This window comes from Gilliamella sp. B3482 (genome assembly GCF_026536805.1).
Lineage (GTDB): Bacteria > Pseudomonadota > Gammaproteobacteria > Enterobacterales > Orbaceae > Gilliamella > Gilliamella apicola_E.
The window spans coordinates 115,344-173,014 of sequence record NZ_JAFNNL010000004.1 but is presented as its reverse complement, the minus strand read 5'-3'; the positions used below and the strand labels follow the sequence as shown (position 1 = coordinate 173,014).

At 34.4% G+C, this 57,671-nt stretch carries 51 protein-coding genes (2 of these 51 cut by a window edge); 17 read left to right on the top strand and 34 right to left on the bottom strand.

Features of this window, described 5'->3' with window-relative positions:
• The 3 genes from glnS to J3U18_RS08605 form a co-directional block, all read right to left on the bottom strand.
• On the bottom strand, positions 1–266 hold the 5' end (the start) of the coding sequence (gene glnS / locus J3U18_RS08615) for a glutamine--tRNA ligase (protein ID WP_267353653.1). The gene continues 1,411 nt to the left of window position 1, outside the view; the window shows 266 of its 1,677 coding nt (coding positions 1–266); its start codon is at positions 264–266; its stop codon lies beyond the left edge, outside the window.
• A gap of 206 nt (positions 267–472) precedes the next feature.
• The gene (locus tag J3U18_RS08610; protein WP_267353652.1) at positions 473–1,816 is read right to left on the bottom strand and encodes an ATP-binding protein; all 1,344 of its coding nucleotides are present in this window, start codon (positions 1,814–1,816) and stop codon (positions 473–475) included.
• Complete coding sequence (locus J3U18_RS08605; RefSeq protein ID WP_065562876.1) at positions 1,813–2,541, bottom strand: winged helix-turn-helix domain-containing protein; 729 nt, start codon at positions 2,539–2,541, stop codon at positions 1,813–1,815. Before J3U18_RS08605 ends, J3U18_RS08610 begins: the two co-directional genes overlap by 4 nt.
• A gap of 158 nt (positions 2,542–2,699) precedes the next feature.
• On the opposite strand from J3U18_RS08605, the gene J3U18_RS08600 reads away from it, so the two are divergent.
• From J3U18_RS08600 to J3U18_RS08585, 4 genes are read left to right on the top strand one after another with little or no spacing between them, the layout of a single operon-like run.
• Positions 2,700–3,428, top strand: a complete 729-nt coding sequence (locus J3U18_RS08600; RefSeq protein WP_267353649.1) for an MtnX-like HAD-IB family phosphatase — start codon at positions 2,700–2,702, stop codon at positions 3,426–3,428.
• Positions 3,429–3,438: 10 nt separating this feature from the next.
• The gene (locus J3U18_RS08595; protein WP_267353647.1) at positions 3,439–4,266 is read left to right on the top strand and encodes an alpha/beta hydrolase; all 828 of its coding nucleotides are present in this window, start codon (positions 3,439–3,441) and stop codon (positions 4,264–4,266) included.
• A 5-nt stretch (positions 4,267–4,271) separates the two neighbouring features.
• Complete coding sequence (locus J3U18_RS08590) at positions 4,272–4,628, top strand: EamA family transporter (protein ID WP_065562879.1); 357 nt, start codon at positions 4,272–4,274, stop codon at positions 4,626–4,628.
• A 1-nt stretch (position 4,629) separates the two neighbouring features.
• Positions 4,630–5,031, top strand: coding sequence for a DMT family transporter (locus tag J3U18_RS08585; protein ID WP_220225264.1), 402 nt, complete (start codon positions 4,630–4,632; stop codon positions 5,029–5,031).
• Positions 5,032–5,080: 49 nt separating this feature from the next.
• Here the strand turns inward: J3U18_RS08585 and J3U18_RS08580 are convergent, their stop codons facing one another.
• From J3U18_RS08580 to J3U18_RS08570, 3 genes are all read right to left on the bottom strand, one after another.
• On the bottom strand, positions 5,081–5,953 hold the full coding sequence (locus J3U18_RS08580) for an arginase family protein (protein WP_267353645.1): 873 nt from the start codon (positions 5,951–5,953) through the stop codon (positions 5,081–5,083).
• Entirely contained in the window at positions 5,950–6,999 is a 1,050-nt protein-coding gene (locus J3U18_RS08575; protein ID WP_267353644.1) for a GNAT family N-acetyltransferase, read from the bottom strand. The genes J3U18_RS08580 and J3U18_RS08575 overlap by 4 nt, the downstream gene beginning before the upstream one ends.
• A gap of 65 nt (positions 7,000–7,064) precedes the next feature.
• Entirely contained in the window at positions 7,065–8,474 is a 1,410-nt protein-coding gene (locus tag J3U18_RS08570; protein ID WP_110422514.1) for an aspartate aminotransferase family protein, read from the bottom strand.
• 170 nt (positions 8,475–8,644) lie between these two features.
• On the opposite strand from J3U18_RS08570, the gene J3U18_RS08565 reads away from it, so the two are divergent.
• From J3U18_RS08565 to gyrB, 7 genes are all read left to right on the top strand, one after another.
• Positions 8,645–9,394, top strand: coding sequence for a MipA/OmpV family protein (locus J3U18_RS08565; protein WP_267353642.1), 750 nt, complete (start codon positions 8,645–8,647; stop codon positions 9,392–9,394).
• A gap of 106 nt (positions 9,395–9,500) precedes the next feature.
• On the top strand, positions 9,501–10,409 hold the full coding sequence (locus J3U18_RS08560) for a recombination-associated protein RdgC (RefSeq protein WP_267353640.1): 909 nt from the start codon (positions 9,501–9,503) through the stop codon (positions 10,407–10,409).
• Between the two features lie 180 nt (positions 10,410–10,589).
• Positions 10,590–11,690, top strand: a complete 1,101-nt coding sequence (gene ompA / locus J3U18_RS08555; protein ID WP_065562884.1) for a porin OmpA — start codon at positions 10,590–10,592, stop codon at positions 11,688–11,690.
• A 157-nt stretch (positions 11,691–11,847) separates the two neighbouring features.
• Entirely contained in the window at positions 11,848–13,200 is a 1,353-nt protein-coding gene (gene dnaA, locus J3U18_RS08550) for a chromosomal replication initiator protein DnaA (RefSeq protein WP_065562885.1), read from the top strand.
• Between the two features lie 15 nt (positions 13,201–13,215).
• On the top strand, positions 13,216–14,319 hold the full coding sequence (gene dnaN, locus J3U18_RS08545; protein WP_065734935.1) for a DNA polymerase III subunit beta: 1,104 nt from the start codon (positions 13,216–13,218) through the stop codon (positions 14,317–14,319).
• A gap of 46 nt (positions 14,320–14,365) precedes the next feature.
• Positions 14,366–15,436, top strand: coding sequence for a DNA replication/repair protein RecF (recF, locus tag J3U18_RS08540; RefSeq protein ID WP_267332059.1), 1,071 nt, complete (start codon positions 14,366–14,368; stop codon positions 15,434–15,436).
• A gap of 42 nt (positions 15,437–15,478) precedes the next feature.
• On the top strand, positions 15,479–17,890 hold the full coding sequence (gene gyrB / locus J3U18_RS08535) for a DNA topoisomerase (ATP-hydrolyzing) subunit B (protein WP_267353638.1): 2,412 nt from the start codon (positions 15,479–15,481) through the stop codon (positions 17,888–17,890).
• A gap of 105 nt (positions 17,891–17,995) precedes the next feature.
• Here the strand turns inward: gyrB and J3U18_RS08530 are convergent, their stop codons facing one another.
• The 13 genes from J3U18_RS08530 to gss form a co-directional block, all read right to left on the bottom strand.
• Complete coding sequence (locus tag J3U18_RS08530; protein WP_267353636.1) at positions 17,996–19,573, bottom strand: VWA domain-containing protein; 1,578 nt, start codon at positions 19,571–19,573, stop codon at positions 17,996–17,998.
• A 53-nt stretch (positions 19,574–19,626) separates the two neighbouring features.
• Positions 19,627–21,069: a VWA domain-containing protein gene (locus J3U18_RS08525; protein WP_267353635.1), complete on the bottom strand. Its 1,443-nt coding sequence runs from the start codon at positions 21,067–21,069 to the stop codon at positions 19,627–19,629.
• A 58-nt stretch (positions 21,070–21,127) separates the two neighbouring features.
• Positions 21,128–21,613: a hypothetical protein gene (locus J3U18_RS08520; protein ID WP_267353634.1), complete on the bottom strand. Its 486-nt coding sequence runs from the start codon at positions 21,611–21,613 to the stop codon at positions 21,128–21,130.
• A gap of 1 nt (position 21,614) precedes the next feature.
• Positions 21,615–22,304 (bottom strand): hypothetical protein, encoded by a 690-nt coding sequence (locus J3U18_RS08515; RefSeq protein ID WP_065562892.1) that lies wholly within the window; start codon positions 22,302–22,304, stop codon positions 21,615–21,617.
• On the bottom strand, positions 22,304–23,911 hold the full coding sequence (locus J3U18_RS08510; protein WP_267353632.1) for an SUMF1/EgtB/PvdO family nonheme iron enzyme: 1,608 nt from the start codon (positions 23,909–23,911) through the stop codon (positions 22,304–22,306). Before J3U18_RS08510 ends, J3U18_RS08515 begins: the two co-directional genes overlap by 1 nt.
• Complete coding sequence (locus J3U18_RS08505) at positions 23,868–25,091, bottom strand: ABC transporter permease (protein WP_267353631.1); 1,224 nt, start codon at positions 25,089–25,091, stop codon at positions 23,868–23,870. Before J3U18_RS08505 ends, J3U18_RS08510 begins: the two co-directional genes overlap by 44 nt.
• 10 nt (positions 25,092–25,101) lie before the next feature.
• Positions 25,102–25,815, bottom strand: coding sequence for an ABC transporter ATP-binding protein (locus J3U18_RS08500; protein WP_065734940.1), 714 nt, complete (start codon positions 25,813–25,815; stop codon positions 25,102–25,104).
• Between the two features lie 3 nt (positions 25,816–25,818).
• Complete coding sequence (locus tag J3U18_RS08495) at positions 25,819–27,783, bottom strand: vWA domain-containing protein (RefSeq protein WP_267353630.1); 1,965 nt, start codon at positions 27,781–27,783, stop codon at positions 25,819–25,821.
• Positions 27,784–27,795: 12 nt separating this feature from the next.
• Positions 27,796–28,851: a hypothetical protein gene (locus tag J3U18_RS08490; protein ID WP_267353629.1), complete on the bottom strand. Its 1,056-nt coding sequence runs from the start codon at positions 28,849–28,851 to the stop codon at positions 27,796–27,798.
• A 126-nt stretch (positions 28,852–28,977) separates the two neighbouring features.
• On the bottom strand, positions 28,978–31,650 hold the full coding sequence (locus tag J3U18_RS08485) for a putative virulence factor (protein WP_267353627.1): 2,673 nt from the start codon (positions 31,648–31,650) through the stop codon (positions 28,978–28,980).
• Positions 31,647–34,673, bottom strand: coding sequence for a virulence factor SrfB (locus J3U18_RS08480; protein ID WP_065562899.1), 3,027 nt, complete (start codon positions 34,671–34,673; stop codon positions 31,647–31,649). The genes J3U18_RS08485 and J3U18_RS08480 overlap by 4 nt, the downstream gene beginning before the upstream one ends.
• Before the next feature lie 8 nt (positions 34,674–34,681).
• A complete protein-coding gene (locus tag J3U18_RS08475; RefSeq protein WP_267353625.1) occupies positions 34,682–36,331 on the bottom strand; it encodes an SrfA family protein in 1,650 nt (549 codons plus the stop codon).
• A gap of 212 nt (positions 36,332–36,543) precedes the next feature.
• Positions 36,544–38,436, bottom strand: a complete 1,893-nt coding sequence (gene gss / locus J3U18_RS08470; RefSeq protein WP_267353623.1) for a bifunctional glutathionylspermidine amidase/synthase — start codon at positions 38,434–38,436, stop codon at positions 36,544–36,546.
• A gap of 181 nt (positions 38,437–38,617) precedes the next feature.
• On the opposite strand from gss, the gene ybeD reads away from it, so the two are divergent.
• Both ybeD and J3U18_RS08460 read left to right on the top strand, forming a co-directional pair.
• Complete coding sequence (gene ybeD / locus J3U18_RS08465) at positions 38,618–38,884, top strand: DUF493 family protein YbeD (protein WP_034883735.1); 267 nt, start codon at positions 38,618–38,620, stop codon at positions 38,882–38,884.
• A 67-nt stretch (positions 38,885–38,951) separates the two neighbouring features.
• Positions 38,952–40,229 carry a bifunctional O-acetylhomoserine aminocarboxypropyltransferase/cysteine synthase gene (locus tag J3U18_RS08460; protein ID WP_267353621.1) on the top strand — a complete coding sequence of 426 codons (1,278 nt, stop codon included), beginning with the start codon at positions 38,952–38,954 and terminating at the stop codon, positions 40,227–40,229.
• 46 nt (positions 40,230–40,275) lie between these two features.
• On the opposite strand, the gene adk is transcribed toward J3U18_RS08460, so the two are convergent.
• The 11 genes from adk to putP form a co-directional block, all read right to left on the bottom strand.
• Complete coding sequence (adk, locus tag J3U18_RS08455) at positions 40,276–40,920, bottom strand: adenylate kinase (RefSeq protein WP_267330565.1); 645 nt, start codon at positions 40,918–40,920, stop codon at positions 40,276–40,278.
• Positions 40,921–40,953: 33 nt separating this feature from the next.
• Positions 40,954–41,205: a zinc-ribbon domain-containing protein gene (locus tag J3U18_RS08450; protein WP_267353620.1), complete on the bottom strand. Its 252-nt coding sequence runs from the start codon at positions 41,203–41,205 to the stop codon at positions 40,954–40,956.
• Between the two features lie 3 nt (positions 41,206–41,208).
• Positions 41,209–42,675 carry a ribosome biogenesis GTPase Der gene (der, locus tag J3U18_RS08445; RefSeq protein WP_065562904.1) on the bottom strand — a complete coding sequence of 489 codons (1,467 nt, stop codon included), beginning with the start codon at positions 42,673–42,675 and terminating at the stop codon, positions 41,209–41,211.
• A gap of 18 nt (positions 42,676–42,693) precedes the next feature.
• Positions 42,694–43,866 carry an outer membrane protein assembly factor BamB gene (gene bamB, locus J3U18_RS08440; RefSeq protein ID WP_065562905.1) on the bottom strand — a complete coding sequence of 391 codons (1,173 nt, stop codon included), beginning with the start codon at positions 43,864–43,866 and terminating at the stop codon, positions 42,694–42,696.
• 26 nt (positions 43,867–43,892) lie between these two features.
• Positions 43,893–44,660, bottom strand: a complete 768-nt coding sequence (locus tag J3U18_RS08435) for a YfgM family protein (protein WP_065562906.1) — start codon at positions 44,658–44,660, stop codon at positions 43,893–43,895.
• 23 nt (positions 44,661–44,683) lie between these two features.
• Positions 44,684–45,961: a histidine--tRNA ligase gene (gene hisS / locus J3U18_RS08430; RefSeq protein WP_267353618.1), complete on the bottom strand. Its 1,278-nt coding sequence runs from the start codon at positions 45,959–45,961 to the stop codon at positions 44,684–44,686.
• A 24-nt stretch (positions 45,962–45,985) separates the two neighbouring features.
• The gene (ispG, locus tag J3U18_RS08425) at positions 45,986–47,095 is read right to left on the bottom strand and encodes a flavodoxin-dependent (E)-4-hydroxy-3-methylbut-2-enyl-diphosphate synthase (protein ID WP_065562908.1); all 1,110 of its coding nucleotides are present in this window, start codon (positions 47,093–47,095) and stop codon (positions 45,986–45,988) included.
• An 86-nt stretch (positions 47,096–47,181) separates the two neighbouring features.
• Positions 47,182–47,625 (bottom strand): helix-turn-helix domain-containing protein, encoded by a 444-nt coding sequence (locus J3U18_RS08420; protein WP_220225287.1) that lies wholly within the window; start codon positions 47,623–47,625, stop codon positions 47,182–47,184.
• 83 nt (positions 47,626–47,708) lie between these two features.
• The gene (gene pdxY / locus J3U18_RS08415; RefSeq protein ID WP_267353616.1) at positions 47,709–48,575 is read right to left on the bottom strand and encodes a pyridoxal kinase PdxY; all 867 of its coding nucleotides are present in this window, start codon (positions 48,573–48,575) and stop codon (positions 47,709–47,711) included.
• A 4-nt stretch (positions 48,576–48,579) separates the two neighbouring features.
• Positions 48,580–49,851, bottom strand: a complete 1,272-nt coding sequence (gene tyrS / locus J3U18_RS08410) for a tyrosine--tRNA ligase (RefSeq protein WP_267353615.1) — start codon at positions 49,849–49,851, stop codon at positions 48,580–48,582.
• A gap of 41 nt (positions 49,852–49,892) precedes the next feature.
• Entirely contained in the window at positions 49,893–51,380 is a 1,488-nt protein-coding gene (putP, locus tag J3U18_RS08405) for a sodium/proline symporter PutP (RefSeq protein WP_416380397.1), read from the bottom strand.
• 256 nt (positions 51,381–51,636) lie between these two features.
• On the opposite strand from putP, the gene nth reads away from it, so the two are divergent.
• Genes nth through J3U18_RS08390 form a run of 3 tightly spaced genes read left to right on the top strand, consistent with a single transcriptional unit; the run spans position 51,637 to position 53,214 of the window.
• The gene (nth, locus tag J3U18_RS08400; protein ID WP_267353612.1) at positions 51,637–52,275 is read left to right on the top strand and encodes an endonuclease III; all 639 of its coding nucleotides are present in this window, start codon (positions 51,637–51,639) and stop codon (positions 52,273–52,275) included.
• Positions 52,276–52,281: 6 nt separating this feature from the next.
• On the top strand, positions 52,282–52,812 hold the full coding sequence (gene smrB, locus J3U18_RS08395; protein WP_267353611.1) for an endonuclease SmrB: 531 nt from the start codon (positions 52,282–52,284) through the stop codon (positions 52,810–52,812).
• A 33-nt stretch (positions 52,813–52,845) separates the two neighbouring features.
• Positions 52,846–53,214 carry a hypothetical protein gene (locus J3U18_RS08390; RefSeq protein WP_267353609.1) on the top strand — a complete coding sequence of 123 codons (369 nt, stop codon included), beginning with the start codon at positions 52,846–52,848 and terminating at the stop codon, positions 53,212–53,214.
• Between the two features lie 311 nt (positions 53,215–53,525).
• Here J3U18_RS08390 and cgtA read toward each other — a convergent pair whose 3' ends face one another.
• The 4 genes from cgtA to rplU form a co-directional block, all read right to left on the bottom strand.
• Positions 53,526–54,686: an Obg family GTPase CgtA gene (gene cgtA / locus J3U18_RS08385; RefSeq protein ID WP_267353607.1), complete on the bottom strand. Its 1,161-nt coding sequence runs from the start codon at positions 54,684–54,686 to the stop codon at positions 53,526–53,528.
• On the bottom strand, positions 54,670–55,650 hold the full coding sequence (locus J3U18_RS08380; RefSeq protein ID WP_065562917.1) for a DMT family transporter: 981 nt from the start codon (positions 55,648–55,650) through the stop codon (positions 54,670–54,672). The genes cgtA and J3U18_RS08380 overlap by 17 nt, the downstream gene beginning before the upstream one ends.
• 86 nt (positions 55,651–55,736) lie before the next feature.
• Positions 55,737–55,997 carry a 50S ribosomal protein L27 gene (rpmA, locus tag J3U18_RS08375; RefSeq protein ID WP_034883716.1) on the bottom strand — a complete coding sequence of 87 codons (261 nt, stop codon included), beginning with the start codon at positions 55,995–55,997 and terminating at the stop codon, positions 55,737–55,739.
• A gap of 15 nt (positions 55,998–56,012) precedes the next feature.
• The gene (gene rplU, locus J3U18_RS08370) at positions 56,013–56,321 is read right to left on the bottom strand and encodes a 50S ribosomal protein L21 (protein WP_065562918.1); all 309 of its coding nucleotides are present in this window, start codon (positions 56,319–56,321) and stop codon (positions 56,013–56,015) included.
• Between the two features lie 232 nt (positions 56,322–56,553).
• Here rplU and narX point away from each other — a divergent pair, with 232 nt between their 5' ends.
• Positions 56,554–57,671, top strand: the 5' portion of a protein-coding gene (gene narX / locus J3U18_RS08365) for a nitrate/nitrite two-component system sensor histidine kinase NarX (RefSeq protein WP_267353605.1). 691 nt of this gene lie beyond the right edge of the window; the window shows 1,118 of its 1,809 coding nt (coding positions 1–1,118); the start codon lies at positions 56,554–56,556; the stop codon falls past the right edge of the window.

Below are 57,671 nucleotides of genomic sequence, written 5' to 3'. Positions count from 1 at the left end.
TCCTTAATTGATTCAACATATTCAATATCTTCTTTGGCTGGATTGGTATCATCAAACCGTAAATTACATTTACCGTGATAATCTTGGGCAATACCGAAGTTTAAACAGATAGATTTTGCATGGCCAATATGTAAATAGCCATTAGGTTCTGGCGGAAAACGAGTATGCGTTGTTTTATATTTTCCCGCAGCAAGATCCGCATCAATAATTTGACGAATAAAGTTATTTGGACGAGTTTCGTTCTCTGTCGGTAAATCACCGCTCATAAAAAACCTCTGATTATATATGTTTACTCATAACCAATTTAGAAATGAGATTTATCACTTTTATCACTTCGACCGACGAATATAGCAAATTTTTTGTTTTTTCGAAACGTTAAAACAAGAGATTTCAGTTACCTGAAAAAAATAATTACCCTCAAACGGATAACACTCCTAAATAATTTTAACAATTATTTTAATTTTAACTTCAGTTATTCCTCTCCTGATTTTATCGAAACGACAAATCTTGCACCACCTAGTGGGCTAGTAACCACGAATGCTTTACCGTCATGAAATTCTGCCATTAATTTTACATAAGCTAAGCCTAACCCATAGCCACCAGTTGATCGTGTACGACTGGTGTCAAGGCGAGCAAAAGGCATAAAAATTTTTTCTCGAGAATCGAAAGGAATGCCTGCACCATCATCATCAATTTCCAAAATAACTCGGTTATCTTGTTTGGTTATATTTAATACTGCTTTATGGGCTGCATATTTAAACGCATTAAGTAGCAGATTTTTGACAATAGTTTCTGCCAAATTGATATCAATTTTAGCTTTAGCATCTTGGCTATGGCAAATGAGCTCAAAGCCCTTAGGTTTAAATAGTGCTAATGACTGACAAACTTTTTCACCCCATTGTTTTAACGATACAGTAGTAAAGTTTAATTCAATATTACTTTGCTGCATTTTAAAATAATTCAAACTAGCATTAATGAGAGTTTCAAGTTCATCTATATCATCACTCATTCCTTTTTGTAAATCAGATCTTTCTACTTCGTCTGTAGATTCTTCAAGCATACTTAACTCAAATCGCATTCGTGCAAGAGGGGTTCGTAGTTCATGTGCCATCGCATGTGAAATTGTTTGGTTAGTGCTGACAAGATGCTCAATGTGAGTCCCCATATTATTTAAAACATTGGCTAATGGTTTGAATAACCAACCTTTCACATTTTCCGTTCGAGCCTTCAAATTGCCCTGTCCAAGTTGTTCTGCGGTTTGACGTATGTTGACCAGATCTTTCCATACAGCACTAAACGCGAAATAGATTAATATAAAAAAGATTATGGCACTAAATAATGCCCAAATAATAAGGAAAACGCTCAACGACATGGTATTTGATTCTAATATATCTCGCATTAGAATCGGCCCCAATTGTAATAAATGACCATCATTGAGATTGATATAGACAACTTCGTCATCACCATCATAAGCAAAATCAAGTTTTTCAAGTTCTTTTTTTACAAAATGAGATAATTCTGTATTTGCAGGTAATACTTTGATTGGATAACCAAAATATGGTTGTAACTCGTCAACTACTGCTTGCAGTGGACGCTGTTTGTTTTCATCAATATGTTTGCGAATTAAGTTGACTGTTCCTCGTTGTGATTCACGAAAAACGATATGATCATCTGGCATATCAGTTAATGATGAAGGTAGTGAATCAAACACTAATAATGCACCATAGGCGATAATACATTGCAATGAAAGTAAAATAACTAGATAAAAGACGATGCGGCGGTTAAAAAATAGCGGTTTAGCTAATAACTGTCTCAATGGTTTTCCCCTTCGCGCATGAATAAATACCCCTTTCCTCGAACCGTTTTAATTCTAGAAGGATTATCAGGATCATCAAGGAGTTTACGTCTTAACCGAGAAATTCGGGCATCAATTGAACGATCGCTACCGTCAAAATCAATCCCTCTAACTTGGGAAAATATATCATCTCGAGATAGAATCTTACCTGCGTTATTAGCCAACAACCAGAGTAAGTCAAATTCGGCTGTCGTTAAATCTATTTCATGCCCGTCTAATAACACTTTACGATTTTCACCATCAATCACTAAATTTTCAAAGGCTAAAGTATTATTGTTAAATAAAGCAATTTGCTCTTTTAGGCCTTCTTTGTCTGTTTCATTTTGCTTTCGGCGTAGCAATGCTCGAATTCGAGCTAGTAATAATCGTGGTTCAACCGGTTTAGCTAAATAATCATCAGCGCCTAACTCCAATCCCACGATTTCATCAATATTATCTTCGCTAGCCGTCATTATAAGAATATAGTTACTGAACCATGAACGTATATCTCGACAGATATCAAATCCAGTTTTTTCAGGTAACATTACATCTAAAATAACCAAATCAGGGTTGATTTTTTGTATTTTTTCTTCTGCTCCTTCACCACTATTATGCCAATCTACCCTATATCCTTGACGGATTAGGTAGACTTGTATTAAATTGGCTAATCTTTCATCATCTTCGATAATTAATATGCGTTCACTCATTTCTGATTCTCTTTACCGTAAAGTGGACTTCGAGATGCTTCATTATACAGGCAAATAGAGCCTCGTTACAAAATATATACAAAGAGCCAACAAAGTTAGCTACCACTTTGTGAGAAAATTGTCGCCAATATCTATAACTAGCAATTTTTACTTGGAATATGAATACTTTTTCATCAATTACTAATCATCTTTTTCAACCATCTTACACTCGCTATCACAACCCTATTATTTTGTGTGATTTTGATGGCACAATTAGTGTTAAAGATGTAACTGATACTTTACTTAGTCAGTTCGGCCAAGATGGCTGTGATGAGCTCGAAGAGTTGTGGGTTAGTGGTAAAATTGGTTCTCAAGAGTGTATGAGTAAACAGATTGCCTTAATGGACGCAAGCTTAGAAGAGCTTAATCAAGCATTGGAAAAAATTGAAATTGATTCTAGCTTTAAATCATTCATTAAGTATACCGAAAAAAAACATATACCAGTTCATGTAGTTAGTGATGGTTTAGATTATGCTATCCAATTTGTATTAAAGCGTCATGGTATTAAACATTTACCTATTTATGCCAATAAACTAATGCATGATAATCACAGAAGTTGGCGCCTTGAGTTTCCTTACGCTAATAAGGATTGTATAAAACAAAGTGGTAATTGCAAATGCAATCATGTAAAACAACAGCAACATTTTCCTCAAATATTGTATGTTGGTGATGGTACTTCTGATTTTTGCGTTTCACATCATGTCGATCTGGTTTTTGCTAAAGATAAGCTGATCAATTACTGTGAAAAAAATAACATTAAGCACACTGCTATTGTTAATTTTGCTGATGTAACAGAGGCTTTAAAACAAGCAGAGCAATCACTAATTCCAGTCATGATGGTGAAATAAAGGAACAATAATGAGTACAATTGAAGATTTATCTTATTTTTTACCAGGAAATAAAAATGGCGTGCTATTAATTCATGGTTTAACTGGCACACCAAATGAAATGCGTATTTTAGCCAATGGTTTACATAAAGCAGGATTTACTGTTTATGCAATACAATTGGCAGGTCACTGTGGTACTGAAGCAGATCTATGTAAAACAACTTGGCAAGATTGGTATAAAAGCGTTCAAGATGGCGCTGATTATTTATCTAAACATGTAGACAACCTTTTTGTCGCAGGTTTATCAATGGGCGCACTTTTGGCGTTGAAACTTGCTGCAGATCGTCCAAATCAAGTTAAAGGTGTTGGTGTTCTAGCACCTACATTTTATTATGATGGTTGGAGTATGCCATTTTGGGCTAAAAAGTTTTTCTTTTTATTGGTCTATTTTAAAAAACTGGGTATTTTTCAAAAAGTCTCTTTTATTGAAAAACCGCCTTATGGTCTTAAAGATGAGCGTATCCGAGCGGTGGTATCAGAAAGCATGTTAAGTGGCGACGCTGCATCCGCTGGACTTGCTGGAAATCCATTTCCTGCATTAGCAGAAATGCAATTATTGGCAAAACATGTTCGCCAAGAATTACCAAAAGTTACGTCATCTTGTTTAATTATGCATTCAGGTAATGACGATATTGCCAATATTGAAACTAATGCAAAATTAGTTGAGAAGAATGTTTCTGGTCCAAAACGATTAGTTGTATTAAATGATAGTTATCATTTAATTACTATTGATAGCCAACGCCGTGAAGTAATTAAAGAGTGCGCTTCATTTTTTAATAATCTGGCAGAAGGAACTTAAGCATAATGTCATCCTTAGTTATTTTTCTTTGGGTTAGTAATATTTGTTTTGATACCTTAGGACAAGTTGCTTTTAAATATGCTGCAATATCACCTACTAATAGAGATGGATGGTACTATTGGTTAGATCTCGCCAAAAATCATTGGATTTGGATAGGAATATCATCTTACATTGCCGAATTTTTACTGTGGTTAGCTTTTTTAACTTTAGTTCCACTTTCCCAAGGTGTATTGCTCGCCTCATTTAATATCATCACTATCATGTTAGTAGGTCGGATTCTATTTAAAGAATTACTGACGGTATATCGTGTTATTGGTATGTCTTTAATTACTGCTGGTGTGATCTTTGTGGGGTTATCTTAATATGGCTAAGTTCTATTTAATTGGTTTTACCGTATTATTAATGTTTGATACGATTGCACAATGTAGCTTTAAATTGGCTGCCGAACATGCCCAGCCACTTTCGATGAGCGTTGAATGGATAGTTAGGGTATTTTCCGGTCATTGGATCTATGTATCAATAGCTGGCTACATTTTTACCTTCTTTACTTGGATGACTTTATTAAAAAAAGCGCCTGTAGGGCCTGCTTTTGCTGCTTCACATTTTGAAGTTGTTACCGTAATGATTGCTTCAGTTTGGCTATTTAATGAACCTATCACTTTATTTAAGTTAATTGGAACTATATTGATTGTTTCAGGGATTTTGTTTTTAGCACTAGCAGAAAGTAAACTTGCGAAGAAAGATACTCATCATCGTTCTAAATAACTTCAAGATAAGGATTAAAAACCTGGCAAACTATATCAGTTCTTGAATGCTAGGTTTTTAAAGCTTTTAATAATGTTAAATTAAGTTGATGTTGTTCTTGTTGCCAATCATTTAACTTTTCTAATGATATCTCAGGCTGTTTGTCCAGTGAACTTAGTAATCTCTTAAACCAATTTTTAGGCTGCCATATTGATAATTCGCCCGTGATATCACTACCGATAATCCGAGGCTTAATAGATGTAATAGTATCTAATAAATGATAGGTTTGTAGTTTTCCTTGGTCCCAATTGGTATGAATAACTTCTTCACTTAAGGCATCTTTATCTATCGATAGATATATTGGTTTAGAGTTACGGTATTGTTCAGATAGAAACTGAGTAATAAGATCATCCGGCGTATCAAAATAGCGAAAAGCATGACTTAATCCAATTTTCTTAGCCCAGGAGACATTAACATCCATGCTCCAATAAGTCAGTTTTTTATGAAACAGTGGTGACCATCTATTTTCCCAAAAATGCCATAAGCCAATATCATGTGATGTAATTCCTAATACATGTACATGGCTAACAAAAGGTAAACTAGCCACATAGCTAACCCATGATCCACAGTGAATGCCAAACAGATAACACATGTTATCTGGATGGTTGTCAAAAATAACTACCTCAATGGGATTTTCTTCTGAATATTGCTTAGCTAGCTGCTCAATAAGTAATAACGAAATATGGTGGTAATCACCGCTACCCATTAATACCGTACCATAGCTTTCTGGTAATGATTGTTGTAATACCTTTTTAAATTTTTGGAATTTTTTTGTACTACAACCAAAGCGAATGACATCTTGCCACTGAGTAAAATCAATTGTTTTAGCATTATCAATTTCACCTACACTTTGATCAAAGTTAAGGATAACTAGCGATGTCATGCTACTTTCTCCTTATCTATTTCGAAATGGCCAATTAATCTACGCAAAACTGCCCTTAATAAAGGATTTCGTATATAAACTAAGTGTTTAGTTAAGGTAAAACTAGCACCTAAAGAAGCTTTAACTTCTGGATCAGTCCAACCTGCAACATAACTACTAAGTTTTTGTTGTAATGCATATTCAAGATTAACAAACCAACTAACAAAATAGAGGTTTAATTCTCTTGCTTGAGGATAAACCATTCCTATGTATTTATCGATTAAAACGTTGTTCACCACAAAACAGATGTTATAACCAATTAATTGTCCATTATGATGATAAGTAAAAATACGTCCATTTGAGGATTTACTTTGCAGTAATTGGGTGAAAAATGGCTTAGTTAATAAATCAAAATGCACTTCACTCTGCTCATATACATTCAGATAAAGTTGATAATATAAATCAAGAGTGGATTCATTAAGAAAACAATCATCACCAGTTTGTAAGATGTTAATCTCCAATTTTTCACGGGATTTTAGTTTTCTTCTTAAATTTTTACGACGACTGTATGATAATTTTGCAAAAAAATCATCGATCGACTCAAAATCAATTGGAACCCAAGCTAAAGCTTGTCCATCAACTTCAATAAAACCCCGTTCTTTTAAGGAACCAATGATCTGTTTAGAATATTGATTATCCTGCTTACTAAGCAGAGGTGAATCGGATGGCAAATCTTTAACAATAACAAATGGATATTTCTTTGTATAAGCTGCCTTAACATTGTCAGCTAATTGATGCGCATCGATTTTATTAGTCAATAAACTATATTCTGAAACGGTTGTACCCACAAAGCATGTTTTTGGTTGTAACCAATGCCTCCATTTTTTATAAAAAGGCAATTTATGAACTTTATGTTTAAAATCATCATCAGCAGTTATGAGCAAATCAAACTTAGCGGAAAAAGCAGGTATACCGTCTTCACTCATCCAGCTAGTAAACTCTCGCGGAGGATGAGAAAGAAAATTGTTGATTAATTCATTAGGTTCTAATTGATTGATATATCGCATAACTTTCTATAAATGATCTGAAATTCCCGCTAATTGATATTAGCGGGATTATTTTGATTTAAGACTTAAAGTTCTTTTTTAGCTCGAGTAATTAATTGATCGAGTAGTTCAATACCTTGATCAATCTCTTGACGAGTAATATGTAATGAAGGAGCAAAAGTGATAACATTTTTGTAATAACCACCAATATCAAGCACTAAGCCCATTTTGTTACCTTTCCAATCAAGATCACCTGACATACCAATATCTACCATTTTATCAACTAATGCTTTGTTAGCTGTAAATCCATCTTCGGTACAAATTTCAGCACGAAGTGCAAGACCTAGGCCATCAACTTCGCCTATTTCTTTATGTTTCTTCTCAAGTGTTTTTAATCCTTCAAGGAAATATGCACCGCTATCCATGACCATTTTTTCGTAATCTGTTTCAGAAGTCATTTTTAATACTTCTAGGCCAACTGCGGTACCTAAAGGATTTGAAGCAAAGGTAGAGTGGGTTGAGCCAACTGGGAATACTTCTGGATTGATTAACTCTTCACGAGCCCATAAACCACCTAATGGATTTAAACCATTAGTTAATGCTTTCGCAAATACCACCACATCAGGTTTAACATCAAAATGCTCAATTGACCATAATTTACCCGTACGATAAAAGCCCATTTGAATTTCATCAACAACTAATAAAATACCATATTGATCTAAAACTTTTTTCAGACCTTTAAAGTAATTACGAGGAGGAACAATATAACCACCCGTTGCTTGTAATGGTTCGGCATAAAATGCAGCATATTCTGCTTGTCCGACTTTTGGATCCCATACACCGTGATATTCAGTTTCAAATAAACGTGCAAACTCAGCAACTAAGTGTTCACCATATTCTTCTGCTGTCATTCCTTTTGGACGACGGAACGGATATGGGAATGGTACAAACATTGCACGATCACCAAAATGACCATAACGACGACGGTAACGGTAGCTAGAAGTAATTGAAGATGCACCCAAAGTACGACCATGGTAACCACCTTGAAATGCAAACATCAGAGATTTACCACCAGTAGCATTACGAACGACTTTTAATGAATCTTCAATACATTGTGAACCACCAACATTAAAATGAACTCGTCCTTGGTAACCAAATCGCTGTTCCATACCTTGAGCAATTGTTTTTGCTAATTCGATTTTGGTTGGATGTAAATACTGGCTAGCACATTGTGGTAAAGTATCGATTTGCTTTTTAAGTACGTTATTTAAACGCTCATTAGCATAACCAAAGTTACAAGCAGAGTACCACATTTGTAAATCAAGGAAGGCTTTACCTTCTTTATCATACATGTAACTACCTTCACAGCCATCAAAAATCTTTGGTGGTTCAACATAATGCACGGTATCACCAAATGAACAGTATTTTGCTTCATCCGCTAATAACGTTGCATCGTCGGGACGACTATTAATCATTTCTAAAGTTGGTTTACTCATAATTTATCTCACTAATCCATATTCAAATATGACAAAATGTGGCATTATTATCAGAGAAAATGGATTGTAACAATGTACATTTAATGTATAGATTTTGTGACAACAAGACTTGAGTGACAAAATAACTACAATAATTGTCTTAAATCATATCAGTATGAGTGGTTATCAAAATGAAAAAATTAAGCTGCATAATCTCACTATTATCAATGTTTCCTTTAGTGTATACTCATATTGCGTCAGCAGATCCTACTTCATTAGGCGTCGGTTTGGGTTGGTCTAACTCACCATATAAAAATTATAGTTCAAGTTACTATCCGGTTCCTCATATTGATTATGATAATGGCTATTTTTTTATTGATGATCTATCAGCTGGTATTTACGCTTTTAACAACGATAATCAAAGTTTATCATTTGGCGTTCGTTATCTTGCTAATGAATTTAAACCTCATGATTCTGACAATCAGAAGTTAAGACAACTTAATAGTCGTCATTCCACTGTGTTAGCTGAAATTGATTATGATATCACCACTAATTGGGGTATTTTTTCAAGTAGTATTGGCGCTGATATGCTCAATAATAGTAATGGAATCTTAGTTAATGCCGACTATACTGTTCCTTATATACAAGGTAATTTAATTATCGCTCCTACTATTGGTATTAACTGGGCTGATGGTAAACATAATGACTATTATTATGGTGTATCCCATAAAGAATCTTCACGTTCAGGATTACGCTATTTCAATGCAGATAGTTCTTTTACACCTTACTTTGAAATCGGTGCGCAATATTCTTTAACAGATAATATCGCTACTTTTGGCGGAATTCATATTGATAAACTAACTGGTGATGCAGCTGACAGCCCTATGGTTGATGGTAGTACGATAACATCCATTTATATGGGCTTATCTTATAAATTTTAATACTTTTATTAAATCTTATTAATAATACTTTATTTTCTGTGAAAATCTTATTTTAATTATTTTAATTAAATAATTTTCATGAATTAATTTTTGGAAAAATTACACTATGCTTTGGTTTAGAAACGCAATTATCTATCAACTTAATAATGATAATTTACTGGATAAACAGACTATTGAAAATGCACTCAAATCTGCTTTATTTTGTCCTTGTGGTAATTTAGATACCACCAAAATGGGTTGGGTATCCCCTTACGATGATAACAATTTGGATGATTTTATTATTGATATGCAAGGGCATTTATTATTAAGAATAAAGAAAGAAACTAAAATTCTACCTGCACCTGTCATCAAACAAGCCTTAAATGAGAAGATTGACAAGCAAGAGAAGGCATTAAGCCGTAAAATTAGTAAAAATGAAAAAGCGACATTAAAAGATGAAGTGATGATCGATTTAATGCCTAGAGCATTTAGCAAATATAACTATTATTGGTTATGGGTCGATATTGGAAACAAAAGGATTATTATCGATTGTAGCAGTTTTAAACTTGCTGAAGATATTCTAGCGATTTTACGGAAAGAACTTGGAGCATTAGCATTAACGCCTCTTTCCATCGAAAAACCGCTTGAAAAGATTATGACAACTTGGGTTAGAGAAAAACTTAGTTTTCCTCCTTTTATATTGGGTGATGAAGCAGAATTAAAAGATCCACTTGAGGGTAATGGGATTATCAGTTGTAAAAATCAAGATATTACAAGTGATGAAATGTTAGTTCATTTAGATTCTGGTAAATGGGTCACCAAACTTAAAATCATTGATGAACGTGGAATCAATTTCATTATTAATCCTGACTTAACATTGAAAAGAATTAAATTTGATTCTGTTATTTTAGATGAAAATGAAGATATTGGATCTGATGAATTTGATAAACGTTTAGAAGCTGATTTCTATATTATGGCTAAAACATTATCAAACTCAATTAACGATTTATATATTATTATAAATAAGATTGTTTAATTTTTTTACAATATATTATCAATTATTCTAGATCCGAATAATAATTGTGCTATAATACGTAATAAATTATGTGTAACATAATTGGTCATTAAGTATAAAACACCGTAAAAATTAAGTAAAATTAAACAATAAAAGCAAATTAAACAACGTCTATTACAACAAATAAGTTGAGGCAAAAAAATGAAAAAAACAACTCTAGCTCTAGCAATGGCTGTTGCAAGTTTAACCGCTACTGCCGCTAATGCTGCATATGAAGACAATACTTTTTATGTAGGTGCTAAATTAGGTTGGTCAGAACTTTATAATTTAGACGCAAATAAAGTTCGTGGTTATGATAAAGATGAAGCTGGTATTAAAACTTCTAATAGAAGTAATGTTGCTGGCGGTGCTTTCCTTGGTTTCCAAGCTAACCCTTACTTAGCTTTTGAATTAGGTTATGATTGGTTAGGTTCTGCAAAATATAAAAGAACTTATCTTGGTGATCATTCTAACGCTGGTAACAGTAAAGTTTCAGCACAAGGCGTTTCTTTAACTGGTAAATTAAGTTACCCACTATCATTCATTTCTGACGATTTAGATATTTATGGTCGTGCAGGTGGAATGGTTACTATTGCTAAATGGAAAAATAGTGGTGATATCAAAGAAGCTTACGGCCGTGGTAAAACAAAAACTGATTTATCACCAGTTTATGCTTTAGGTCTTGATTATCGTCTTAACGAAGATTTCTCTACTCGTTTAGAATACCAATATGTTCAACATATTCATACTAAAACTCACGCATCTCCAGATGCAGGAACTGTAAGCTTAGGTATTACTTACCGTTTAGGTTCTCCATCTGTTGCAGCTCCAGTTGAAATCAAAACTGAAGTAAATCGTTATGTTTTAAATGAAGATGTGCTATTTGCTTATGCAAAATCTGATTTAAAAGCAGAAGGTCGTCAAGCACTTGATAATTTATTAACAACTCTTGTTAAAATTAACCCAACTCAAAGTGCTATCGTAGTAATTGGTCACACTGACCGTATCGGTTCAGATAGCTATAACCAAAAACTATCAGAACGTCGTGCACACACTGTATTGAACTATTTAGTTCAAAAAGGTGTTCCAGCTGAAATCATCACTTCACGCGGTATGGGTAAAGCACAACCAGTTACTGGTAATAAATGTAATGCACTTCGTGGCGCTGACTTAAAAGCATGTTTAGCACCAGATCGTCGTGTTGAAATTGAAGTTAAAGCACGTAACGTGCAAGAGGTCCAAGTAATTGATCAAACAAAATAGTTTTTGTTATTAATTACACCTTTGAACCCAGCTTCGGCTGGGTTTTTTCATTTATATGTTAATAATTAAATTATATCTTGCTTGAACCCTACAAATTATCCACAAAAAAGATTATAATTATTCCAGTATTGTTAGTATCCCAATTAAAGGAGTAGCCATGTCTACCTCGATTTGGCAAGATTGTCTTTCTCAATTACAAGAAGCGCTTCCTACAACAGAATTCAACTTATGGATTCGACCGTTACAAGTGGAAATGGTTGAGAATAAACTTTATATTTATGCTCCAAACAGATTTGTATTAGATTGGGTTAAGAATAAATATTTAACGACTATTTCGCAATTATTAAATAATTTACTGGGTAATGATTCACTAAAATTATATTTGGAAGTTGGTTCAACTTTATCTGTAGAAAAAAAATCTAAAATTAATAAATCTGATGTTGTACCTTCTTGGAAAACAACAAAAGAGAATAATAATAATCACACTTACTATTCAGGTATTAATCATAAGCATACTTTCAACAGCTTTGTTGAAGGTAAATCTAATCAACTTGCTGTTGCAGCAGCTAAACAAGTAGCTGAAAATCCTGGAAAAGCTTACAACCCTCTTTTTTTATATGGCTCAACAGGTTTAGGTAAAACTCACTTGTTACATGCTGTTGGTAATGAAATTATGGCAGGTAAAGCTAACGCTAAAGTTGTTTATATGCATTCAGAACGCTTTGTTCAAGACATGGTTAAAGCTTTACAAAATAATGCTATTGAAGAGTTTAAAAACTATTATCGATCTGTTGACGCTCTCCTTATTGATGATATTCAATTTTTTGCAAATAAAGAGCGTTCACAAGAAGAGTTTTTCCATACATTTAATTCATTGTTAGAAGGCAACCAACAAATCATCCTAACATCAGATCGTTATCCTAAAGAAATTGATGGTGTAGAAGATCGTTTGAAGTCAAGGTTTGGTTGGGGATTAACCATCGCTATTGAACCACCGGAACTTGAGACTCGAGTTGCTATTTTGATGAAAAAAGCAGACGAAAACAAAATAAAATTACCTGAAGAGGTCGCTTTTTTCATTGCTAAACGATTACGATCAAACGTACGAGAATTAGAAGGTGCACTTAATCGAGTTATTGCCAATGCTAATTTTACAGGCAAATCTATCACCATTGATTTTGTCAAAGATGCTTTAAAAGATTTACTTGCCTTACAAGAAAAATTGATTACTATTGAAAATATTCAAAAAACGGTTGCTGAATATTATAAAATTAAAGTTTCTGACTTATTATCTAAACGCCGCTCTCGTTCTGTTGCAAGACCAAGACAAGTAGCAATGGCGTTAGCGAAAGAGCTAACCAACAAAAGCCTTCCAGAAATAGGTGATGGTTTTGGTGGAAGAGATCATACAACAGTATTACATGCATGTCGGAAGATCGCAGAGTTAAAAGAAGAAAGCAATGACATTAAAGAGGATTATTCCAATTTAATTCGAACATTATCAACTTAAAAAAGAATTAACACTATGAAATTTATTATAGATCGTGAAAAACTTATCAAACCATTGCAACTTGTTAGTGCACCATTAGGTAGCCGACCTACCCTCCCCATTTTAGGTAATTTATTATTGCAGGTGAGTGAAAACACGCTATCCATGACGGGAACAGATTTAGAAATTGAGATGATATCTCATATTCCCCTAACAGAGCCTAGTGAAGCGGGTGCTACAACTGTTCCAGCTAGAAAGTTTCTTGATATCTGTCGAAATCTTCCTAGTGATGCTCAAATATCGATAAGCGTTGACGATAATCGATTGATTATTCAGTCAGGTCGAAGTAAATTTTCTTTATCTACACTACCTGCATCAGATTTTCCTAATCTAGAAAATTGGCAAAGTGATGTTGAACTTTCTATACCTCAAAAGACTATCAAACGACTTATAGACGCAGTCCAATTCTCAATGGCTAACCAAGACGTAAGATATTATTTAAATGGTATGCTATTTGAAATTGAAGATGGTCTATTAAAAACCGTTGCAACTGATGGTCATCGATTAGCTGTGTGTGCTCAACCTGTTGGTCATGAGATCTCTGAATCCTGTTCAGTCATTTTACCAAGAAAAGGCGTAATTGAACTGGCAAAACTAGTTGGTGATAATGATGAGCTAGTTAATATGCAAATTGGTAACAATAATTTACGTATTAGTCTTGGCGATTTTACTTTTACTTCAAAACTTATTGATGGAAAATTTCCTGATTATAAACGTGTAATGCCTCGTAATCCTGATAAACCACTTGAAGTATCATGTGAAGAACTAAGAAATGCTTTATCTCGTGTTGCGATTCTTTCAAATGAAAAATTTCGCGGCATAAGATTATATGTACATAGCAATCAGATCAAAATTACTGCAAACAATCCTGAACAAGAAGAAGCAGAAGAAGTTATTGATGTAAAATACGAATCTCAAGAGCTTGAAATTGGTTTTAATGTAACTTATTTATTGGACATATTAAACACATTAAAATGCGATAGCGTCCAATTATTATTAACCGATGCAACATCAAGTGTGCAAATTGAAGATATCAACAACCAGTCTGCAACTTATGTTGTTATGCCAATGCGCTTATAATTAACGATCATTTAAACTTCCGGCCTCGGCCGGAAACTTTACCGACATGACACTTTCTCAAATCAAAATTTATCACTTTCGAAATATTGATTATGCTGAATTATCATTATCCAAACATTTTAATTATATAGTTGGTGATAATGGTAGCGGAAAAACCAGCCTACTCGAGGCGATTTATATGCTCGGACATGGTCGAGCTTTTAGACATATTCAATCCAATCGAATAATACAACATGAAAAACAAGAGTTAGTATTATTTAGTCAAATTGAATCTGCACAAAAAACTCGAACAATAGGTTTATCAAAAACACGCCATAACGATAATACGATAAAAATTGATGGTGACGAAGGGTTTCGGTTGACGGATTTAGCTAAATTATTACCAATTCAACTTATTACGCCTGAAGGATTTGATCTACTTACCGGAGGACCAAAATATCGCCGTGCTTTTATAGACTGGGGGTGTTTTCATCACTATCCTGAATTTGTATCACTTTGGAATAACTTAAAACGCCTTTTTAAACAGCGTAATGCTTTATTAAAACAGTCATCAAACTATAATCAATTATTACCTTGGGATAAAGAGTTAGCACCGATTGCAGAAAAAATCAGCCAGATTAGGGCTAGTTATAGCCAAAATATATTTCCTCAAATTATGCAAACCTGTCATGATTTTCTACCAGAATATCAACTTAATTGCCAATATTATCAGGGCTGGGAGCATGGAATCAGTTATTCAGATATATTATATAGACAATTTGAAAGAGACAAGTTCATTAATTATACTTCGCTAGGTCCTCATAAAGCAGATTTAAAATTACGAATAGATAATATTCCTGTTGAAGATTTATTATCTCGCGGACAATTAAAATTACTCATGTGTGCATTACGTTTGTCTCAAGGTGAATATTTCTCAGAAACAACAGGCCAATCCTGTATTTACTTAATTGATGACTTTGCTTCAGAGCTTGATAAAAATAAACGTAACTTATTAGCAAAACGATTAAAATCAGCACAATCTCAAGTTTTCATTACAGCGGTTAATCAAGAGCAAATTAGCCATATGATCGATGAAAATGATAAGATTTTTCACATAAATTCTGGTATAATTTCTTAAATATACAAAATGATATAAATAATCAAATAAGTCGAGAAATCCATGTCTAACTCTTATGATTCTTCCAGCATTAAAGTACTTAAAGGACTTGATGCTGTCCGAAAACGCCCAGGTATGTATATTGGTGATACTGATGATGGAACAGGGCTTCACCATATGGTTTTTGAAGTGGTAGATAATGCCATTGATGAAGCATTAGCTGGTTATTGTCACCATATTGAAGTTACAATCCATCCTGATAATTCCGTTTCTGTACGAGATGATGGTCGAGGTATACCTACTGGCATCCATGAAGAAGAAGGTATTTCCGCAGCAGAAGTTATTATGACTGTTTTGCATGCCGGTGGTAAATTTGATGATAATTCATACAAAGTGTCTGGTGGTTTACATGGTGTTGGTGTTTCAGTCGTCAATGCTTTATCAGATAAGTTAGAATTAGTGATTTATCGTGAAGGTAAAATACATAAACAAATTTATCATTTAGGCGTTCCTGAAGAACCGCTAAAAATCATTGGTGAAACAACTGAATCAGGTACATATGTTCGTTTTTGGCCAAGTCCAGAAACTTTTTCTAACATTGAATTTGTGTATGACCATCTGGCAAAAAGATTACGCGAACTATCATTCTTAAATTCAGGTGTTTCAATCAAACTCACCGATGAACGTACAGGTAAAAGTGAACATTACCATTATGAAGGTGGTATTCAAGCTTTCGTAGAATATCTAAATAAAAATAAAAACCCAATTCATCCAAAGATTTTTTATTTTAGTACTGAGAAAGATAATATTGGTGTCGAAGTTGCACTACAATGGAATGACGGTTACCAAGAAAATATCTATTGTTTTACAAATAACATTCCTCAACGTGATGGTGGTACTCACTTGGCTGGCTTCCGTGGCGCTATGACACGTACATTAAATAACTACATGGAAACCGAAGGCTATAGCAAAAAAGCAAAAATTAGTGCTACAGGTGATGATGCTCGAGAAGGGTTAATTGCTGTTGTATCAGTAAAAGTGCCTGATCCTAAATTCTCATCACAAACTAAAGATAAATTGGTGTCATCTGAAGTTAAATCAGCAGTTGAGTCTGTAATGGGCGAAAAACTAGCTGAATATTTACTTGAAAATCCTTCAGATGCAAAAATTGTAGTAGGTAAAATTATCGATGCAGCGAGAGCTCGTGAGGCAGCAAGAAAAGCTCGCGAAATGACACGTCGTAAAGGCGCTTTAGATTTAGGTGGTTTGCCTGGAAAACTTGCTGATTGCCAAGAAAAAGATCCCGCTTTATCTGAACTATACCTAGTGGAAGGGGACTCTGCAGGTGGCTCTGCAAAACAAGGACGAAATCGTAGAAACCAAGCAATTTTACCGTTAAAAGGTAAAATTCTAAATGTTGAAAAAGCTCGTTTTGACAAAATGCTTTCTTCACAAGAAGTAGCAACGTTAATTACTGCTTTAGGTTGTGGCATTGGCCGTGATGAATATAATCCAGATAAAATGCGTTACCATAGCATTATTATTATGACCGATGCCGATGTTGATGGATCACATATTAGAACATTATTGCTAACATTCTTCTACCGTCAAATGCCTGAGATCATTGAACGAGGTTATGTCTATATTGCTCAACCACCACTATATAAGGTCAAAAAAGGGAAACAAGAGCAATATATTAAAGATGACGATGCAATGACTCAATTCCAAATCGCTTTGGCATTAGAAGATGCATCATTACATGTTAATGACCATGCTCCAGGTTTAGCTGGCGAAGCTTTAGAAAAATTAATTGCCGAATATCAGAAAGTCGAAAAATTAATTACTAAAATGGAACGTCGCTACCCTAAAGCCTTATTATCAGAATTAGTTTATCAAGAAGTATTAGATGAAAATATCTTGAAAGATCAACACAAAGCTGAAAATTGGGCAAAATCTATTGTTGAAAAACTATCTAATAAAGAGCAACACGGTAGTACCTACCTTTATAGTGCGGATTACAACGAAAAAGCAGAATTGTATATACCTGTTATTAAAGTAAGAACTCATGGTGTGGATACTAATTATGCATTAGATCAAGTGTTTATTCATAGTAATGAATATCGAAATATCTGCCATTTAGGATCACAATTGAAAGATTTACTTGAGGAAAGCGCATTTATACAACGTGGTGAGAGAAAACAACCAGTTAGCTCATTTGAAGATGCAGTTGATTGGTTAATTCGTGAATCTCGTCGTGGATTAACTATCCAACGTTATAAAGGTTTAGGTGAAATGAACCCAGAACAATTATGGGAAACAACCATGGATCCAACAAGCCGAAGAATGTTACAAGTAACCATTAAAGATGCCATTGAAGCAGATCAATTGTTTACTACATTAATGGGTGATGAGGTTGAACCTCGTAGATTATTCATTGAAGAAAATGCCTTGAAAGCAGCTAATTTGGATTTCTAATTAATTATCTAATAAAAAACCAGACATTGTGTCTGGTTTTTTTTGCAAATTTATTAAAAATTAAAAAGTAATTTTATGTGATAAATTACCATCTATTAACTTTAATTACTGACAAACAGACCTATTGATTTTTAAGTCTGAAACAGCTTTATTCATCTGCCTAATCATATCTTTAGGACTTTGTGCAATATACACTTTGCCACCTGTCGCATTTGCGATACAGTCTATTTTATGTTCACCTGCAATATCTACTATATTTATCTTCAAACGAGGTTTTTGGGTAGCTATATGATTAGCAAGAGTACAAATATTTGCACGCGTACAATTATCCTCACCATCACTAATTATAAGAATATAATCATCACGTTTTACACCGTCAAGCATTTGGCTGGCTTTTTCTAAGCCGCTATAAAGTGGTGTTCCTCCACCACCAGCAGCACTTGGTGTTAATCTATTAATTTTACTTTTCAAAGCACCTCTACTTGAATAATTATAAAAAGGCGTAGTATCGGCTACTGGGCAACCATTAAGTGCCACCAATGAAATATTAATATTTTGCTGTATTTTATCAATACTTGTTAATGCAACTTTTTTACTGGTTGATAAACGAGTGGGTAAACGCGTCATTCGTTTGTCATAATCTATTTTATCTTGCTGAGACATACCTCTCGGATAACCATAGCTTAAATAATTGAAATATTGCCCGACTTCCATTGGTGATTCAGCTAAAGTTACAGTCATCGATAATGAATTATCGAATATTAATGCCATTTTAGATGGATTACTATTTTTGGCTAATTCTTCTTTAGTAATACAATTTGGTGGATTTTTTACTTTTGGCTTTGGTTCAGGTTTAGGTTCAGGCTTAGGCTCTGGATTAGTAATCGGATCTGGAACCGGTTTTGGTTTAACAACAGGTTGAGGTTCAGGAGCTTTAGGCTCTTGTTTTACTTCAGGCTTAGACTCAGGATTAGTAATCGGATCTGGAACCGGTTTTGGTTTAACAACAGGTTGGGGTTCAGGAACGTTAGGTTCTTGCTTTACTTCAGGCTCTGGTTGAGGCTTAATAACTGGTTCTTTTGGTTGTTCAACAGTTGGCTCTACTTTTTTTTCTTCCTTGACAGTTATAGGCTCGACGTTTTTAGATTCTTTAAAAGGATTAAAAAAGTACCATACTAATCCTAAAGCTGCTAATAAAAGTAAGGCTAAAATCAAAGTATACCACCATTTCCAGAAAGGTTTTGGTACTATTACTGGAGCAATTGGTAGTTCGATAGGTTCAAATGTATCGACAATAACCGGCTCATTATTGATTACATAAATATTATTCTTTAGGTTTTTAATTCTCAGTAACCATGAAGAAACTAGAGTTTTTTGTTCATTAGTTAAAGAAATTAATTTTACTGCTGTTTCAATATCATTGATTCTAGTAGCTAGAGTTTGTTTAATTTCAGATTTATGAGATTCGTCAATTATGTCATTAAGTAAGGTGGGTTGCCCTTCAAGATTTGTATACCAACCTATATATTGATTGCCTTCAATTAATTTTGGTGTAGCAAAAATTGAATATGTTCTAGCGGTTAGATGTGGTTTAAGTATTGAAAGTAAAGAACCATACTGTTCCAGTAACTGCATCTTGTTTAAATTACTTTGTTCAAAAGCTATGCGAGTTATTCTTTGCATTTCTTAACTTAATCCTCATCATTAGCCGGTAATTTGAAAAATTACTCGGTATTTTATTCGCAAATAGGCTTACTAATATTCATATTTGAAACTGCATTATTCATTTGATTAATAAGCTCTGTTGGACTTTTAGCTATATAAACATTTCCCCCCGTTCTTTTTGCAACACAATCTATTTTATGTTGCCCAGCTATATCAACAATATTTATTTTTAAACGTGGTTTTTCTGCTGCAATTTTAGTAGCAAGGGTACAAATATTAGCACGAGTACAATTATCCTCACCATCGCTGATAATTAAAATATAATCATCACGATTAACGCCATCAAGGAGTTTACTCGCCTGTTTAACACCACTGTATAATGGTGTTGCACTGTTATAGTCTAAAGGACGCAATCGTTTAATTTTATTTTTTAGTTTTTCTCTATTTTGATAAGAATAAAATGGTGTTGTTTGTGCTGCCGGACAGCTTGTTAATGTCACAAGTGAAATATCGATATTTTGTTGTATTTTATCAATACTTGTTACTGCAACTTCTTTGCTTTTTGATAAACGATTAGGTAAACGGGTCATCCGCTTTTCATAAGCTTCAGCTTCTTTCCGAGTCATTGAATAAAAATTAGCTTTTAAAAACTTATTAATACTTGCTTGTGACTCCATTAAAGTAATTGTCATGGAAGCTGAATTATCGAAAATCAAAACCATTTTAGGTGCGTCTTTATTATTGAGCACTTCTTCTTTAGGTACACAATCTTTTGCTTTTTCTACTGGTGCAGGTGCAGGTGCAGGTGCAGGTTCAGGAATAGGTTCAGGAACCGGTTCTGGTTTAACTTTAACATCTTCTGGTACCGATTTTATTTCAGGCTCTTTTGGTGGTTCAACTATTGGAGTTGGTTCCGTTTTATGTTCTTCTACATTTTGAGCAATTATTTGCTCAGGTATTTTTTCTTTTCCATATGGACAGAAGAAGTACCAAAGTAAACCAAGCAATCCAATTAAAAATAAGGCAAGCAACAAGAAATACCACCACCGCCAAAATGATTTTGGTGGAACTACCGGTGGTGTTATAGGAGATTTAGGTAAAATAGGTTCTTCAAAAGTATTAACTATAACCGGATCATCGTTGATAACATAAATTGTATTACCCAAACTTTTAATTCTCGGCAACCAGGTTGATATTAAAGTTTGTTCTTCGATTGTTAATGACATCGTTTTAATCACTAATTCAATGTCATTAATCCGAGTATATAGCGTTTTTTCAATCTGCTTTTTATGTTCCTCGTTTTCAATATTACTAAGTAAGACAGGTTGACCTTCAAGATTACTATACCAACCAACATATTGATTATTATCAATTAACTTAGGAATACCTAAAATTGAAAACGTCCGCTCTGTTAAATTTCTTTTTAACAATGCTAACAAAGAATTATATTGTTCTAACAAAGACGCTTTATTAGGATCACCATTATCAAATATAATTCTTGTTATTCTCTGCATTGTTTCTTTATTTCCCTATGTTCAACAAATTTTTTAGTTAATCAATATCAAATCATTGTTAAATATTTAACGCTTTTTGTAATCGTTGAAGCTTTTTATTTAACTTATCTAACTCAACTTGTTTTTCAATGTCAGATGCATTTGAATTATTAACTTTATTCATCTGCTGTTCAATGTCTTTAACTTGAGCTTGAAGATCATTACGATTTTTAGCTTTTGCTTTGACCTCATTGGTTAACTGAGTTAACTCAGTTTTTAATTTTTGTAATTGAGCTTGTTTTTGTTTAACACTCAGTGATGTAGAGTTTTTCTGTCTCTCAATAGTTGCGTAAATTTCTCTAAACTGCGCATTAGCTCTTTTCTCGTTTTCTAATATTTGTTCTTTCTTATCAATACGAGCTTGATAATTACCAGAATAATTACAGCTAATTTTGTCCAAAATACCAATGTTTGTATTGGTTGGATCGCACTGTTCTGGCGTTGTTGAACAACCACTCAAAAAAAAGAGCGAGCTTAGTAATAAAATAAGTGAAATCTTTTTCATATTAGCTTACCTTCACTGCTGAGCGTTGCTGAGTAACAAGGTTGACTTGCTTTTCAAGCACAGCAATTTGTTTATGTAATTGGTTAATTTGTTTATCAAGTTTTGAAACGTTTACGCCTGATCGTCGTTCTTGAGCAGAAATTGATATCCAATCTCTTTCAACTTTTTTCATACGAGATAATTTATCTGTTAAATAAGCAATGTTAGCATCAATTTGAGTTAAATCACGTTTAGCTTCGGTTTTATTCACTGTTTGTGACTTAATTTGATTATTTAATGTTTTAAGTGTTGCTAAATTTTTATCTAATACAGTTTTAGCTGTTTCTGTTACAGCTTGAACTTCATAAGTATTTTGCTGAACATCTTGAATATAAACATCAAGTCGCATTTCGGCATCAGCGTATTCTGCACGTTTAGTATCAAGATAGTAATTTGCACCCATCATTACACCACAACCCACTGCAGCTGACGCAATACAAGTACCTGCTTTACCACCTAATAAAAAACATCCAACACCAGCTACACCTGCACCTACAGCGCAAGACTGCCATGCTGATTTACTAAAGAACTTAGCACTATTACTTTTAGTTAAGGTAGGATCTACACCTTTAGTTCTTGCCCCACCCGAATTCTGACAACCAGTTAAAACCATTGAGATACATAAGGTTATCGTTACTATTAGTTTATTCATTATTTTTTCCCTTTTATTTCATTACATGTTTGAAGCCAAGTGGAACGCTCGATCTTCCCTGATTCAATATATTGATTAATATGTTTGAAATAGAGTTTTAAATAATCACTCATATTAGCCTTACCACTATTTTCTAAAATAAATTGTGTGGGTTTAGATTGATTATTAATCGTGTCTATTTCATAATTTGTAGCAGTATTTACAATCGTATCAGAATAATATTTTAGTATAAAATCACGCGCCTTTTTAGATTCATCTAGGACATTTTTTAAATTATTTAATTTCACTTTCGAGCACATATTCTCATCATCTAAAGAATCTATTTCGTTTGGATCACAGATTTCTTCAGTCATTGTTTCATACAGATTATTATTATATTCAAATTTATCATTCAAATCTGATACATTAGCACAGAGGAAAGCACCTAATTGTAGTGCTGATTGAATCGAGCGGTCTCTTTGTTCATCTCGCGCTTGATTAGCGCTGCGTAATAAGGCATTTAGTTGATTCAATTCCTTTTTAGTTTTTTCATCATCAACTTGTTTAGTGATTTTTTCAAGTTCATTGACAACATTCTCATTCTTCGAAATGCCAGCACCATTACCTAATTCGTTCCATTCTTGATCGAGCTGTTTTACCAGATCATTCGACTGAATAACTTCACTTGTATAAACTAAACGAAAACCAACATCTTTGCTTTTATATGCACTTTGAGCATCATAATAAGGTTTTTCCGTTCTAATAGCTGTTGTCATTGAGGATTCAGGGGTTAAATAACTGCCTCCTCGAACAATCATACCACCTTGTTGTCCATGGTAACGATCAAGCTTATTCATACGGAATGAATCAAACATCATTTCACTTGCATTACCCAAAATATCATAGATATCAAGAGGGTTAGGTTCTAATCGCCCAATAAGCTGCAATTTACCATTTGCTGATTTAGCACCTGAGAACCAAGCATAATTTTCTAAGTTATTAGTCATAGGAAATCTTGATTCTCTAAATTCCGATTCCGTAACTTTAGATCCACCTCGTGCTGCATATTCCCATTCAGTATTACTCGGTAATCGAACATAACCTTTAGGTACATCAATTGATTTAACTGTAGATTGATTAAGTAACCATTGATTATATTTATCAGTAAAAGCAACAGCATCAAACCAACTAACTTCAGTAATTGGGAAAATAAGATTAGGTTTAGCGGTTGGACAAGTATCATTCATAACAGCTTGATATTGAAGTGCAGTAATTTCATATTTACCAATAAGAAAATACCTTTCCTTTCCAGCATCGGAAAAACTACCAGATATATAATTAGGAGTCGCATACTCAGCAAAACCTAATTCTTTATTATTACTACCTAAAACAATTTTGACATCATCTAGTAGTTTACGTGTTGGTGTAAAAACTTTTTTCATCACCAAACTGCCTTCACATGGCATAGGTAAAATAACGTCATCATTTGAAGGTTTGGGATTATAAAATTTACTATCCCATGGTTCAGCATAACTTATACTCGAAATTAAACCTAATCCAATTGCCAAGAAAACTGGTCTAAAATTACGCTTCGCGTAGGCTTTCTGCTGGTTGAATACTAATAGCACCTCGTCCTCCTATCGCAACAACAACAAATGATATAAATAACGTTAATACAAATGCGATAATAAAATGATAAAATTGTAATTGACTTACAATTGGTTGTGAAACTAAATTTTTACCTAAGACCAGATTAAATGTACAATTCCCTAATAAAAAAAGTACACATGAAACAATAAAAGCTAAACAACTTAATGCCATCGCTTGAGTAAGCAAATAAAACATCACTTCCTTAGACTTAAATCCGATAAGTCTCATAAAAGCAATATCTTTACGCTTTCGCTCAATATTAGATAAAAATGAACCACTAAAGGATAATATACAACCAAAAATTGCGGTAATAGCAATCACGCTGAAAATAAAACTAAGTACCTTATCAATTGCTTGCATATTTTCAATTGCATTTGCTTGTGTTCGAGTTTCTATATTTTTTTCACGTAATTTCAATGATAAAGGCGCAACATTATCAAGAGAATTGGCATAAATTCTCGCTCTGGCAAATGAATCAGGATAAGTAGAATTAGCCAAACCGGTTCCGTTTGAAAAAATTTCACTTTGAAAACCGTCGTAAAAATGTTCCATTTCAATTAAAAGATCTAAACTTACAAAACCGGCCGCACGGCCATAATAAGCTTCAGGTATAATGCCAATAACCTCCAATTCCGTTATACCTTTTTCAAGTTTTCCATCCAGCTGCCTTGTGATTACCATTTTTACTCGGCTTCCTATTTTTGCTTGCATTTTTTCAGCAGCTAGAGCGCTCAATAAAACTTGATTTTCTTGACTAATCAATGGCATATTTTGGGTTATCGGATCACCTTTTGCTGTTGGAAGAACTTCAACATTATTAACAAAATGTCCAGAATCTTTAAACATATCTGCTTGGGTATTCAATGAACGTGTAAGAGGAATAACAAATGCAGTTTCAGGTTGGTTTTTAATCCAATCAAACATTGACTGATCAAATTGTAAATTACCAACAATTTTTACTTCTAAATTTTGTGGATCATTAAGTAATTGATGGCGTAGCTGTGCAACAACACCATATTTTAAACTAAACAAAAGTAACAAGGGTGTAATAACTGATATTATTGAGGCAATAATACAAAATGATACTTTCTTGTCATACCATAGATCGGCCAATGATAATCGAGAAATAAACCGCCACTTTGATGTTACTTTATCCATATTTTACACCTTACTTTATAACGGACGGTAAAAATTCTGACGATTGCATAGATGTTAATTTTGCCGATAAAGTGAACAACCCTTTATTTTCAATTCGTTGCCAATCATGTGTAACAATCATTGCAGCAATATTATCTTGTTGAGCTTGTTCTATTATTAAATCAAATAACAAATTTGCATTATAAGGATCAAGAGCAGAGGTTGGCTCGTCAGCTAATAATAACGCGGGTTTATGAATAATAGATCGAATAAAAGATGCCCGTTGCCTTTCACCTATAGATAGTTGTTTCGGATATTTATTCAATAAATGAGCAATATTAAGTTTATCAACCAAATAGTCAAATCGATTAGAATCAACAGGTTTTCGCAATACTTTAGCTGATAACAAAATATTATTTTTAATATTTAAAAATGGAAGTAATCCACCAGTTTGTAACATAAAACCCAAATATTGCGCTCGGATATTGGCTAATTGATTAATATTATTCTGATGAATCACATTAGCAATGTCATAAGTTTCATTATCAACCATAAGATTATAACAATCGACTTCATCTGGCTTAAGAATTAAGCCTATCATCTCAAGTAAAGTACTTTTACCGCAACCACTATCACCTTTAATGACAACCACTTGCCCTGCTTTCACCGAAAGCTCAGGCAAACAAACCTTAAAAAAAGATTTACCGATCGGTCTAGAAATCACCAAATTATTTATAGTTAACATATTTTATGGCAACATTTCTAACGGAATCGGGTAAACGTTTTCTCTAGGGTCACTACCTTCAGATAGTGATATCCAACGATCAACATCAGCATTACATTTTTGGTAATAACGCACTTTACTATTTAGATTACGTATGAATTTTTCTTGTTCAATCCCACTCATACTTTTCCATGTCTCTTGATCAAGACTAGTTACATCACTTTTATACGGAATATTATCTAAATATTCACCTAATAGTCCTAAATCAGCAATTTTTGTGACTGAATCTGATTTTAATTTACTTGGATCTTGCCCCATCGCAGCAGCAACAGAACGTAATTGTGAGAACATATCATCGGCAGAAATTAACCCATCATTAGCAGCATTAGCGATTTTAGTTACAATATCGCTTAAATCACTTAATTGTGATTTAGTTAGTAAAATTCTAGGTTCTGCTGTTGGGATTGTCGGTTTAACAAAGTCTTTATCAGCTATCCAGGCTTTAAAAACTGACGGAGCCTTAGTGCCGTTAGTATCACCTAAATAAGCCAGCTGCATTGCTTTACCTAATAGTAAAGCATCTTTTAACATATTAGATTCATTATCATCTTTGGCATTAAGTGCATTACCAATTGAAGACTCACCTTTATAGGCTAATTTAACTTGCTCTGATAATGCTTGAGCTAATGAATCTACTTTTTTACCAAACTCATTTACGTCGCCAGCATTAACAGGATAATAAAGTGATTTATGAATAAAATCGTTATAGGTCAAATCAGAATATTGCTTTTCGGCCACTTGATGATCTTTTTCACCACTTGGCGTTTTTAAATGTAAAGCATAAATTGCAACACCTTTATGCTGTGCTTCAAGTCGTAATTGAGCAGCATCCATACCTGTACTTGAAAGCTTATCATCGCCAGGAATAGCGCTTGCATCAGTAATTAGAATCATATATCGAGCGCCAAAATTATTCCAATTAATATCATTTAACGCTTGTGCAACGCCCGCGTAAGAGTCCTCAGCAAAATAAGTTGTTGAGACCGTGGCTTGTTTAAGAGAAGCACTAAGTTTTTTGAATTCTTCCTTATTTTTTACTTGATTTGGATCTACAAATATCTTACTGACAAACTCCAATTTATCCGAAGCTTTTAAGCTTGAACGAAAGGATACCAATCCAAATTTAACCTGATCTTGTAACTGCTCTTTTTCAATACGCTGATAAACTCGTTCAACAGCCTCTTTTGTTCTCGATATATAAGGATCCATCGAAATCGTTGAATCAATAACAAACACAATTGCAGCTTTAAATGGAGCAACTTGGTTAGTATTATCATCCGAAGATGAGGTAGATGGTTTATTATTACTTTTAACCACCGCTTGTTGTTTACTAACTGAAGCCACCTCTAAAATTCGTTCATAAAAACCTTGCCCATTCATTACCTCCTCACCCTGTAAAATCGGTAATAAATAAAAATTATTCTTGAAATCAACAAATTCCTTAGGTTCTTGAGCCAGAATCTGTGGTACGGCTTTATTCTCTTTTAGTGCGTCTCGAATAGGTTTTAATAACGTTTCAGGATTATCCGCATCAACAATTGAGGATAATGAGGCTTTATCTTTAAAAAATAACAGGGGGTCACGATCAACTGGATTTGTGAACACTAACGTCAATTGCATATTCCACTCAACCGCACATGAATTATTAATCCAACCAACTGTATTGCCGTAAGAATCTGGACCAACATTCAACCATTCTTGATTATTCTCATTTTTACGTTCATAGACATAATAACGAGAAAACGCAGGTACTGATTGGCCTTTAGCATCATTAATATTCTTCTTCAATTCACACGTCGGAGTACTAAGAACTCGCTGATAAAGTGTTGTTTTACCTGCTTGCTTTAATGGTTCTAAAGCTGACGTAACTAAAGGTAAGCAAGTAAGACTAAATCCGATAATCAATATTGAAATTAATGTTTTTTTCATACCTGCACCTTATTATTTTTGCAATTCAGCTAGGCGTTCTTTAGCTAAAACGTTATTAGGATCATTATTCAATGATGTTTCATACCAATAAATTGCGGTACCTTTATCAATTTTAAAGCACTGATTATCTTGATAAAATTTTTCATCATATTCTTTAGCATAAAGTAAAGCAATTTTAGCATTCAGCAAAGACTGATTAGCATATAAACGCTGAGCGATATTACATTTATTTGCTTGTTTTGCTTGATTTATTATCTCAATTATTGCGTCCGTATCAGGTTTTGACTGTAAACACTGTTGAATAAAAGATAAATCATTACTGTTTGCATTTGTAACGTCACACTGACTATTCATTGTCGCAGTCAAAGGACTCTTATCTTTTGAAAAGAAGAAATACCATGCCGCTACACTTAGACCAGCTAAAACTAATAATGTGATAAAAATTAGGATAATTAATCCCTTTTTACTTTTTGATTTAACTGGTTGTGGAGTAGAAACTTCTTCTGGTGTAATCGCAGGTTCAGGCTCTGGCTCAGGAGCTGCTTCTATTTCAACTTCAGGCTCGGCAATTACCTGACTTTCTTCTTCAGCAACAGGCAATTCAGTTTGAGGAACGTCAGATTCTGAAGGTGCTTTAGAATCTGATTCAGTAAAATTCGAAACAATCTCATCAGGCTCAATTTTATCTTCTTCTATAGCATCAGATTGTTGAGTATTTAGAGCAGATGATGGAAATACTGTTTCACCAATATTAACAACACCACTATCGGTATAACTTTCATTTTGCTTATCACGGATCTGAATAAGAAATCTAACACGGTTTTCTTGAGACAATAATGAGTCAACTAACCACTCATCAACTTGGCCAGTTAATTGCTCATTATCTACCGACATATTAGTTAATGTATGCCAATTTTTTTCTGGTCCCCACTGATTAAGACCTGATAAATAATAACCATCCTGGTTACGTTGAATAAGCATATCAATATCGGCACTACCATTCCATTTTTGTGCCAAAAATTTAGCAATACCTGGCTTGTAGCCTTCTAATTCAATTTTTAATGCCATGATATCCTCTATTTCACAATTATAATGTTATCAATATGGATTGATAAATCTTTCATAATAGAAGGTAGTTTAAGCTACCTTTTTTATAATTATTAAATGATAACCATCTAATATAATCACAACATATTATTTTATTTGCGATTGTTTAAAGATAGTTAAAACCTCACCAAGTTGAGAATTTTGTTCTTGACTAATTTCACGCCCAGCGTGATGCCCGACATTTTCTTGTGCCAGCACCGCAAATGCAATAAACCAATCAAATATAGCAAACTGAGAATAATTTTTAGTCTTATCATCAAGCACTGGAAGTGGATGAGATAATTGACTTGAAAATTGGCTCAATGGTGAAGAAAATATAGGTTTACCTTGATTAACACGGCTTGTCGGTATTTCATTTGCTTGCCCTTGAATAAACCCAAGCCAAGCAATAAAGTCGGTCAAAAAGAGATGAATAGAGCTAATTTGTCGAGACTCAAGATCATCACGTTTACTTCCCATATTTTCGATATCTAAAATTTTCTGCGTTAAACTTGCTTCAAGTTTTAAACGGTTAGCGGCAGTTATTAATTCTTCAACAATAAAAGAGAGTGATTTTTGCTCAAGTCCAAAAAATTGTAATATATGTTTATCTAATACAATATTTCTTAAATGCTCCAACCATGCAGTAAATACGTTTTTCGCAAATTTTGATTCAGTAGGTAAACCAGCAACAGCTTTAGGTTTTAGAGGAGAGCTAGAATCGGGGAACAGCTCAAATTCAGTATTTAAACCAAAATCGTTTGAAGAATTATCTAATATATCATCACTACCTGTACTGCTAACTTCATTATTTATATGGCTTGAATGATAAAGGGCTCGAATAGTTTGATCTGGCAATTCTAAAACTTTAAGTAGTTCGCCTAATAATAACGCTTTACCTTGTAGTTCTTTTACTACACCACTAATGATTTGTTTTTTCTTACCAAGTTCTTCATCACTGCCGGCTTGATACCAAGTATCAAAACGCATATTGATGATATAATCTATTTTCTCATTGAGTTGCTCAACAATTCGTTGTTGTTTAACTTCAGTAATAGCGACTTGTTCTAAATATTGGCTAATCCGACCAATTCCACCATCATTTAGCTTCAACATCGCATCCCAAGCTTGGTCTGGATCGCTTACATACTCTTTAATATCTGGATTTTCAACAAATGTCTTTTTCAAAACTGACATTTCTTGTTGATAATTATCATTATAAGATAATTCAAGATTTGCCTTGGCGTCGACATTTAAAAACGGTACATCAAATCCAGGTTTACGAACCAAAAATACATTATTAAATTTACCATTATTTGACCAATTGGATAACCAATCATAGCTTCCAAAACGTTCTAAAATAGTTTGTTGTAATAAGCCACCTTTACCCCAAGTATTACTTAGATTATCTTCTGATTGATGTAATGATGCTCCAATTCTTTTATCAAACATGGTAATAGCCCATAGTAAGCCAGCTTTTTTAGTGGCTCTTTTCTCAGCAGTTTCACCTTGCGTTTTATCAATCCAACGTTCTAATACTGGACCAACATCATTAACATCTGACTGTTTATCTGATGGAGTACAAACAACCAAAACATTCATTTCTTGGCTATCAGTATATTTCTCAAATAGATAAGCAACTTTACCACGCAATAAAAGTTGAGCAATTGGATTACCTTCTTTAACATCAGAGATAGAAATTAAATTTAATCGACCTCGATATCCAGGAAAATCAAGTAAATCGACCTTCTCAAAAGTTGGTACTCGAGTTTGATTTACTAAGGGGAAGATTAATTCTGCGGTTAAAAAAGCTAATTGAGCTAATGATATCGAAGTTGGTATTCCATTAAGTGGTGTAACGGATACAGATGAATCTTTCTCCGTATTTAACCTTTCAAGCATATCAACATTCATTATGCTATCAATCTGTGACTTTTTACCATCATGCTCCTTCACCAATACTGAAAGAGGTGCATAAATAGTATTAGCATGGTTTAAACTTGACAAGGTCGTAGCTAACTGCACATAAATTGCAGTGAGTTCACTTATGCCTCCCCACAACACAGAGAATAAAGCACCTCGGTCTACAGTCGAAAGATAAGGTAGTAAAGACACAGCTTTCTCCCAATACCCTCCTTTTAAACCTTCAAGTGAATTACCAAAGTTTTCAGATAAATAATCATAGAGATCAACAATATCATCTTCAGTTATACCACCCGTATAATCAGATTGTTTTTTATTTTCAGATTGTTGAATAAGTTGATTTAACTCTGAAAATTCAATCTTATTCACAACTTTCTGTTGATCAAAATCTTTAAAATATGCATTAATTAAAATTTTAACAATTTCGATTTCTTGAAAAAGTTTAAGCTCTAGCGGATAGTTGGCAATGCCACCTTTAGCGGTACGACTAAATCGAGTAACAAGTCCCGTTGCCTCTTTACCACCGCCAACAGGATTGACATGATCAATAAAATCTAAAATTTCATTATCGACAACGGTTTCAAGCTTACCATTCTCACCCGCAGCTAACGCTGAAATGAGATAAGATTTACCTGCTTGCGACAATCCAAAAAAGCCCACTGCAACAGACTTGGTTGACACATCACCCAATCGTTTTGCGCTATTACGCAAACGACGTAGATCTAGAATTAAATTATCAGCCTCATTGTTCAAACGCTTTGATGAATCTCGGGTTTGACTCACCCACTCTATTGCCTGTTCTGATGCTTGATAAACCTGTTCCCAAGATTTAGGGAGTTGTTCATTTAAATTTTTCATCGTTTTATCATTCCACTATCAAGCCAATATTGTGTGCTAATTAAACCTGAATTTACCATTGTGTTTAAATTAAGTTTGATATCCTTGGTTTTATTACAAGCACGTCCATCTGAAGCTTTGACATCTTTAATATAAAAATTCTCAACAGTTTTTTGTCGATTTTTAATGCCTAAAGTTACCTCTAAAACCACACCCTCAGCACTCAACCGTTTAGCAACATCACTATTTTCAATAGTCAAAATATAAATTGGTGATGCAGGCCAACGATCGATTTCAAGCTGTTTAAAACCAAGCCTTGTTGTGCCTCTAATTTCGAAAGAATGGTCAGGAAAATCATAATCAGGATCATCTAAATCAATATCTTGATAATAAATATTTTCTTTCTTTATCATGTTAAGATTATCTAACAAACCAATGTATTTGACTGTTGAATATAAATCCATATTCGATGATCTAAAATAGAAATTCGGTAATCTTAAGTTTTTACTTAGAAAACATAACATAGCGCCAACAGCAGCCGTTGTTTTTGGATCATCAATACGTTCTTGTTTATGGAATGGATACCATCCACCTGTATAATAACCATGTAATGGTAATATACGTCCTACTGGCATTGATAATCGTGAACGGAAATAACTTTGTACACCAGGCAGCCGCGAAGGACGGCCAGTTAATAACAATACATCACATTGATAACAACTAATAATCTCTGATAACGCGTCAAACGTTTTACAAATATTGTAATAATCACCACGAATAAATAAGTGATGAATACGTTTAAGGTCAATTTCTACATTTAAATCAAGCACAGAAAATTCAGGATTATTTAATGCTCGACTAATCGGTTCATTAATAAAATTCAGAACATGATCGGTCATCGCATTATTTTGCAGTAATTCACTAAATGTCATGTTATAAACATGCTGCTCAGCATGTAATGGATCATAAAGCTCATAAAGCTTTAATACATGCAAGCCTACTGGCGTAAACAGTTGTAAAGTTAATTGTTGGCGCAGTACTGCATCTTGTATTGATACCTGCTGAGAACCAATGATAGTAGATAAAATCGGATTAGGATCTGCAAGCCCAGCTTGTTTTAGCCCATTGTTTAGCGAAGATAAAACGGTATCTTGAATAATATCAAGTAAAATATCATCACCAGCGACTTTAAATCCATCACGAAAACGTTGTGTAGGAACAATGTAAGCATTACTGCCACTAAGCTGTTTATTAGCACCATAATCAAGTTCATAATCATTTATAACTAAATCAGTTGTGCCACCACCAATATCAACGGTCGCAATCGTTAATTTTTGTTTATTAGTTTTATCTGGTCTGACCATTGAAGCTATAAACTCTTCTGATCGACCATTATAATTGTTTTGAGTTTCATTAAAGAGATAGACCACTTGGCCACAGGTCGCTTCATCCCACTGAATGTAAATTTCAGGGATGTTTGGCCATATACTTTTTAATTGTTCAGGATCACTAAAATCTATATCATCGTCAGAACTATCCCAACCTAAACTTTTCCATACCAAACCGATAGCTTGATAAACACAGCTTTTAAAGATAGCTTGTTCTGGTTTTGGCATCGCTGGGGGAATAGTAAGAATAATTGAACGTAAATTACGAGGCGTTCTAGCGTGTTCAAGCTTATTACGCTGAGCAACACTATTTATTTGCATTAAAGCATGCATTAATACTTCACATAGCATAAATGTCATCAGTGAGCTACGTGAATATTTTGGATGAAACACAGGCATTTTACGATCAAATTCTTCCTCAATTTCATTACTGAGGACATGCAGTGCTTCACCATATTCATTAATTAAGCTAGAGAACGGCTCTGCCGTTGCAAAGGGTTCATGATCGCTCTTCACATAATGAGAATTGAATCGCCAACCTTGCTCATACTTCTCCTGATCCCATAAATAACGTTTTGGACTTGAAAGCCCCGTCGCACCTTCGTTCCCTTCACGACGACTTGCTAAACGACTGGCTTCTTTTCCAACTCGTACAATACTAGGCCAGCGGAAAGTATCACGTCGTCCACTTTGTAAAGAAAAGTGCTCTTTACCAAAAAAGGTTTGTGCAAATTCTACTCGACTCTCAAAAGGTTCATTATAGATATGTTCAGGTTGAGTTAAATCCCGAATTTCAAGCTCATAGCGACGATTTAAGCTATCTTTATCTTGAACGTGATCTTCAATTAGTATTCCACATGTTCTAGAATTACCAACATCTAAAATCATATCAACAGGAATTGATTTAACCACATCATCTCGATTATTTGAGACAATTTTGATTTTTGGTAACTGTAATGAATCAGCAAGCAAATTAAGAATATTTAAATAATGACCATAGTAAGCTTTATTATTTATTTCTAACTCAATATCATCTTTATGAATTTTTAGTCGCTCTGGTTGGGGCGCTAACTCTTGAAATAGATCAATTAACCAACTGGTGATCCACTTTTGCTCTAAGTACCAAGCAACTTGATCTGAACGATGAGCTAAACTAAAAACAGCTCCTGTTTTGACATCATTTTCAGTCGGCGCTAAATAAGCAACGTCCTGCATATTGCTGAAAATTTTTGTATCGAAGGCGAATGTAATGCGGTGTGTATTGCCATCAGCATCTTCACCTTCTGGAATACTAACAATTCGAACTCGACTCCAGTTATGCGGGCCTTTATCAAAACGCTCTGGTGGCATTGATCTTAAAACTGGCACAGGCAACCAAATGCCATCAAACAGTTTTAATGATTGGTCAACACTTATCTCTTGAGTTGGTGTAACAGCAAAAGAGAGATTATCCGGCGCAAAAAATTTACCACTATCGATATCTTCAATTAATCTAACTAGTGCTCCGCTTTCTGATGGATCAATAAAACAGCCATTAACTTTACTTCGCCATTTATTATCTTTCCAATCTATTTTTAATGCAAAATCAAGAAACTGAATTCCACTATTCATGATAAGTGTGACTTCTTGACCATAATTGCGTATTTCTGGAAGCATATACAAACCTATTGTTTTTTCATCGTAATTGGGAATGAAGTCCCGTTATCATAAACCCCCTGACAATCAGCTTGATTATTTTTGCCAGGTTTACACTGAATATTTGGTAATTTATATTTAGTATTATCACTACAAGTAGCTTCTGTATTACCCACAATATTTAAATTCGCGTTTTGAATACCACTACCGACCTTACCAACACATTTGACGCCATCACTACGAGTAAGCATCACTTCACCATTGCCTTGATTAAAATTATAACTTAATTGTAATGGTTTACCGGTTGCTTTATCTTGAATACCGGCTCCAACTGACCATTGGCCATTTAAAAAGTTAGTTGACCCTTGCTTTAATGCATCAGTAGGTAAAGCTAAATTTTGGGATTGATTAGCATTGGTATCAGGTGAATTACCTTGATTAGAAGTGTTAGCTTCAGAATTATTAACGACATCTGGTGGTGTCGTTTGAGCATTTTTATCGTCATTATTCTGACCATTTTGATCCACGTTTTTATCATCAGGCGAATTAGGATTATTCGGGGTATTATTATCTTCACTCCCTTTATTTCCTTGATCACCTTGATCACCGTTATTTCCTTTATCATCAGGATTATTTGCATCAGGAGGCGTAGGTTGAAGTGGATCTGTAACACCATTTGCAGTATTTTCTACTGTTTCATTTGGAGCAGCAGGTGGTACAGCTGAATTATCAACAGCAGCAGAATCGGTAGGAACTGCATTCACTGCATTAGGATCTACAGCAACAGTCCGATTTGATACGACACCATTAACCACACCAACAGGTCTGTTATCTATGATAACTTCTTTAGGTTTTCCCTCAGAATCCTGTTTATTATCCTCTGGTTTTTTGAGTTCTTCTGGTTTTTCTTCTTTCTTTTCATTGTTAACAACAGAAGGATTAACTTTATTATCTATTGAGATATTTGGATCTAAAGTTATACTTGGTTTTAACCAATAACCTTTTAACCACAGCAACGCTAACAATAGTAATAAAAGGAGTAATAATCCCAATAACCAAACCCACCAACGCTTCCACCAAGGCTTTTTAACAACAACAGGTATTTTTTGAGAAGGTGCGGGTGCTGTACTTCTAAAGGCCTCTAAACAATAAAATGGCGAGGTCGCTTGTGGTGTTTGCGGATTAACAAAGCCCCAAAAAGTAATAACGGGTTTGCCATTAACAATATAAACAAACTGATTGCTAGGAAAGCGTATCGCCATCAAATTAGGTTCAAGGCTATCTGCGCTTTGTTTAGGATCATAGATAAGCCGACTAAAAAGTAGTTGGTCACCTTCTAAATTGGGGTTTCTAGATAATTTTTGACCTAATTCGATAACTTTGTTTTCAAAATCTTTAAGCAAAACTAGAGCAGATTCTTTTTCTGATTCACTAGCCGATGTCCAAGGAACAATATCATATTCCCCATCAGGTGAGTCTGAATCGAAAGGGATATACCAATCAACAATATTACCCTGATCATTACGTTGTGGGATAGCTAAACAATCTGAGTATTGACGCCCTAATTTGACTCGGAACATTTCGCGAATTTGAGAAGCAACAAGATAAGCCGCTTTCCCATCATGCCCGAGCATCTTGAAATCTTTTATATCACCACTTCGAAGTAATGTGTTTGCCATATATTTCCTGATATTCCTTTAAATTACTTATATTTTTTGTAATTATTATTTAATTAAATCAATTCTATCAGAAATAGCAAGTTGTTGTCATTGTTAACCCAAAAGATAATATGATTTTTTTGTCATATTTAATTCTTTATAATGATTTAAATTATAAATATTCAACTAATTAATGACTAAATTGTTAAATTAGATCTCAAAAACCCCGTTCCTCAACTTTTTTTTGATTTCTGTTTTAAAAATTCTTCATCCGTTAACACTCGTAGTGGTTGCATATCACTTTCTCCTCTTATAACCAAAGAAGGATCAGAACGTAAACACGCACCTCCATAATGACCACCAACGGTGAAAGTACAAACTTGCAAATAACGATCATCAACTTTTGGCAAACACCATAATTCTTGATAAATATTTTCCTGTTTTGCAAATCGTCCAACAGTTTTATCCAACACTTGTTCATGACTACCAACTAACTCAATATCACTACCTCTTCGCCCGGCAATAGGCTTAATTGCGTAGCCTTTTTTGATTAAGTTGTCATTAAGTTCAAATGTAGATTCAAGCAAATAACGATGATTCGGAAATAGAGACCATAATACAGGTAAAATAGCTTTATTACTTGGGATTACAGTCCATAAAGGCTCAAAAACAGATACCTCAGGCCGCAGCAATACATCAATTAATCTAACCGCATTTTCAGGATGCCATGTTCGAATCGGCAATCCTGCTACTTGTGCTTCACTTTCTTGGCGTAATTGTTCAAGTACAGTTTCCCATGCCCACGTTTTCCAGACACAGGTAACTTGACGATCTTCATCATCAACTAAGCGTCCGCGTTTATCCCATCTTAACCCGGTTAGTCCTCGTAAAATTTTACTTTTAAATCCAGCTTGAGTCAGGGCCTTTTGCATAAATAGTGCATGATAATTTTCCTCATTGTCATTATCTTGCATAATGTGTACAAATGCTTTTGCGTCGCTATGCTTCCAACAACTAGCTAAAGCATTGAGTAATCCTGCACTCGGGTTTACCCCAACATTTAATTCGGCTTGGATTGCCCAATTTTCCAATATTTTTCCAGCTTCGGTATGACATGATGCAGAATCAGCATTGTATTCATAAACTTTAAAGCCTCTCTCATCCATACAAAAATCTAATCGACCAGTGATCATTTGATAACGCCGTTGCTGCCAAGATAACCGAAGTCTAGGCCAAAGAATTTCAGGAATATTGAAATTGCATAATAAATTATCATCTTTTAATACTTTATCTGTAGCATGTAAATACATTAAATGAAGTTCATTTGTGGCACGAATAAGTTCCTGTTCTGCACTTTCAGAAATAGTGAAATAGCGATATTGATCATCATGACTAATAGCATGGCCAGTTGCTGACACATAAGCGCTTTCTAACGGATCGTTTTCGTTTAGCCATTTGCCATCAAATTGACCATGATTTTCAATGTGTACGCTGTGGATTTCGAGTAAGCGCTTATTAACTTCAGGTTGTGGTAGGCTGTGAAGTGTATTATCAGTTTGAATCATCCAACCTAAAATTTTAGTATCATCAAAAGTATCATGTAAATAAAAGCCATCATCAGATACGGTCATCTCCAACTCACGCGTCCATTGCTGACCAATAGGAAGTCGGGTATGGATAACATTTTGTTCCGCAATTCGAATTTTATTATCAAAAACTTCAGTAACAATAGCAACATGGCCTGTTCTATCAAATATACCGCCATCATCCCATATTAATAATGCTCCTGCTTCTGGGATTTTTTTACTGCCGTTAGCAAATGCTTGTAATGGTAAAATTGCTTCATTGATAACCTGGCGAAGAAACCTTAACGAGAAAATTTCATGTGCCATGCCAACATCAGTAAAAACAATACCATAATTTAAAAATAAAAATCTTCTGGCAAATTCAACACATTGCCACTTGTACCCCATATACTCATGACCAGAATAGCTTCGAAATGAAGCATCATTAGGAAATTGTTCAGGATCTAATGTTTCATAATCAGATGAATAAATTGCGACACCACCTGGTGCATAACCAAGTAATGTACCAAAAGGTTCTTTATTAGCGGATTGGGATGACATGTTATTTTAGCCTTTTAGAATAATAGTAAGGTAGGTTTTACTAAGCTATGTTAGAATTTGCTTATCATAGATCAAATTATAAGCTTTAAAAAGTGATGTTTATGGCTTGAAGAATAATAAATTGACTATATATATTAGCAAAAGTTAGTAGTTATATTGATAAAACGAGAAAAAGACTATTATGCAACAAACAAAATTAAATGAATTATTAGATTTCCCTTGTTCTTTCACTTATAAAGTAATGGGTGAAGCAAAACCTGAATTAGTTGATAAAGTGGTGTCAGTTATTCAGCGCCATGCGCCTGGAGATTATACACCGTCGATTAAACCAAGTAGTAAAGGTAATTATCATTCTGTTTCAATTACGATTAATGCAACACATATTGATCAGGTGGAAAGTTTATACAAAGAATTAGGTGAAATAGATATAGTGAGAATGGTTTTATAATTCTTTACTTTTTGGTAATTTTTTGCACAAAATAAGAGTCTTATAGTTGTAAATATGAGGCTCTTATATGAAACCAGAAACAATTGTTTTGCACGCAGGCTATACTCCTGAACCAACCACTCACTCCGTCGCTGTTCCCATATATCAAACGACATCTTATGCTTTTGATGACACACAACATGGTGCCGATTTATTCGATTTAAAAGTCGCGGGGAATATTTATACTCGAATAACAAATCCAACAAATGCAGTACTTGAAGCACGTGTTGCTGCTCTTGAAGGTGGTATAGGCGCTCTTGCGGTAGCATCTGGTATGGCTGCTATTACTTACGCAATACAAGCCATCACATTTGCTGGAGAAAATATTGTTTCAGTTTCTAAACTTTATGGTGGCACATATAATTTACTTGCTCATACATTGCCTAATTTTGGTATTACAACTAAATTTGCACCACACAATGACCTAAACGCTATCGAAAACCAAATTGATAACAAAACTAAAGCAATATACTGTGAAAGTATAGGTAATCCGGCTGGTAACCTTGTTGATTTGACTGCACTTGCTGATATTGCCCATCGGCATGGTATACCATTAATTGTTGATAATACAGTTGCCAGCCCTGCCCTTTGTCGACCATTTGAATTTGGCGCTGATATAGTTGTACATTCATTAACTAAATATATCGGTGGGCATGGCAATAGTTTAGGTGGAATGATAGTTGATTCTGGTAAATTTCGTTGGAAAGATCATGCCGATAAGTATCCTATGTTAAACCAACCAGACCCTTCTTATCATGGCGTTTCTTATACTGAAAGCTTTGGTGATGCAGCTTATATTGCACGTTGTCGAGTAATACCTCTTAGAAATATGGGAGCAGCTTTATCGCCATTTAATACGTTCTTATTATTGCAAGGTCTTGAAACACTCTCTTTACGTATTGAACGTCACTGCCAAAATACACTTAAAGTTGCTAAGTATTTGGCTTCACATCCTCAAGTTGAGTGGGTCAATTATGCAGGGCTTATTGATCATCCAGAACATCATCTAGCCGTAAAACAAATGGATAATGGATTACCTGCCGGTATTTTGTCTTTTGGTATTAAGGGTGGAAAACAAGCTGGTGCAAAATTTATTGATGCCTTAAAATTGATTATTCGTTTAGTCAATATTGGCGATACGCGTTCATTAGCTTGTCACCCAGCATCAACTACGCATAGGCAACTCAATGATGAAGAATTGCAAAAAGCTGGTGTAAGCCAAGAAATGATACGTTTATCAATTGGTATTGAACATATCGATGATATTATTGAAGATTTAGAGCAAGCGCTTAACTCAGCTAAATAATAAATTTGATAATATGAGGGATGGGTATCATCCCTCTTTTTAAAAATTAACCTAAAATTTTAGTTAATTCATTAGTCACAGCTGAAACAGCTTGTGTTCCATCAATGCGGTAATATTTAGTTCGACCTTCTTTCGCTTCATGTTGATAATAGTTAACTAAAGGTTTAGTTAAATCATGATATTCAACAAGACGTTTACGAACAATCTCTTCATTATCATCTTTACGGATAGTCAATGGTTCACCCGTTACGTCATCAATATTTTCCACTTTCGGCGGATTATGACGAATATGATATACACGTCCTGAACCAGCATGAATACGGCGACCACTCATACGATCAATAATAACTTCATCAGGTACATCAAATTCAAGCACATAATCTACATTAATTCCGGCTTCTTTCATTGCATCCGCTTGTGGAACTGTGCGAGGAAAACCATCTAATAAAAAGCCTTTTTCACAGTCGCTTTGTGCAATACGCTCTTTAACTAAAGCAATAACTAACTCATCAGTAACAAGCTTACCATTATCCATAAGCTCTTTTGCTTGTAGACCTAGCGGGCTACCTGCTTTTACCGCTGCACGCAACATATCACCCGTTGAAATTTGGGGAATGCCATATTTTTGCATAATAAATTGAGCTTGAGTTCCTTTTCCTGCCCCTGGTGCGCCTAACAAAATAATTCGCATAAAATAACCTCTTATGGCTTTAAATATAAATTTCTATTCTGGTAAATAATGAAATATCACTTTACTGCTGGAGATTAAGCCATCAGTGTGACAAATGTAGTTTATAGCACCACAACCTTTAACTATTTGAGCACTTTGCTGACAAATTGGACAGATATACTGTTCTAGATAATGTTGCTTGCAATGAGGACAGTCATAATGTTGTGGCGACACAATGTCCATTTTATTATGGCATTTCGGACAAATACCTCCTTGCCCCTCATCAATACTCTTTTTTGTTGTCATACGTTATTTACGCCCCCGTACATGTTTCATTAATCGACGACGTTTACGTTGTTGGGAAGCCGTCAAACTATTTTTTCGGCCTTCAAATGGATTTGCGCCTTCTTTAAATTGAATTCGTATTGGTGATCCCATAATTTTTAATGAGCGTCTAAAATAATTCATTAAATAGCGTTTATAAGAATCAGGTAAATCTTCAACCTGATTACCATGAATAACAACAATTGGTGGGTTGTATCCACCTGCATGAGCATATTTTAATTTTACTCGACGCCCTCTCACTAATGGTGGCTGATGGTCATCTTGCGCCATTTGCATGATTTTGGTTAATAATGCAGTATTAACACGACGTGTCGCACAATCATATGCTTCTTGGATCGAGTCAAATAAGTTTCCTACACCACTGCCATGAAGTGCAGATATAAAATGTAAACGAGCAAAATCGATAAAATCAAGCCGATCATCTAACGTCGTTTTTACTTGCTCTTTGATATCTTGTGATAAACCATCCCACTTATTGACTGCAATAACAAGTGAGCGCCCACTATTAATAATGAAACCAAGCAAGGACAAATCTTGATCAGATATGCCTTCTCGGGCATCTATTACTAAAATAACAACATTAGCATCTTCTATCGCTTGCAGAGTTTTAATAACAGAGAATTTTTCGACGGTTTCTGTTACTTTACCTCGTTTACGAACTCCCGCTGTATCTATCAAGATATATTCACGATCATCACGCGTCATGGGGATATAAATACTATCGCGTGTTGTGCCGGGCATATCATAAACGACAACTCTCTCCTCACCTAAAATTCGATTAGTTAGTGTTGACTTACCTACATTTGGTCTTCCAACAATAGCAACTTTGATTGGCTGGTTGATGAGTGAGTCAGCTTCATCTTCAATGTCATCATAAGATTCAGGAAGCTCTTCATCTTCTGAATCATTTGATAAGATTTCATGCTGATCATCTTCAAAATGGAAAATAGGATCGAGTACAGTTTCAATTAAAACATTTACACCACGACCATGACTTGCTGCAATCGGATGAATGTCCCCTAATCCTAAACTATAAAAATCAGATATTGCGCTATCTGCATCAATACCATCAATTTTATTAGCAACTAAAAATGTTGCTTTTTCACGAGCACGAAGATGCTTAGCAATTGCATGATCAGCAGGCATAGCACCAGCTCTTGCATCAACTAAAAAAAGGACAATATCTGCTTCTTCAATTGCTTGTAGGGATTGTTCCGCCATAAAGCTTTCAACCCCATCTTCGGTGCCATCAATACCACCAGTATCAATGACTATATATTCATGCCCTTTGATTTCTGCTCGTCCGTATTTACGGTCACGAGTTAATCCCGGAAAATCAGCTACTAAGGCGTCTCGAGTTCGAGTTAATCGATTGAATAAAGTCGACTTTCCTACATTCGGACGACCAACTAGTGCGACAACAGGTACCATATTTTTTCTCTAATTACCTTAATTTTTTGTGAATGCGTAAATATCACCATTTTTAGCTTGGACAATAACTTTATTGTCGACAACTAATGGTTTCGAAATCAATCCACTACTACTAACTTGTGTTTTAGCAACGACTTCACCGTTATCTTTATTTAACCAATATAGATAACCTTCAAAATCACCAAGAACAATATAGTTTTCATATAAAACAGGATCGGTTAATTGACGATGTAACAAATCAGCTTGAGTCCATAGTACTGTACCACCATTTTTGCTGACGGCTTGTACATTATCATCTTGATCTACAACAAATAAATGTTGACTATCAACTGCAAAACTATGCGTTGACCCCATCTCTTTACGCCATACAATCTGACCATTACTTAAGTCAAGTGCTACAACATTTCCATTATACCCAATTGCATAAGCTAAATTACCTTCGATGACAGGGGTTGAATCAACATCATTCAATTTTGCAATTTCAGTTGATCCACTTGGGTGTGAAATACGTTGTTGCCAAATCAGTTGTCCATCGTTTAAGTAGTAAGCATTTACATGGCCAGTGTCATCACCAAGTATTGCTGCGCCATGTGCAATTGTTGGGGTTGAATTACCTCTTAATGAAAGAGGTGGAACTTCAAGCATTACATCCCATACATCCTCACCGGTATTACGATTCAAAGCTTGTAAATTACCACTTGCGGTATAAACAATGAGTTTATCTTCAGAAGAAATAGGACGAGCAAGTACTTCGCCTTTTACCGGTTTTTCCCAAATAACATTACCATCATTACGATCTAAAGCATATACAACAGCACGTTCACTTCCAACATATACATATTTATCATCTGCACTTACACCGCCAGAAAATAGCGCTGTTTTGCTGCTAAATAATGTACTTTTTGACAAATTTTTATCCCATATTGTATGACCATTTAATAGATCAATAGCTTTAACTTGTCCGCTTCGGCTAGCAGCATAAATAGCATTATCATAATTAATAGGACCTAATAATGAATAAATATGTGTATTGCCTGATGTACTATTTCGCCATACTTCTTTTATTGAAAATTGGTTACTTACTTTCGGTGAAGGTGATACTTGTACTATCTCTTCTTCTCCACCAAACAATGAACATCCAGCAAGTGAAAACATAAAAACACTAATAGAAAGACATTTTGTTAACTTCATTGTATAAACCCTTATATCAGGATAAATTAATTTTTATTTTCTTGCGCTGCATTTACGTTAGCTTCTGCTTCTTGCTTTGCTTTATCTTTGGCGTCTTGAGCTTCTTGTTCAGCTTGTTGCTTATCTTTAAGATATTGAGCCTGATTTAACTTCATTTTGATATTTTTATCTAACTGTTCTGTAGGCAATGAAGCTTTGGAATTATTTTCCCCTGATTGATCAGCTGGAGCAGGAGCTAATGCAACATTATAAGCTGCAACAGCTTCAGCGTAATTATTCAATTTCATATAGGCATCACCACGAATATCATTAACTACAGGTACCCAACTTTTTTCAGTTACCTTATTTAAGGTCGCTAAAACATCTTGATAACGTTCAAGTTGATATTGTATTCTTGCAATACGAATATAACTGATTGATTTAATAACTTCTGAATCAGTCTTACTTAATGAATCAGTGAGTAACTTTTCAGCTTTTGGATAATCTTTCAATTCTTCAACATAAAATTTAGCTGCTTTTAAATTAGCAAAAACACTATAAATAGTATTATCACTCTCTGCGAAAGAGACTAATTCATTTACTGAATCTGGTTTATTTTTGTCTAAATTAGCTATTAATTGTTCATACCGTTCGGAAGATTCAATCGTTTTTTCTAATTTGTAAGATTGCCAGTAACGCCAGCCATAAAAAGCTAGTAATCCAATTACTATAACTGCAACAATGATTTTCCACGTTTTAGCAAGAAATTCTTTTATCTCTGAAACTTGTTCTTCGCCAGATAATTGATAACTCACGTTCTTCTCCTATTTTCCTTAACTTACAATATTGCCAAACACGTTTGAACAATCTCTTTTTGTGCAACTTCAACTTGTTCACCTGTTTGTAAATTTTTAATTGTTACTGTTTGATTGGCTATTTCATTCTCACCAATGATTACAGCTATTTTAGCACCTAATTTGTCAGCTTTGGCAAATTGTTTCTTAAAATTACTACTACCATAATTTGTAACAATTCTTCTATCAGGTAAACCATCACGTAATATTTCCGCCGTTCTTTGTGCAGCAGATATTGTTTGCTCATCACCAGAAGATATCATATAAATATCAATCGAGTTGTCACGATTTAAAGAAGGGTTAACCGCTTGTACAAGCAATACTAAACGCTCAACGCCCATGGCAAAACCTACAGCTGGGGTTGGTTGTCCACCAAGCTGACTAACAAGCCCATCATAGCGCCCTCCACCACACACAGTACCTTGAGCACCTAAACTGGTAGTAACCCATTCAAAAACAGTACGATTATAATAATCTAAGCCACGAACTAATCTCTGATTAATATTATATTTTATTCCTGCGTTGTCCAATAAATGACATAACCCATCAAAATGATTTTTAGATTCTTCATCTAAATAATCAAATAATTTTGGTGCCTGATTAAGCAATTCTTGTACAACAGGATTTTTTGAATCTAACACACGTAATGGATTAGTATACATTCTACGTAAGCAGTCTTCATCTAATTTATCTTTATGTTGTTCTAAGAAGCTAACTAAAGCGTTACGGTAATTGGATCTAGCTTCAACTGAGCCAATTGAATTGAGTTCAAGTGTAGTGTGCTTTTCAATACCAAGAGCTTTCCAAAAACGAGCGGTTAATAATATAAGCTCTGCATCAATATTCGGTCCTTCAAGGCCAAATACTTCAACACCAAATTGGTGGAATTGGCGATAACGCCCTTTTTGAGGTTTTTCATAACGAAATGCAGGTCCTAAATACCATAAGCGCTGCTCTTGATTATAAAACAGACCATGTTCAATTCCTGCACGAACACAACCTGCTGTAATTTCTGGGCGAAGAGTAAGACTTTCATCATTACGATCGTTGAAAGTATACATCTCTTTTTCAACGATATCTGTCACTTCACCAACTGCTCGTTTAAATAATCCAGTATCTTCAACAATTGGGGTTCTAATTTCATTATAACCGTAACTGTTTAGCACACCTTTGACAATTTTTTCAATTTGTTGCCATGTTGCACTATCACTTGGGAGTAAATCATTCATTCCCCGTATTGATTGGATTTTTTTTTCTGTCATATTTTTATTCGCTATCTAATAAGATTATAGTTCAGTGGTTGCTATTCTATTTTTCAAAATTAAGGCTTTAGCCCGTATTTTAGCTTCCAACTCATCTATCATTTTTTCATTATCTATACGCCCTATGCGCACACCATCTTCATAAAAACCGCTTTTATTGTGCCCACCAGCAACACCCATTGTGGAAGCTAATGCTTCACCTGGACCATTAACAACACAGCCAATAATAGAGACATCCATCGGTGTTATAATATCTTCAAGTCGTTGCTCTAGCGTATTAACGGTACTAATTACGTCAAATTCTTGTCTTGAACAAGTTGGACAAGCAATGAAATTAATCCCTCTAGATCGGATACGTAAAGATTTCAAAATATCAAATCCAACTTTGACTTCTTCCGTCGGATCGGCAGCTAGTGAAACTCTTAATGTATCGCCTATACCTTCAGATAGCAATAAACCGAGCCCAATTGCTGATTTTACAGCACCCGTACGAATACCTCCGGCTTCAGTTATACCTAGATGTAAAGGCTGCTTAATTTGTTTTGCTAATAATCGATACGAATCAACTGCGGTAAAAACATCTGACGCCTTAACACTTACCTTAAATTGCTCAAAATCAAGCCTATCAAGAATATCTACATGGCGCATCGCAGACTCAACTATCGCTTCTGGTGTTGGTTCACCATACTTTTCTTGGATATCTTTTTCTAGCGAACCTGAATTAACACCAATACGTATTGGAATATTTTTATCTTTAGCACAATCAACTACTGAACGAATTCTCGATTCATTACCAATATTACCAGGATTAATCCTTAAACAATTAACACCATATTCAGCAACTTTTAAAGCTATTCGATAATCAAAGTGAATATCGGCAATCAAGGGAACTCTTACTTGTTGCTTAATAAATTTAAATGCTTCAGCAGCTTCCATCGTTGGAATAGAAACGCGCACAATATCAACACCAACACGCTCAAGCGTTTGGATTTGAGCTACTGTTTTCTCTACATCTGTTGTTCGTGTATTGGTCATGGATTGGACAGCAATCGGAGCTCCGCCTCCAATTGGCACATCACCGACATAAATTCGGGTAGATTCTCTCCTAACAATTGGTGATTCTTGATGACTCATAAGATGCCTAATCACATTACAAAATAACTAGGTCGCGATCTTAACAAGATTTGGGGCAAATGTCTGTATGTGAATTCGAAAATTTGCTAACTGTTAACGCGATCAGAGGCGCCAGGAGAAATATAATGGCTAACTTCAACATAATTATTTTTGTTTTGGCAGGTAGCGTAATATAATCCAACACCTAATAACAAAATAAAAATGGATAAAGTAATGAAGATAATCTTTTTACTATGATTTTTTTTATTATCTATTGATTCAAGTTTGAAAGGTTTTTTTACTGAATATTGCTTTGCTAATGCCTCAAGATAAGGTTGATATTCTTCACTAGGTAAACCAACAATTTTTGCATAGTTTTGAATATAGCTTTTAACAAGAACATAAGGGGCATGAACTAACTGATTATTTTCTATTTCTGAAATAACTTGAGTTCTAACATGAAGTTGAGCAGAGATATCTTTTTGGGTTAAGCCCATGTTATCCCTTAAATCGGAAAGAATCTTACCTAAAGTAATATTGTTTTCCATCATTCTCTCTTATTTCGCCTTCCATTAGTTTACATTTTTTTAACTTATTCTTACATAATTTTATATATTTTTACATACTTTAGAAATTAATCAATTTTTTTTGCATTAAACCATTGTTTCGGTGTTTCAATTTCATTTTGTGCAGCGACTAATTGCAATTCATATTCATTTTGTTTTAATGTTTCAAGCATAACAGCATAAACTGCGGAGGTAGTATGTTCGAAAGCTTCGACCATTGATTTACCAAGCATTATATTTGCTAAAAATAGTCCACTAGTCACATCACCAACACCAACTGGTTGCTTATCCCCAAAATCAACTAAGGGACGATCGATATGCCAAGCTTCATCCATAGTTACAAGCAACATTTCAAAACGATCTTTTTGATAACCAGCTCGGCTTAAGTATTTAACTAATAGAACTTTAGGCCCTTTTTGACAAATTGAGCGACAGGCTAAAATTGCTTCATTAACATTATTGATTGGTTGTTTACCGTTAAGTTCCTCAAGCTCTAAGATATTTGGAGCCATCATATCTGCAATAGGCAAAGCGGTATTACATAAAAATTCGGATACACCTGGCGCAACAAAACAACCTTTTTCAGGATGTCCCATTACCGGATCACAAAGATAAATTGCTTCAGGATTTACTGCTTTTACTTTTTTAACTATGTCGATGATTGCATTACCTTGCTCTGGTGATCCCATATATCCACTTAATACAGCATTACATCGGTCTAATTCCCCAATAGAATTAATTCCTTCAGCAATATCTACCAAATAAGATGCTGACATTACCGATCCTGTCCATTGACGATATTGGGTATGATTTGAAAATTGAACCGTATTTAAAGGCCAAACATTCACACCCAAACGACGCATTGGAAATACAGCTGCACTATTCCCTGCATGACCAAATACAACATGAGACTGAATCGATAAAATATTTTTCATGAAATCATCTCCAAATGAGTAAGCAATAGTATTTTTTACCTCGACGTAATAATGTATAACGATTAAAGAGTTTATCGCTACTTGAAAAACGATAATCTGTTGCGGAGTTACGTTCACCATTAACAGAAATAGCATTTGATTCAATCATTGTTCTTGCCTGACCTCTTGAAGGTGCAAAATCTGCATTAACAATTGCTTGTTGCAAATCTAGCTCTTCTTCAACGGCCAATGTAGGCATACCATCTTGAGCTAACTGCTCAAAATCAGCTTCAGATAAGTCTGTTAACTTACCAGAAAATAAACTTTCAGTGATACGTTTCGCTGCTGTTAAGCCATCTTCGCCATGAACTAAACGAGTAACTTGCTCAGCAAGTACATATTGAGCTCTAGGGGCTAAACCACTATTCTTGTCTTCTTCTTCCAATGCATCAATTTCTTCCAATGACATGAATGTAAAGAATTTAAGGAAACGATAAACATCGGCATCAGCAGTATTAATCCAAAATTGATAAAATTTATATGGACTGGTTTTTTTAGGATCTAACCATACTGCACCGCTTTCAGTTTTACCAAATTTGGTTCCATCCGATTTAGTAATTAATGGTACGGTCAAACCATAAACTTGTTTTTGATGTAAACGGCGAGTTAAATCGATACCTGCAGTAATATTACCCCATTGATCAGAACCACCTATCTGTAACACGACATTATGTGCTTTGTTTAGGCTTGCAAAATCATAAGATTGTAACAAGCTATAAGAAAACTCAGTAAATGAAATGCCTGACTCATCGCGGTCAATACGTTGCTTAACAGATTCTTTGTTAATCATTGAATTGACAGAAAAATATTTACCAATGTCCCGTAAAAAAGATAAAACATTCATGCCACCAAACCAATCATAGTTATTGGCAACAATAGCTGCATTATCACCACATTCAAAATCCAAAAACGGCGATACTTGCTGTTTGATTTTCTCACTCCATTCAATAACAGTATCTTCAGTGTTAAGCTTACGTTCAACGGCTTTAAAGCTTGGATCCCCAATTAGTCCAGTTGCACCACCAACTAATGCAATTGGTTTATGACCAGCCAATTGAAAACGTTTTAAACAAAGTAATGGAACTAAATGACCAAGATGCAAACTGTCAGCTGTTGGATCAAAACCACAATATAGCGCAATAGGATTTTTTTCGATTAATTCCATTAGCGCGTTTTCATCAGTAAGTTGAGCAATAAGCCCACGCTCTTGCAGTTGTTTGATCACATTTTTTGTCATGATATTTTACCTATTAACGTTTCTATTCTATTTAATTACATTTATTTATTATGATATCTTTTATATGCTTGTTCAAAATGATCTTCGACTATTTCATTTGGTTTTTTATCTAATAAACTAAAAATAACTATTGCTATTGACGCAAATAAAAAGCCAGGAATCAATGAATATAAATTAAACCAATTGAAATTTATCCAAAGTAAAACGGTAATTGCTCCCGTTATCATTCCTGCTAATGCACCATTACGAGTCATTCGCGCCCAGAAAACCGAAAAGACAACAATAGGACCAAATGCCGCTCCAAATCCTGCCCAAGCATGACTGACTAAATCAAGCACACTGTTATTTGGGTTTATTGCGAGTAAAATAGCAATAACTGAAACTAATAAGACCATAACACGCCCAACCCAAACTAATTCTCGTTGTTTAGCCTTTGGTCTGACAAATGCTCGATAGAAATCTTCAGTTAATGCACTTGAACAAACTAATAATTGGCAACTTAGGGTACTCATTACTGCAGCTAAGATAGCTGCAAGCAAAATACCTGCAATCCACGGATTAAAAAGTAATTTAGATAATTCGATGAAAATACGTTCATGCTTACCATCATTAATTAAATAAGCTAAATTTGGATTGTTAGCAAAAAAAGCTATGCCAAAGAAACCAACTGTAATAGCACCAGCTAAACACAAAATCATCCACGTCATACTAATTCGACGAGCATTTTTCATTACTTCATGTGAATCAGCAGCCATAAACCTTGCTAAAATATGGGGCTGACCAAAATAACCAAGTCCCCATCCTAATAAAGAGATAATGGCAATAAAATCCATATGTGAAAAGATGTTTGTATAATCGGGATTTAATGATTGAATATTAGCCAACGCATCTGAACCCCCCCCAGCATTTATCATAACCATGATTGGGGTTAAAATTAATGCAAACATCATTAAACTAGCTTGAATAGTATCTGTCCAGCTGACAGCTAAAAAACCACCGATAAATGTATAAGCAATGGTTGCACCTGCACCAGCAAGCATAGCCCAGCCATAACTAAGGCCAAATGTACTTTCAAATAATTTAGCGCCAGCAACTACACCAGAAGCACAATAAATTGTGAAAAAGATTAAAATTATTACTGCCGAAATAATTCTTAGTAATGAGCTGTTATCGTCAAATCGACGAGAAAAATAATCAGGTAAAGTTAATGAATTATGATTTATTTCAGTAAAAACTCTTAGTCTACCCGCAATAAGAAGCCAATTTAAATAAGCACCAATTATTAAACCTATTGCAATCCAACTTTGTGAAATACCAAATAAAAAGACTGCACCCGGCAATCCCATTAATAACCAACCACTCATATCAGAAGCACCAGCAGAAAGTGCAGTCACTACACTACCGATACGTCGCCCACCTAATATGTAATCACCAAAATTTCGCGTTGCACGGAATGCAAAAAAACCGATAGCAATCATTCCTAATATGTAAACAGCAAAGGTGACAATCATTGGTAATGACATTTTTATAATAAACCTTGAATGATGAAATTAAAAAATAGTTGGCTAGCTTACCACAAAAAGCCAATGCTAAAAAGCAGGTGATTTTTGCAGGTAGATGTTAAATAAAAAAGAAAAAACAATTCAAAAGTAAAAATATTTTATTATTTTCCAGTAGATAGATTTTTAATAGTCTTAACTTTTATAAAAACTCAATAGATCCTACGGTTAAATCTAAAATAAAAGTATATAATATTAATTAACCATCTTATGTTTATAATATATTGTGAAACAATCAACACGAATACAAATTTTAGAAAGACTAAAAGATCATATTAAAGATCCTACAACAGAATTGGAGTATCAAACACCATTCGAGTTACTTATTGCCGTTGTGCTTTCAGCTCAAGCTACAGATGTTAGTGTTAATAAAGCGACTAAACCGTTATTTGCGATTGCAAACACTGCAGAGCAAATTTTAGCGTTAGGCGTCGATAAATTAAAAGATTATATTCGCACAATAGGTTTATATAATAGTAAAGCTGAAAACATTATTAAAACTTGTCAGATTTTGGTTGATAAATATCAAGGACAAGTCCCCGAAAACTTTGATTCATTAATTGCGCTACCTGGTGTGGGTAGAAAAACAGCCAACGTTGTGTTAAATACAGCTTTCGGCTGGCCAACTATTGCGGTCGATACACATATATTTAGGGTAAGTAATCGAACTGGTTTTGCTCCAGGTAAAACCGTTGAAGCAGTTGAAGAGAAGTTACTAAAAGTGGTGCCAAAGGAGTACAAAATAAATTGTCACCATTGGTTAATCTTACATGGTAGATATACGTGTATTGCTAGAAAGCCTCGTTGTGGATCTTGTGTTATTGAAGATTTGTGTGAATTTAAAGAAAAAGTTTATCCAGAGTGAGAATCAATGTCGAATAAATTTATATTAGATCATGAAGACATAGACTTGTTTAAAAATAGTATTGGTAAAACAAAACAGCTCAAACAAGATACTGTGATTCATAAACCTCAAAAACGATCTCAAAAGCTAATAGAAAATCAAAAAATTGAACATGAAAAGGTAAATAACGAATTTTACTTTTCTGATGATTACCAACCTCTATTACAAGAAGATCCGATTCGTTATAGTCGTGAAAACTCAGATCCTAATGAATTGAAAAAATTACGACGTGGATTTTATGCACCTGAATTCTTTTTAGATTTACATGGATTAACTCTGCAAGAAGCGAAAAAAGAAATAGCAGCATTAATCGCCGTTTGTTTAAAAGAAAATGCCAATTGCGCTTGCATCATGTATGGGCACGGTAAAAACATATTAAAAAAACAAACCCCAATGTGGTTAGCCCAGCATCCTAATATCATTTGTTTTCATCAAGCACCGAAAGAATTTGGCGGCAGTGCAGCATTACTTATTTTATTTGATACCATCAATAACTAAAAAATAAATTTTAAATATATAAGAAATAAAAAAATGAAATTATTAAAAAAAATAAAACATGTTTATCTATTTCTAATACTTGTTATCTTTATTACTGCATGTGGAGGACTTGATGCAATTCCTTCAGAAAAAAGTAACTATATTGGCAAATGGCAAGGTGAATATATGATGATAACTATCACTAAAGACGCCAAAGTTATTTACAATTATAAAAAAGATGGGGTAACTAAAAGTGTTGAAGGGCCGATACAAGAATTTATTGGTGATGATTTTAAAGTAGGAGTTTTAGGTTTAAATTCTTTATTCAAAGTAAGTAAGCCCCCTTATTTTGAGGACGATCAATGGAAAATGGTCATTGATGATCAATTAGTTATCAAGACATCGTTTTTTAAATCACTTTAAAATAAAAAAGCCAGCTTCGTTTAACTAAGCTGGCAAACATTGGAAGCAATGTGAGCAATGTCATACTTTTTCAGATGTCTTTCGACGCTCTAATAAAGCACAACTTAATGATAATAATTCTCATTATTAAATGCAAGCTGTTTTTTTGACTTTTTTCAAAAAAGATAAAAAAGCTTCGAGAATTAAAAAGCATTATTATATTAACCTTTTGTTTTTATATAAAGAATAGGCTAGAAAAAAGCAGGATTCCTGCTTTTTTTGGAAATATTTAATGTAAATGGAGTATTAGAGTTTATTAACGGCAAATATGTTTATTTTTGGTAGATAAATTCGACACCCTCTTCATCACTTTCATCCCAATCATCAAAATCATCATCAAATACGTCGTCCATTGCTTGTTGATGATAATCATCCCACATAAACTCTACTTTTTCAGGGGAAGAATTCTCCTCTTCAGCTTCTCTAGGATGGGCATTAATGTATTCCATTAAATCCCAGCACAGTGCTTTTACACCTTCATGATTAACTGCTGAAATGACATAATATTTATCATCCCAATTCAACGCTTGCGCAATCTCGGCTGCTCGTTTTTCACTTTCTTCAGCGCCTAATACATCCATTTTATTAAACACTAACCAACGCGGTTTATTAGCTAATTTTTCACTATACTGATATAATTCTTGAATAATAACTTTAGCGTTTTCAATTGGATCTGAATTATCAATTGGCGCAATATCAATTAAATGTACTAGTACCCGACAACGTTCAAGGTGTTTTAAAAAGCGGATACCAAGTCCTGCGCCATCTGATGCACCTTCAATCAACCCTGGAATATCAGCAACAACAAAACTCTGCTCATTATCCATTCTAACTACCCCTAAACTAGGTACTAAAGTTGTAAATGGATAATCAGCGACTTTCGGTTTTGCTGCTGAAACTGAACGAATAAACGTTGATTTACCTGCATTAGGCAAACCTAACATACCAACATCAGCTAATAGTAAAAGTTCTAGTAGCACATCACGTTTTTCACCCGGTGTACCATCAGTCTTTTGTCTTGGAGCTCGATTCACTGATGATTTAAAACGTGCGTTACCAAGCCCATGAAAACCACCTTTAGCCACAAGGACTTTTTGTTGATGATGAGTTAGATCACCAATAATTTCACCAGTATATTTGTCAGTGATACGAGTCCCAACAGGTACTTTAACGGTAATATCTTTACCTCGCTTGCCGGTACAATCAGAACCTTGTCCATTTTGACCACGTTCAGCGCGATAGTTCTTTTCAAATTGAAAATCCACGAGTGTGTTTAGATTTTCATCGGCAATAAAAAATACATCGCCACCATCTCCACCATCGCCACCATCAGGACCACCTTTAGGTATATATTTTTCACGACGGAAACCAACACAACCATTGCCACCGTCACCAGCTTCCACTCGAATTGAAGCTTCATCTACAAATTTCATTATTTGTCCTCTTTTTTCGGTTAATCAGCCAGCCCTTTCTAGGTTGCCATAAATGATGTCCAACTGTTGCAAACATTGCACCTGCTACAACAGATACCGCGCCAATATAACCTATAATATTTAAATATTGCATTACAAACTTTTCTGGCCATAGTAAAGCAAATAAATCTGAGAAAATCAGTGCAAAAAGTGGTGTCAGTGTTGTTATAGCACTTACTTGCGCAGCTTGCCAACGCTCCATTGCCATAACTAAAGCACCATAAGCAATAATGGTATTTAAACCACAAAAAATAATTGCAAACAATTGACTAAAATCAGCATTAGCAATTTTAGTCGGCGATGCTAGAGGCCATAAAAAGATACTACATATAAGATAAATCAACCAAAGTAGCTGCTCTGCTCTTAATTTTCTTAATAATACTTTTTGCGCTAATGCATAACATGCCCATGATATAGAGGCTAATAAGGCAAGCCACACACCTATACCATATGAAGACATATTGGCAAAGAGATCTGCTAGATTTTCATTAAAAAATAGCGCTAAACCAATTAACAATATAGTAATACCAATAATTTGTGTTGGTCTTAATTTCTCTTTGAAAATAAAAGCACTAGAAATCATAAATATGACAATGCCAGTTTGTCCAACAACTTGAGCTGTAGTTGCAGATAAATACTGAACAGCTGTAGCAAAAAGCGCAAAATTACCTAATAAACCAAATCCGGCAATCATTAATAGAATAAAACGGCGTCGTTTTTTAAACATCATCAAATTAGGAAATTGTTTTTTATAAGCCAACCAAAGCGTTATACCTACTGCTGATATACTTAAGCGTGACCAAGCTAACGTTAATGGATCAATAACAACTAATGCATATTTCATAGCAATTGGCACGAGTCCCCACATCACTGACGTCAACATGGCTAGCGCAAAACCTAATTTAACATTTTGCTGTTTTATCATAATGAATTAATTTATATAAATTTCAAGAAATGAAAAAAGCCCCACAATAACTGTGAGGCTTCTATAACTTATGAACCGCTGGTTTATTAGCTGTTAGCAACTACACTAACATAACGGCGGTTTTTAGGTCCTTTAACTTCAAACTTAACTTGTCCATCAACTAACGCGAATAGGGTATGATCACGACCACAACCTACATTAGTACCTGGGTGGAATTGAGTTCCACGTTGACGAACTAAAATATTACCAGCAAGAACTTCTTGAGAACCATAACGTTTAACACCTAAACGTTTACTCTGGGAATCACGACCATTACGTGATGAACCACCAGCCTTCTTATGTGCCATTGTTCGATACTCCTATTAAGCGATTGCAGTGATCTTCACATCAGTGAACCACTGACGGTGACCTTGTTGTTTACGATAGTGTTTACGACGACGGAATTTAACAATTTTCACTTTCTCGCCACGACCGTGCTCAACAATCTCTGCTTTAACTGTTGCACCTTCAACAAACGGAGCACCAACTTTGATGTCTTCACCATTTGCTACCATTAAAACTTTATCGAAAACAACTTCTGCACCTGTTTCGACTTCAATTTTTTCCAAGCGAACGACTTGTCCTTCGCTAACTCGGTGTTGTTTACCACCACTTTGGAAAACTGCGTACATACTTAACTCCGCAATAAAAAGCAGACGATTCCTGATTTAACATATATGTCTGCATTGATTAATCTTATAGGGCGTGAATTTTACGCAAAATTTATGCTTGTTGCAAGCGCTGTTTAATAAAAGATCGCAAAAAGTCATAAAAAAGATCTTTGATCAACGGTTTTCACGATACAATAGAGCTAAATTATTATTTATTTAAACAATATTTAACACAAAAATATTGAGTATCGATATGCTAAAAAGAAAATTTCGCTACAGTGCATCTATTTTAAATCGTTTAACACTTTTAATGTTTTCTTTAGGTGCCATGGCGTTATTAGCTTTGTTTTTATCAATACAAGTAGCTAATGATACTAAAGGCAGTGCTTATATGATAAACCAATTGGGTTTAATTAGGATGAAAAGCTATCAATTTTTAGCCATGATCCCGATTGAAAAAAAGGACTATGATCGACTTAATATTTTTAATGATATTCCGTCTTCTGAGCAATTAAAATTATTTGAACGTTACCATTTAATTGATGAGCTTAACCAATTACAGTCTCAATGGATAACTGATATTGTCCCCAAAATTAAACAAGCAAACAGTATAGATGAAATAAAAAATGAAATTGATAAGTTTGTAACTCAGACCGATAAATTAGTCCATCAAATTGATCAAAAAACAGAAAATCAAATCCATTATATATCTCAACTGCAATTTGTTTTTATCATTCTAATTGTTCTTTTTCTTCTTGCGCAAATTTACTATTTACGTCGTTATCTTCTTGCTCCTTGGCGCAAATTAATTAATATGGCTGAATCTATTTCGCAACATAACTTTAGCCAACGATTTAACAGTAAGAAAAGTAAAAAGAACGAATTTGATTTATTGGGGCAAGCCTTCAATGAAATGGCAGAACAAATTGAATTGCAGTACCAATTATTAGAAGAACGTGTCACAGAAAAAACTGCCGAATTACAACAAATCAATAAAATATTGTCGTTTCAGTATCAAGCTATAAAACAACTGCACACATCAGATCCATTATGTGAACGCTTTTTAATTATACTCCGCCAGCTTGAGGAATTAGTGCCATTAACACAGTTTCAAATTCGTTTTTATGAGTCGGATAATATAGAACATTATCAACAAATCAGCTATGCCAACCAACAAAGACTACCTTATTGCCAAAATTCAGAATGTAACGCTTGCCTTATTCCATCAAAATCTTATCAAGAAAATGGATTTCAACGTTATTGGTATCTTCAAGAAAAAGGTGAAAAATTTGGTATTTTATTTGCTCTACAACCATCAACAATGCATCTAAGTGCAGAACAAGAAAATTTAATTACAGCCTTAGTCGAACA

Coding starts and splice junctions, on each gene's coding strand:
- J3U18_RS08605 (WP_065562876.1), bottom strand. CDS start 2,541: ATGAGTGAACGCATATTAATTATCGAAGATGATGAAAGATTAGCCAAT.
- J3U18_RS08600 (WP_267353649.1), top strand. CDS start 2,700: ATGAATACTTTTTCATCAATTACTAATCATCTTTTTCAACCATCTTAC.
- J3U18_RS08595 (WP_267353647.1), top strand. CDS start 3,439: ATGAGTACAATTGAAGATTTATCTTATTTTTTACCAGGAAATAAAAAT.
- J3U18_RS08590 (WP_065562879.1), top strand. CDS start 4,272: ATGTCATCCTTAGTTATTTTTCTTTGGGTTAGTAATATTTGTTTTGAT.
- J3U18_RS08585 (WP_220225264.1), top strand. CDS start 4,630: ATGGCTAAGTTCTATTTAATTGGTTTTACCGTATTATTAATGTTTGAT.
- J3U18_RS08580 (WP_267353645.1), bottom strand. CDS start 5,953: ATGACATCGCTAGTTATCCTTAACTTTGATCAAAGTGTAGGTGAAATT.
- J3U18_RS08575 (WP_267353644.1), bottom strand. CDS start 6,999: ATGCGATATATCAATCAATTAGAACCTAATGAATTAATCAACAATTTT.
- J3U18_RS08570 (WP_110422514.1), bottom strand. CDS start 8,474: ATGAGTAAACCAACTTTAGAAATGATTAATAGTCGTCCCGACGATGCA.
- J3U18_RS08565 (WP_267353642.1), top strand. CDS start 8,645: ATGAAAAAATTAAGCTGCATAATCTCACTATTATCAATGTTTCCTTTA.
- J3U18_RS08560 (WP_267353640.1), top strand. CDS start 9,501: ATGCTTTGGTTTAGAAACGCAATTATCTATCAACTTAATAATGATAAT.
- ompA (WP_065562884.1), top strand. CDS start 10,590: ATGAAAAAAACAACTCTAGCTCTAGCAATGGCTGTTGCAAGTTTAACC.
- dnaA (WP_065562885.1), top strand. CDS start 11,848: ATGTCTACCTCGATTTGGCAAGATTGTCTTTCTCAATTACAAGAAGCG.
- dnaN (WP_065734935.1), top strand. CDS start 13,216: ATGAAATTTATTATAGATCGTGAAAAACTTATCAAACCATTGCAACTT.
- recF (WP_267332059.1), top strand. CDS start 14,366: ATGACACTTTCTCAAATCAAAATTTATCACTTTCGAAATATTGATTAT.
- gyrB (WP_267353638.1), top strand. CDS start 15,479: ATGTCTAACTCTTATGATTCTTCCAGCATTAAAGTACTTAAAGGACTT.
- J3U18_RS08530 (WP_267353636.1), bottom strand. CDS start 19,573: ATGCAAAGAATAACTCGCATAGCTTTTGAACAAAGTAATTTAAACAAG.
- J3U18_RS08525 (WP_267353635.1), bottom strand. CDS start 21,069: ATGCAGAGAATAACAAGAATTATATTTGATAATGGTGATCCTAATAAA.
- J3U18_RS08520 (WP_267353634.1), bottom strand. CDS start 21,613: ATGAAAAAGATTTCACTTATTTTATTACTAAGCTCGCTCTTTTTTTTG.
- J3U18_RS08515 (WP_065562892.1), bottom strand. CDS start 22,304: ATGAATAAACTAATAGTAACGATAACCTTATGTATCTCAATGGTTTTA.
- J3U18_RS08505 (WP_267353631.1), bottom strand. CDS start 25,091: ATGGATAAAGTAACATCAAAGTGGCGGTTTATTTCTCGATTATCATTG.
- J3U18_RS08500 (WP_065734940.1), bottom strand. CDS start 25,815: ATGTTAACTATAAATAATTTGGTGATTTCTAGACCGATCGGTAAATCT.
- J3U18_RS08495 (WP_267353630.1), bottom strand. CDS start 27,783: ATGAAAAAAACATTAATTTCAATATTGATTATCGGATTTAGTCTTACT.
- J3U18_RS08490 (WP_267353629.1), bottom strand. CDS start 28,851: ATGGCATTAAAAATTGAATTAGAAGGCTACAAGCCAGGTATTGCTAAA.
- J3U18_RS08485 (WP_267353627.1), bottom strand. CDS start 31,650: ATGAAAAATTTAAATGAACAACTCCCTAAATCTTGGGAACAGGTTTAT.
- J3U18_RS08480 (WP_065562899.1), bottom strand. CDS start 34,673: ATGCTTCCAGAAATACGCAATTATGGTCAAGAAGTCACACTTATCATG.
- J3U18_RS08475 (WP_267353625.1), bottom strand. CDS start 36,331: ATGGCAAACACATTACTTCGAAGTGGTGATATAAAAGATTTCAAGATG.
- gss (WP_267353623.1), bottom strand. CDS start 38,436: ATGTCATCCCAATCCGCTAATAAAGAACCTTTTGGTACATTACTTGGT.
- ybeD (WP_034883735.1), top strand. CDS start 38,618: ATGCAACAAACAAAATTAAATGAATTATTAGATTTCCCTTGTTCTTTC.
- J3U18_RS08460 (WP_267353621.1), top strand. CDS start 38,952: ATGAAACCAGAAACAATTGTTTTGCACGCAGGCTATACTCCTGAACCA.
- adk (WP_267330565.1), bottom strand. CDS start 40,920: ATGCGAATTATTTTGTTAGGCGCACCAGGGGCAGGAAAAGGAACTCAA.
- J3U18_RS08450 (WP_267353620.1), bottom strand. CDS start 41,205: ATGACAACAAAAAAGAGTATTGATGAGGGGCAAGGAGGTATTTGTCCG.
- der (WP_065562904.1), bottom strand. CDS start 42,675: ATGGTACCTGTTGTCGCACTAGTTGGTCGTCCGAATGTAGGAAAGTCG.
- bamB (WP_065562905.1), bottom strand. CDS start 43,866: ATGAAGTTAACAAAATGTCTTTCTATTAGTGTTTTTATGTTTTCACTT.
- hisS (WP_267353618.1), bottom strand. CDS start 45,961: ATGACAGAAAAAAAAATCCAATCAATACGGGGAATGAATGATTTACTC.
- ispG (WP_065562908.1), bottom strand. CDS start 47,095: ATGAGTCATCAAGAATCACCAATTGTTAGGAGAGAATCTACCCGAATT.
- J3U18_RS08420 (WP_220225287.1), bottom strand. CDS start 47,625: ATGATGGAAAACAATATTACTTTAGGTAAGATTCTTTCCGATTTAAGG.
- pdxY (WP_267353616.1), bottom strand. CDS start 48,575: ATGAAAAATATTTTATCGATTCAGTCTCATGTTGTATTTGGTCATGCA.
- tyrS (WP_267353615.1), bottom strand. CDS start 49,851: ATGACAAAAAATGTGATCAAACAACTGCAAGAGCGTGGGCTTATTGCT.
- smrB (WP_267353611.1), top strand. CDS start 52,282: ATGTCGAATAAATTTATATTAGATCATGAAGACATAGACTTGTTTAAA.
- J3U18_RS08390 (WP_267353609.1), top strand. CDS start 52,846: ATGAAATTATTAAAAAAAATAAAACATGTTTATCTATTTCTAATACTT.
- cgtA (WP_267353607.1), bottom strand. CDS start 54,686: ATGAAATTTGTAGATGAAGCTTCAATTCGAGTGGAAGCTGGTGACGGT.
- J3U18_RS08380 (WP_065562917.1), bottom strand. CDS start 55,650: ATGATAAAACAGCAAAATGTTAAATTAGGTTTTGCGCTAGCCATGTTG.
- rpmA (WP_034883716.1), bottom strand. CDS start 55,997: ATGGCACATAAGAAGGCTGGTGGTTCATCACGTAATGGTCGTGATTCC.
- rplU (WP_065562918.1), bottom strand. CDS start 56,321: ATGTACGCAGTTTTCCAAAGTGGTGGTAAACAACACCGAGTTAGCGAA.